Origin of the sequence: Marinifilum sp. JC120 (assembly GCA_004923195.1) — a bacterium.
In the GTDB taxonomy this organism is placed as follows: domain Bacteria; phylum Desulfobacterota; class Desulfovibrionia; order Desulfovibrionales; family Desulfovibrionaceae; genus Maridesulfovibrio.
This window is the reverse complement of record RDSB01000002.1, coordinates 115,344-173,014: the sequence shown is the minus strand read 5'-3', so window position 1 is coordinate 173,014 and position 57,671 is coordinate 115,344. Positions and strand designations below refer to the sequence as shown.

The window sequence follows — 57,671 nt, the reverse complement described above, 5'->3', positions numbered from 1 at the left end:
CTCAAGTACTGAAGATTGCAGTGGACACGGTACTCACGTGGCTGGGATTATTGCTGGAAATGGTATGAAGTCAGGATCTTCGCCTGTTGAGAATTCTTTCCCCGGTAATTGCTATGCCGGGATTGCGCCCAAGTCTCGACTTTATGTCCAGAGCGTAGGGGCTATTGGGGGCGGTTCCAGTTTGCCGGGTATCCCTTCGGATTTGTCAAAACTATTTCAGCCCGCCTTTGATGCAGGTGCCCGTATTCACAGTAATAGTTGGGGTACCTCCGGGGCCGGAGATTATAACAGTGAATGCGTCAGCGTTGATCAATTCATGTGGAGTAATAAAGAATTTTTGATTCTTTTTGCTGCGGGCAATGCCGGATATGACAAAGATCAAGACGGTATTGTTGATCTTTATTGCATTGATACTCCCTCGACAGCGAAAAATTGTCTCACTGTAGGTGCTTCTGAGTCATACCGCACCGGAAGCAGTGAGGGTTTTGCTGCCAGACGTTGGGACTCTTTCAGGCCTTATGCCGATCCTGTCGGCTCTGATCTTACTTCTGACAAGCCGTACGGTGTTGCTGCTTTTTCGAGTCGAGGTCCAACTCTCGATGGTCGTTACAAGCCCGAAATAATCGCTCCGGGTACAAATATTCTTTCAACCCGGTCGTCGAAGCAGTCCGGTAATGGGTGGGGTGTCTTCAATGATGACTATTACTGGGCTGGTGGAACCAGTATGGCAACCCCTCTGGTTTCCGGTACAGCGGCTGTTTTTCGTGAATATCTGATCAAGGAAGAAGGAATAGCCGCTCCAAGTGCATCTTTGATTAAAACAAGTCTTATTCACGGGGCAACATCACTTGCTCCCGGCCAGTATGGAACAGGATCAGCACAGGAAGTTCACGATACTCCTGATGATGTGCAGGGCTGGGGACGGCTCAATCTTGAGGCTGCCATCAATTCTGATGGGCGGTATGAGGTTGAGTTTCATGACATAAAGGATTCACCTCCTGCTGATGATACTTATTTACGAAATTTTACCTTTGATGTTGAAAATGATGAAAAGCCATTTAAGGCGACACTTGGATGGACTGATTATCCGGGATCGTCCGCGGTTTCCGGCGGTCTGGTTAATGATTTGGATTTAAGGGTTCAACAGCCTGACGGAACATGGGTTTATCCTGATAATGCGATCAGCCTCAGTCCTTTGACTAAATATGTATATGTTACCGGTGTTAATGATATTTATAAGGATGACGTAATAGGTCTTCGAGTCACTCCGCCTTCCTATCCCTGTACTCTTGAGTCGGTCGTTCTTTTTTTTGCCCAAAGCGGCAGCATGACTGAAGAGGTTTCCATTGTTATCTACCGATATGACGGTGGTGTCGGGGATGAAATTTATAGAAAATCATTTGCATATATCCCGGGGGGAGAACAGGCATTACCCATTGGGCTGACCATTGCTGATGGTAGTGTTGTGGTTGCTGTAGAGCAGAGCGGGACTTCATACGGTCTTTATTATCAGGATGGAAACCCGACTACCCGCAGTTTGATTAAAGTTGGGGATGTTTGGCAGGAAGCTGCTGTTACTCCGGCTATGGGGGTGTCATTTAGAACAAAGGTTGCAGCAACAAATTTTGATCGTTTGAATAATACTGTATCTGTGACTATCGAGAATCCGCAGGTAGGCACATATAAGGCGGAAGTTACAGCGAATAATATTCCTGTAGGGCTTCAACCCTACGCCTTGGTGATGAGCGCAATGGTTGGTGATACCCCGACATCGGGTAATCTTGAACTTAATACTGATCAGCCCAATGCGCCGAAATCAACTTTTTTGAGTAAAACACATTCGCCCCGTACTGTTGAAAATGTAAACGGTGTATATGGAACTGCACTTGAGAGTGTTTATAGCGATCAGTCCGTATTCAGCGTGCAAACAGGAAAAGGCAGTGCTGTCAGTGTCCGTTACGCTGCAACCGGGTTGCCCTTGGTCAAAGCAAATGAATTAACCCTTGCAAAACTCTTCAGCAACGGCACCAATAAGAATTTTAATTACGCTAATTTTGAGGATTATGCGGATGGAAATTGGTGGCTTACGGATGTTTCGGGAAAATTTATTGATCCTGTGCGGGAATTGAATGCCACAGCTTCATATTATGTTGTCTCCGTGCTTAAGGACGGTGGGTCCTATGATGAAAATCCTGAAGAAGGGGTGATCGATGATCCCCAGATACTTGGTCTGAGCGGTGCCGGAGGTAGTGGGACAGGATGCACGGTGGGAATGAATGACGAGTATAGTTTGCTTCTTTTACTGGCGATTGCGTTGCTCTCTTTGGTCATGCGCCGAAACAACGGATAGAATTAGCGATTGGACAAAAAAGACTCCTAGATGCTATTTTGCAGTAAACAGGAGAGAGTATCATGTCCAAAATGGTTATTTACGGTAAACCCACATGACCCCATACCCGGAAAGCGCTGGATGCGTACCCGGAAGCGGAATTTGTGGATGTGCTTATGTCATCGGATAACTTGAACAAAATGTTGGAGCTTTCCGGAGACAAAAGAAGGGTCCCGGTAATTGTGGATGATGGCAAGGTGACCATCGGCTACAATCGCGGATCGTGAGGAATTTAAGTTTCGGCAGGTTGCCGGAATCAGGAATTTTAAGGCCCTCTATTGAGGGTCTTTTTGTGTACAAAAGTGATTTGCATCGCACGAAAGGATTTTTTTTAGGAGTTATGAGTTATCTGGACATATTTTTGTTTTAATATCCTTCGCAGTTAAGTACGTTGCTTTGGAAAGGCTGACTGGAAAAGGAGATTTGCGTGCATAAAAGTAGTCGCCCAAAAATATTTATTGTCGATGCAATCAAGCCGGAAATGGAAGTTTTCGCGAAAATTCTGCGCGATGACTATGCTTTGCTGATGGCCATGAGCGGCTCGCACGCTTTTGAGCTTGCAGTCAAAGAGCGCCCTGATCTAATTCTTCTGGATGCGGATATGCCGGGTATTCATTGCCGGGATTTGGTCAGGAAGCTTAAACTCACCGAAGCAACCCGCAATATCCCGGTTATCATGATTTCAGGGGAAACCACTCCTGACGAAGAAATGGGCTGTTTTGAATCCGGTGTGGTTGATTTTATCTACCGTCCTTTGAGTCCTCCCATGGTTATGCGTCGCGTTGCTTCCGCATTGGTTCAGAAGGAGCAAGCCGATAGGTTGGCTGAACTTTCTGACAAATTGGGGAGATACCTTTCCCCGCAGGTATACGAATCCATTTTTGAAGGTACGCAGGATACGCTCATCGGGGCCAAACGTAAGAAGTTGACCATCTTCTTTTCAGACATTGTCGGTTTCACCTCCACTACAGAGCGCATGGAGCCGGAGGATATGACCGCGCTGCTGAATAATTACCTCGACCGCATGTCCTCCATTGCCCTCAAGCACGGGGGAACCATTGATAAATACATTGGCGATGCTGTGCTGATCTTTTTTGGTGATCCGGTTTCTCAAGGTCAAAAAGAAGATGCTGTAGCTTGTGTGAACATGGCCATTGATATGCGCGACGCCTTAAAGGAAATGCAGCAGGAATGGTTCGAGCTGGGTATATCCACTCCTTTCAAGGTGCGTATGGGCGTTAATAGCGGCTTTTGCACTGTCGGTAATTTTGGTTCCAAGCAACTCATGGATTATACCATCATAGGCGGGCAGGTAAATGTTGCTGCCCGGCTGGAGCAGAATGCACCGCCGGACCAGATTCTTATTTCACACGAAACATGGGCATTGGTGAAGGATGATTTCCGGTGTCTGGGGCGTGCTCCCATTTCAGTAAAAGGCATCCAGCATTCCATCCGTACTTATCAGGTTGTGGGCAAGGCTGATGCTATTGAGCAGGATTTAGCCGGATCATTGGGGGAAATGGCTTGGCCTGCCCAGAGTATTTCCATTGATAGTAAAGTTTCCGATGCTCTTATGAGGCTGCGCGAGAGTGGTGAATGGTCTTGCCTTGTGGTTCTGGACGGACTTTCCCCAGTGGGGATGGTCACCAAAGGACGCATGGATGAAATTGTTCGCGGGGAAACCGACAAAGCATTGTTTCTGGATCGCCCTGTTGCTGCTGTTATGGATATGGAACTGCTGGTTCTTTCAGCTGAATCCCATTTAGCTGAGGTTGCCAAAAGTGCACTTGCCCGTGAAGGAAGTTACACCTTTGATCCCATTGCCGTGACTAAGAACGGCGAGTTTATCGGGCTGGTTTCTGTCCGTTGCCTGATGCAGGGCATTCTAAATTCCGGTCCGTAATTTTCTATCTTCTCAGTTTAATTGCGTATAGATAATCAGCAAAAAGTATGATGCGTAATCCTACCATATACGGTTGAATTATTAATACGCATCTTTTGCGTTTTCATTGTATATAAGAGTGGTTTTGCCGAACGGGATTCCACCTGCTTAACTCAGAACAGATAAAGGGAGAGAACAATGTACGTACTTGCAATCAACGGCAGCCCGCGTAAGGGCGGCAACACTGAATGTTTGCTGAAAAAGACTCTGGAACCGCTGGAAAATGCAGGCTGGGAAACCGAGTTATACCAACTGGGCGGAAAAAAAATACGTGGTTGCATGGCCTGTATGAAGTGCTGGGAAAACAAAGACAACAAATGTGTTGTTGATAATGATAAATTCAATGAAGTCTACGAAAAAATGGTTCGCGCTGATGCCATAATCCTCGGTTCCCCCACATATTTTGCTGACGTAACTGCCGAGATTAAAGCCTTGATCGACCGTTCTGGGTTTGTGGCTCTGGCCAATGGCCGTCAATTTGAGGGTAAGATCGGTGGGGCGGTTGTTGCAGTGCGCCGCGGCGGTGCAACTCATGTCTTTGATACTATCAACCATCTTTTTCAGATTAACGGTATGATCATCCCCAGTGCGACCTATTGGAACATGGGCTATGGTATGAATAAGGGAGAAGTGCTTGAAGATAGTGAAGGCATTGCCAATATGGTGAACCTCGGACGTTCAATTGATTGGCTCGGTAAAGCTATTCATCCGCATATGGACACGTTTCCCAAGGCTGCCCCGGCACACGGGGAAGGCTAATAAAAAAAATACCGACATTTGCGATTTGTAGGCCGACTGATGTATTTCAGTCGGCCTTTTTTTGAGATGAGCGAGTACGGAGTGAGTAAACCATTAAGGAGGCAGTAGTTCTAAATTGTTTTGGATTTAAGCAGGTAAAATTTTATTTTTATTTCAAATTATAGAATATTTAATGTATGGTGGAAATTCTTAAATAGTTTGTGGCTCTTTGGGGTACTGATCTCTACTTGACACTTGGGGGTATTATATGAAGCTGTCGGCAAAATTAATGCTCGGTTTCGGTTCTGTGCTTGGTTTGCTGCTTGTATTGGCGGTGATCTCTTTTTGGGCGCTTGAAAATTCCAGTGAAGGCTTTACCCAGTATCGGGGGCTGGCAAGGGATACCAATCTAAGCGGACGGCTACAGGCCAACATGCTTATGGTGCGCATGAATGTTAAGGACTTTATAATTACAGGAAGTGAGAAAGATCTTAAGCAATACGATGATTACTTCGCAAAGATGCGCAGTTTCATGGATGAAGCTATCAGTGAGATTCAGAAACCTGAACGTGCCAGCTTGGTTGCTAAGGCTGATGCGGAGGTCAGGGAGTACGGAGAATATTTTGAGAAGGTTAAGGAATTCCGTGTGGAGCGCAATCGTTATGTAAATGGTGTCCTTAATGTAGATGGTCCGCTGATGGAGAAGAATCTGACCCGTATTCTGCAAACCGCTGAGCGGGATAACGATATGGCTGCTGCGGTCTTAAGTGGTCATGCCATGCGTAATCTTCTGTTGGCCCGGCTTTATGTGGTAAAATTTCTGGATGATAACGCGCAGGCTTCTGTGGACAGGGTTCACAGTGAGATGGATGATTTTGAAAAGCTTCTTGATGATTTGGATCGCAGTCTGCAAAATCCTGAAAGACGCCGACTGCTGGCTGAGATTATTGACTTGAAGGAAAAATATGTTGATGCCTTCAATGGTCTGAGCAAGGTTATTTTTACCCGCAATGATGTAATCGCAAACCATCTTGATAAAATAGGTCCTTCAATTGCTAAGAATGTTGAGGACGTAAAACTTTCGGTCATGGCGGATCAGGATGTGCTCGGCCCCAAATTGCAGGCGGCCAATGATCAGGCCATCATGCTGGCTGTAATGATCAGCATTATTGCTTTAGCTGTGGGAGTTCTCACTGCCGGGTTCATCATCAGGACTATTAACAGGCAGCTTGGCAGCGATCCGGCTGAAATTGCCGAAGTGGCCCAGCGTATTGCCGGTGGTGATCTGGATTTGAAATTCGTAGAGCCTGCAATCGGTGTTTATGGAAATATGCGTGATATGGCTGCACAGCTTATTCAGGTTGTCTCGGATGTTCGTGCCGGAGCCGGCAATGTTGCTTCCGGTAGTACTGAGCTTTCAGCCTCCGCAGAAGGTCTTTCACAGGGAGCAACTGAACAGGCTGCTTCCATCGAAGAAGTTTCCGCATCCATTGAGGAAATGGCCAGTAATATTAAACAGAATACCTTGAATGCCCAGACCACAGAAGACATAGCACTCAAGTCGTCTTCGGATGCTCAAGAAAGTGGAAGTGCCGTTTCCGAGGCCGTCTCGGCAATGAAGAATATTGCCGAGAAGATTTCCATTATTGAAGAAATTGCCCGCCAGACTAATTTGCTGGCCCTTAATGCCGCTATTGAGGCCGCTCGTGCCGGTGAGCACGGTAAAGGATTTGCCGTTGTTGCTGCCGAGGTTCGTAAGCTGGCTGAGCGAAGTGGTAATGCAGCCGGAGAAATCAGTGAGCTTTCCACTACCACGGTAACCGTGGCGGAAAAAGCCGGTGACATGCTCGATAATCTGGTTCCCAATATTCAGAAAACCGCAGAACTGGTGCAGGAGATTTCTTCCGCCAGCACGGAACAGAATGCCGGTGCGGAACAGATCAGCAAGGCTATTACCCAGCTTGACTCCGTGATCCAGCAGAACGCTTCTGCTTCTGAGGAAATGGCTTCTACCAGTGAGGAACTCTCATCCCAGAGTGCATTGCTTGAGAATACCATGTCCTTTTTTAAGGTCAGTGGATATGGCAGTTCCACATATTCACAACCCAAAGCACTGCCTGTCAGTAGAGCTCAACCTGCTCATGTCTCAGCAGTTGCGCCCACGCCTCCCAACCCTGCTCAGGTAGCTCCCGCTCCCCAGCCGGTAAAATCTGAGTCTTCAGATATGGGTGGGCTTAGTCTGGATATGGCTGCTGATGATAGTGATTTTGAAAAATTCTAACGTTTGATTTCAGCTTATCCATAAAGGTCTCCGGAAGTGTTTCTGGAGACCTTTTTATTTGCGTAACATATTCTCTTTTTTTATTAGATCGGCAAGACTTGCTTCAAAGTCTGCGTTGTTGATGTCACGGTTCTCGAGGGCGGAGAACTTCATATCCAGCCGGGACTGATTGCCTATCTGGATAGCTGCGGCTTTTTTGTTGATGACTCCTGCGGTTCCGGTTCGTTTGAGGTGCCTAACCCGCAGGTGCCCCTGATATACTGGAACCATCTTTTGCAGGCAGAGCCTTAAATCCCGGTCAAGGTCATCAAATTGGGAAGGGGAGAAGCGGATGTCGAATCCTCCTGTATTTTCGAGGTCGGACATACGCATGATGTGGCAGCATCCGGTAACAGAGCCGCAGGGGCGCATATAATCAAACTGTCCGTAATCCATGGTTTGAAGCTGGATGTCGGTTGTGCGCAGTTTGGGACCGTCCTGATCGCTTTCGTTTTTGATGTGCAGGTCGATGCTTTGCAGCTTGCGCGGATTAGGAGCATCTACCACTTTGCAGCCCCAGACTCCGGCGGCCGGGTAATTCTTGATCGCCGCCCCCAGTTTGGACAGCCAGTCCTGTGGGGGCAGGGCGTCATCATCAAGAAAGGCGGCAAAGTCAGCTTTAGCTATTTCGGGATGAAAGAGCAGCCAGTTGCGGGCCGCGGGCGCACCTATATTAACATGCAGGTCGAATCTTAGCATGGGTAGGTCTGTGCGTTTTTTTGCCACTGCTTCCCACTTGTCGATTACTGCCGAGGTTCCGTCATTGCTGCCGTTATCCAGCACACCCAGAAATGCGTTTTCATACTTGGCTTCGAAAACTGCCTCAAGAGTTGCGTCCAGCTCTTCTGCCTTGTTGTAGCTGTATATCAGAATCGCCACTTTGCCCGGAGGAGGACAGATTTGCAGATCGGTTTCGTTGATTAGATCAACAGTGCGCAGCAGGGTGTTGACACGCCATGGGCGCGCTTCGGCATCCTGTCTGTAGAGCCTTATCGCATCATCACGGTACCCCCTGCGTAGCATGCATTCTCCCAGCCGGGGCAAAGCTTCAGGAAATGAGCCGGAGTTGTATGCCGTTTCATAACATGTTGCCGCCTGTAAGTAATCTCCTTGTCCGAAAGCAAGGTTGGCTGAAAGGAAATCGTGCAACGGTTCCATGTCACTGAAGTCAATGTTTTTCATCAATTGCAGGGCCGCGCTCAGGAATTCTTTTTCTCCTGTTGATTCGTACATCTCTTTGGAGATTTTCAGCAAGGCGAGTGAGGCAGGAGCTTCGCTTAGCAGCTGGGTCAGCAGTTCGGCAGCCTGCTCGAAACGTTCCCGGCCTATCAGGCTGTGGAACCTTTTTTTATGAGTGCTGAAATCGTCCTTGCGGGATTCTTCTATAATGCGGGCCAGCATTTTGCCCATGGGAGAATTAGGCCCGTCCTGGCCCATGAGATTTTGCTGTAGTTCTGCACTTTGCAGGTTCAGGGGATCATGACACCATGCGGAAAGCAGAGTTTCAAAGGCCAGTTTGATGTATAGGTCGCGGTTGGCGGGATCGTTTTTGCTCAGTTCGATGCATTTGTAGCCGATGCCGGTCAGGTGGGTACGGCCTACGCCCCCGGCCAGAAATTTTTCCGCAAGTTCACGGGGGAGCCTGTTCCAGAATGTGTCCATGATACTGCCCTTGATGGAATTGTTAATTGCTTCTAGAGTGTTCCTTTACTAGTTAATCCTCATGCATTGCAAGGAGTTTGCTGTGGCGGACAGACGTTTAGCGGTGGTCATTCTCCATTATGGTGATCCGGCCCTTACTTTGCGGGTCAAGGAACAGCTTGAACTTTCCGATCCCAAATTGGCGGAACATATTTTTGTGCTCGATAACCATGCCCCGGAACCTTTTCCCGGCGCGTGGCGCAGGCTTGATGAAAATCTGTATTGGGCCGGGGCACTGGACTATTGTCTCAAGGAGTTTGAAAGCCGCGGCTACACCTACCTCTGGTTCTTGAACAACGATATCTGGTTCGGTTCCAAACCTCCGCATATTCTCAAAGCGTGGAAACGGTTGGAGCAGCTGGATTCAAAAATTGGTCCCATCGGGGTATATTCTCCGGCCACTCATCGAAGTCCCTATCATCCTCAGATGATTGAAAAGCCGGGGGTGCAGTATTCACTGGTCCCGTATATTGATGGAATTTCTCCTCTTTTCTCCATTGAGTGTTTAAAGGCAATCGGCGGGCTGGATTTTGATGGCAACATCTATGGTTACGGGGTGGATGTTTGGAATTCACTTGCGTTGCACCGGGCCGGATTTTCGGTGGTGGTGGATCATCAGGTCACAGTCCGGCACATCTATCACAGCACTGCCAAGAAGGTGGAAGGGTTCCTTGCCACAGCAGCCGAGGCCCAGCATAAGTACATGACTGACCATCTCGGCGCAGACTATGAAGCTGTACTCAAGCTGGAGCTTGAAGCCTGCCGCGATTTTAGTACTTTCTAGTTTTGTCTATAATTGTGACTGTTTTTCATCCGTGTTATTGATAGGTTTGGTGATTTGAATTACCCGCAACCATCAGATGGAGATGAAATAACCATGATTTTAGTACATTACCCCAGTTGAACCACCTCCCGTAAAGCCAAGGCTTGGCTTGAGGAAAAGGCTGTGGAATTCACCATTCGTCATATTGTCAAAGAGACCCCGACCAAAGATGAATTTCTTGCATGGCAGAAGATTGCCGGAGTGGACAAAAAGAAATTCGTAAATACCAACGGCAAGAAATATAAGGAAATGGGATTGAAAGAGACCATTGGCGGCATGAGCGATGTTGACCTTTTTGAACTCATTTCCGGTGACGGCATGCTGGTCAAACGTCCTCTCCTTGTTAGCGATGACTTTGTGCTTATCGGTTTCAAGCTTAAGGAATGGGAAGAGCGATTTTAAACTTTAGGAGGATGACTGTCATGAGCATCGTGAAAAATATAGCTGTAGTTGCACACGATAACTGCAAGAAGGAATTGCTTGATTTTGTTGATTGCAACCATAACATCCTTTCCCGGCATAATCTTGTGGCCACCGGTACCACAGGGGGCTTGGTCGAAAAAATGATCAAGGAAAGGGCAGCCCAGAAGAATGATGAAGGGTATGAATTCAAACCGGTTAACAGAATGAAGTCCGGTCCTCTGGGCGGAGATCAACAGCTCGGGGCTATGATTTCCGAAGGTAAGATTGACGTGCTTATTTTTTTCTGGGACCCCATGCAGCCGCAGCCCCACGATGTTGATGTAAAGGCTCTGCTGCGCCTAGCCGTACTTTACAATGTTCCCACTGCGAGCAACCGTTCCACTGCTGAATTCTTGATTTCTTCCCCGTTTTTCGAAGGTGAATTTGAACGTAAGGAGACAGATTTTAGTGAATACACCCAGCGCAAAATATAGCGGTTGTGCGTCGTTCTCATTTGATTTATGACCAGCTGAATTAAATGAGATCAAGCGTGAGGTGTTTATTAGTATGAGTGAAGTGAAGAAGGTTACTTTCAAAAAATATGATATCCGATACTATGTAGTCGGCAAAGTGGCCTATGTTTGTCCTGTTGATTTGGTGCCCATTATGGCCCTTGATTCCAAGGAGATTGATATCGAGGGCGAGAAGGCTTTGGATAAGGTTGAAGCCGGGCGTATAATTTTTCCTTACTTTGAGTTTTTCGATTGGTTTTCGGAGCAATTCGACCAATATGATTATTCAGATGATGTTATTCTGCTCGATCCCATGCCGTGGTAGATGTTGTCTGTTAGTAAAAGCAAAGGGTTGTCCTGATCAGGGCAACCCTTTTTTTATGCTCAGTGATATATTTTTTTGGGTATCAGTTTTTTTGATAAAAGTACTTCCTACTGATAGTGAGAGGTGATACAAAGGAGCTTAAGAACAATTGGAGGAATTTAATATGAGTAATGCACAAGCTGGCTGCTCAAAACCTGTCGGCCAAAAAGCCGAAAAGGCGCAGCCTGAAGTGGAAAATGTAACCTCCGAAACCACCAAAGGAGCAGGAATCATGATTAAAGCTGGGCAGAAAGCTCCTGATTTCACCGCAGGTGCTTATCAGGATGGCGGATTTAAAGAAGTTAAACTTTCTGATTATCTGGGTCAGTGGGTAGTGCTTTGTTTCTATCCCGGTGATTTTACCTTTGTCTGAGCTACTGAGATTTCGGCGGTCGCCGAAAAACATTCCGAGTTTGAAGCTTTTGGCGTTCAGGTTATGTCCATGAGCACCGACAGCATGTTTGTCCATAAAATGTGGGAACAGGATGAGCTTTCCAAAATGATAACTGCAGGCAAGGTTCCCTTCCCCATGCTTTCTGATGGTGGTGGTAAGGTGGGCCAGATGTACGGCGTGTACGATGAGGATGGCGGCGTGGATATCCGCGGTCGTTTTCTCATAGATCCTGACGGTGTCATCGTCGGTTACGAAGTGTTAACCCCGCCTGTAGGACGTAATGTTTCTGAAACCCTGCGTCAGATTCAGGCATATCAGCATGTAAGGAAAACCGGTGCTGCCGAGGTTTGCCCCTCCGGCTGGAAACCCGGTAAGAAAGTCCTGAAACCCGGCCCGGATCTCGTAGGCAAGGTTTGGGAAGAATGGAAAGTTGATATGGCCTTCGAAGATTAGGTCTATAAGTAGTCTCAAAGTAACTGCTCCCGGTCGGCGTAAAGCCGTTCGGGAGCTTTTTATGGTCGGTACACGTAAAAAAGTGCAAGAATGTAATTATATCCGGACTGTCAGCTTTTAAAATCGTTGTGAATCTATTACATAATGCAGTAATAGTTAATCAGTGGACATGAATACAGGAGTTACAGTGCGTATAAGTTTCAACAGAATGGAATGGGCCGGAGCGGTTGGTGATCTTGGGGCTTTATTGCCACTCGCCTTTGCCATGATCATGGTCAACGGGCTTTCAGCCACCGGGCTGTTTCTTTCAGTGGGGTTATTTTATCTTATCGGTGGGATGTATTACCGTGTGCCTATTGCTGTGCAGCCCATGAAGGTTGTTTCGGCCTATGCCATCGCCCAGTCGCTTAGTCCTACGGTGATTACCGGGTCCGGGTATATTATTGCCTTGCTCATGTTTTTTCTCGGTGCCAGTGGGCTGGTTAAGCGGGCTGCTCAATTAATTCCACTGCCTGTTATTCGCGGGGTACAGGTATCCACCGGGATGTTGCTGCTTTTGAAAGGTGTTTTTCTTGCCGTCGGGACCAGCACATTGCAGGCTGCGCAAGGTAAGGTTGAACCGTTTCTGGCCTTTCAGTCTCTGGGACCGCTTCCGCTCAGTGCTGTGTTCGGAGTCATTTTCGGAATAGTCACCCTGAAGTTGATCAATAACAAACGGATACCTGCCGGGCTGGTGGTCGTGGGCTGCGGTGCTTTTGTCGGAGGTTTGCTCGGAGCATGGCAGGGATTGGCTGATCTCAGTTTCGGATTCCATCTGCCGCAGTTTATGCCTTTTGGGTTTCCTACTGCGGATGATTTTTCTTTTGCCTTGCTTGCTTTGGTGTTGCCCCAGATTCCCATGACTTTGGGGAATGCGGTCATTGCCAACCGTGATTTGAGTCATGAATATTTCGGTGATGAAAGTCGCAGGGTAACGGATCGGGCTTTGTGCATCAGCATGGGCATTGCTAACGGTTTTGCCGCTCTGGTGGGCGGTATGCCGCTCTGTCATGGAGCAGGGGGATTGGCAGCCCATTACCGTTTCGGGGCACGGACCTGCGGTTCCAATCTTATTATTGGAGTTTTATTTGTGGTGCTGGCAATCGGTTTCGGAGCGCAGTCAGTTAAAGTTTTGCAGCTTATCCCTATGGGGGTGCTTGGTGTGCTGCTTGTTTTTGCCGGTGTGCAGTTGGTGTTGGCCATGCGGGATATGACCGCAAGGTCCGCTCAGGCCGTGATTGTGCTTATGTTGATTATTACCCTTGCTTCAAATCTGGCATGGGCCTTCGGGGCCGGGATTCTGTTGAGTATTATTTTTTCAAGAATTAAGGTGTCACAATAACTGTGAATGGTTTACACTTGGTCATCCCGAAATTCACAAGGATGACGATACTGCTAAAACGGAGGTTCTTATGGGTAAGTTAGTTAAAGAAGAAGGTGAAAAGGGCCGTTTGCATATAGAAACGAAGCTGCTGGGTGAATCTTTGGTGGGTAAGGATTGTTTGCGCAATACCGAGGCTGATGAATATTTTCATATGCAACCGGATGTGAACATACTCAAGATCGGCGGGCAGTCCATTATGGACCGTGGTGCCAATGCGTTGCTGCCCATCCTTGATGAGTTGGTCAAGGCTAAGGAGGATCACAAAATCCTGCTTATGACCGGAGGTGGTACCCGCGCCCGTCACGTCTACAATATCGGCGTTGATCTGGGCATGCCTACCGGCGTTCTTTCCAAGCTTGGTGATAAGGTCTCATGGCAGAATGCCGAGATGCTTTCCGTGCTGCTTGCCAAGCATGGCGGGGTAAAGATTGGTCATGGTGACCATCTGGAGCAGCTGAATATGTATTGCCAGCTCGGTTACCTGCCCATCACTACCGGGATTCCGCCTTACGGATTCTTTGAGCATCCGGCGGAAGTTGGTTCCATTCCTCCCCACCGCACTGATTCAGGTGCATTCCTGCTGGCGGAAAATATCGGCGCCAAGTCAGTCATCTACCTGAAGGACGAAAAGGGACTTTATGAGGACGATCCCAAGAAAGCCAAGGATCGCGAAACCCTTAAGTTCTACGATCGTATTCACGTGGATGAGCTGATTGAAATGGACCTTGATGACCTGATCGTTGAGCGGGCAGTGCTGACTTTCCTTAAGAATGCCAAGACCCTCAAGCAGTTCCAGATTATCGATGTGCTGCGTGATCCTGAATCCGTACATGCCGCATTGCGCGGTGAACATGTCGGAACCATTGTTTATAAAGATTAATTTTTGATACGCTTCGCGTTTTGATAGGTGATTGCGTCTCCGACGGGCAAAGGGACTAAGCCCCTTTGGAATCCCTATTGGTTTTAAATCTGTATAACTTAAAAACGGGGAACAGTTTCATTACTGCTCCCCGTTTTTTTTAGCTTCTCTTGCCTTCGCTTCCTTTGCCGTCACGTTCCAGATAAACGATTTCAGCTCCGGTGTGCTTGGCAATTTCCTTAAGCTCACACTTACGGATGCGCTTGACCTTCATGGTCAGACCTTCTCCCTGTACGCCGACTACGCGGTAACGGGGTCTCTTGTCGCCATCTGTGGCCTTAACTCTTTCCCTTACGAAAATTTTCATAAAGCCTCCTCTGCGGTTTGTTGTGTCTTTACGGATATTCGTCTATAATAGATATATATCCTCTAAGAACATATAGTCAAGAAGAACAGGTGAGAAATGTCAAAAAAAGCAGGCGGGGGCAAGCCCCAAAGGTATATACAGCCATCGCTCTTGATGGCTTTAAGGTCAGGAACTTCGTATGGTTATGAATTGATTCAAACCATCGGAGGGTATGGTTTTCTGCGCGGTGAAGCCCCCCCCGGAATGATCTATCGCCATCTGCGGCAGATGGACGAGGAGGGGCTGGTGGAGTCAAAGTGGGATTCTGAGGGTGACGGTCCGGCAAAGCGGGTCTACTCCGTCACTCCGGAAGGGTTGGAAATACTGGAAGCGTGGATAATCCACATGGAGCGTCAGCGTGACGCGCTGGAGAGTTTTATTGCCCGCTACAGGGCAGGACAGTAGCGCATTGAGAAAAAAGATACCGTATATTATTTATATCAAATTCACATCTGTGAATTTGTGGGCGCGACAGTAGCCCGGTTATTGGAATCCGGCTGGGGGTTGTGTCCTTTCTTGCGCTTGCCGTGGGCGGGTTCCCATATTCCATAATCCACACGCTTGACCTGTAATACAGGACGTCCGCCCCAGAGTGAGGGCCTGATCCATGTGGCATTACGGATTTCATCGCCGGACAGGGGGACCAGCGGGTCGCGGTCTGTGGAGATTACGTCGATTCCGGCTTCATGCAGGTCCTGAACATGTAAGTTTGAGCCGAGTTCGCGCAGTCGGCCGTATTCAATGAAACGCCCGCACCAGCCGTAAGCAGTCAGCCCTATGGCGGCGGTGGCTCCGATGATTCCGTCGTTAGTGCCTCCCAGTCCGTATAGCTCAATGTTGCGGGCCGCGTGCATGGCACCTTTCTGGGTCTGCCTGCGTCCGGTGACGCTTTTGGAGAATTCCAGAATTTCACTGTTTACCTCGTCCTCACGGGCAATGCATAGTCCGGGATCACTTCCGGGGGCGCAGTATTTATGCAGGTGTTCGGTGGCTTGTGTTCGCAGGTAATCAAGGTTGCTGTCCGGGGATATTTCAATGATGGCACAGGCCGAGCTGTTGTTGGAGGTGTACGGAATATTTTCCAGTCTGGGAAGCTGGTGGCGGACAACACCGATTACGTGGCAATCGTTATCCAGCCCGTATACGAATTCACGAACCAAACGTCCGGTTCCTATTGTGGCGTCTTTATCATCAGTATCATCAAAGCCCATATAAATACGCATTCCGTTTCTCCTTTTGAATAGAAGTCTGACATTCCATCCATGTCCATGCAAGTCAACCAAACCTGCTCTGCTGTTGAAACGGCACAAAATTTATCAATTCTGGCTTTTCCATTATAAATGGGGCAAGCTTTCAGCAGTGTATCTTGAAAGTAGTCTAGTTTAAACAGCAGGTTCGATGATGAGTGGATTCAAGAAAATAGTGCGCAGCAATGCATCAAAATTTTACCAGCGTATTTCCAGAGGCTGGAAAAGAAAACGGTTTATCCAGTTTCTTGATCTGGTCAAACCGGAGCCGGGCAAGGTCGTCCTTGATCTTGGCGGGGGAAGTGGGGTTTTTTTTTATGACAATTTAGATTTGGTGCAAAAGCATGGTTTGCGGGTAATTATCGCAGATATTTCTTCACCAGACCTGCTCAAGGCCGAGAGCAGAGGCTTTGAAATATATCAACTGAGTGATAATGGTTTTGAGCATATGGTTGATGACCAGTTTGATACAATTTTTTGTAATAGCGTGATTGAACACGTGACTTTACCTAAGTCGGAAATTTGGGATTATACGGCGGACGATTTTTATGAAAAGGCTTTTGAAGTGCAGAAGGATTTTGCGGCTAATATAGAGCGGGTGGCTAAAAAGTATTTTGTGCAGACCCCGTGCATTGATTTTCCGTTGGAGTCGCATTCGTGGCTGCCTGCATTTTATGCTTATCCGAGATCAAGGGCGTTGCACGTAGCAAGGCTGAAGATGATTTCAAAATATTGGATTAAGGCCACTTCCCCGGATTTCAACCTGCTTGATGAAGCACAGATGCATAACCTTTTTCCTCATGCACACGGAGTTACTTATAATAAGGTACTGGGATTCTCCAAGGAACTGATTGCCTATCGGGTGTAGTAAGTCTTAGTTAAGGTTGGTCAGGAAACGGTCTATTGTTTTTTTCACTTCCCCGGATTCAACCATTTCCTTCAGGGCTGCGTTAAGTTCCGGGACACGTTTGGCCAGTGGAGATTTTTTAGATACCGCAAAGTATACGGGAAGTGGCAGGGAATAAGAGTAATCAGCTTTTTCAACCCGGTCTTGAAATCCGTGTTTATACATCAGGTAGTCACCGACTGTTTCCGTGAGAATGAATGTGTCGGTGCGTCCTGCAATTAATTTTAGAAAATTGGTTGTGGCGTCTTTGGCTATATCCTTATGTAACTTCGTGTCGTTATCAAATTGCGGGAAAAATTTTGTTCCCAGCGTTATCCCGATGTTCAATGAGTCAAGATCGTCATACGATTTAATGCTGTGAGCCCTGCCTTTGAGCACATAAAAGGCTTTAGAACTCTTGGTTTTGTACGGCGGATCAAGGAAAAACATGTGTTTTTCCCGCGCTGGATGTTTTAGCAGGCCGCTCATAATATCCGCATTTCCTTGCTTCATCATAAGTTGGCATCTTTTCCATGGTCGCTTGATGTAAGTTCCTTTAAGGCCTATCCGGCTGAGGAGAAGGTTTGTTATTTCGATGTTTATGCCGCTGATGTGGTTCTGTTTGTCTATTATTTTCCATGGAGGGTAATGGTTGACCGGAATAATGACTTCCTGTGCAATACTTGAAGTTGTTGTGGCAATGGTCAGAAGTATTATTAGAATGAGGGTTTGCTTCATCGTGTATTAGTACTTAATTTGTGTAAAAAAAGAAAGGAGGACCATGACTACTCACGATCCTGCCTTAATTTGTGAGTTATTCGAAACTTCCGCCAAGAGCCAGATGTAGGTTTATCCTGTTATCCAGTCGCTCGCGCCTGATATTCAGCAGGGATATTTCAGAACCGATCCAGCGGGTCTGGTGGCTGAGTAGTTCAAAAAGGTCTATCTTGCCGACTTTGTATTGAATTTGGGCCAGCTCAAATGTTTCTTTGTTATCTGCCGTGGCTTGAGCAAGGTACTCTTCGCGCTCTTTGAGAAGCTTTTCCCCGGCTAGTCCGTTTTCCACTTCTTTGAAAGCGTTCAGGGCCATGGAAGCATAATTGGCAATGGCCTCCTTTTGTGCAGCCGTAGCCTGTTCGATTTCCGCTTCAATTTCGCTGCCTGTGTAGAGCGGGGCAAAAAGGCCTGCGGTCAGTCCAGAAATGGCGTCACCCAGAGCGTTGAGTCCGGCCCCGGCCCCGAAGGTAAAGCGGGGCAGATGTAAGAGTTCGGCTCCTTTTTCGGCATAAAAAGCAGCCGCTACACGATCTTCAGCTGCAATGAGGTCCGGCCTTCTTTCAAGGATAGCTGAAGGCTGCCCCACCGGGATAGCGGGCGGAGTAGCAATTAGTTTGTCTTCGCCTTTTAGTTTGTTGGAAGGATAGCGACCGATGAGGGTTTCAAGGCTGCGCGCGGCTTCCTGCTTCGCAAGTTCGGCCTGAGCTACTGCGTCTTGTGCTGAAGCCAGTTGAGCATGAACCTGATGAACTTCCAGCATGGAAACCTTGCCGACTTTTTGTTTGCGTTCTTCAATGTCATTCATTTTATTTAGAATATCGACAATTGATTTCAAAAAATCCTGTTGTACCTCGATTTCATTAAGCAGAAACCAGTTGCGGGCCGTGGCTGCGGCAAGTGACTGGCGGCCGAATTCATAATCAGCTTGAACTGCCTTGGCTGATTCCTCGGCGGATCGCTCGCCAAGTCCGAGCCTGCCCCAGACGTCTGCTTCCCATGAAATACCCAGTCCCGCGCCTTGCGGTCTGGCGGTGCCGCCTGCGGTGGTTCCGGCAAGTTGTCCGCCCAGTCCGACAGTAGGCAACAGGGCCGCTCCGGCCTGTTTGGCAAGTGCGTTGGCCTGATCTACCTTAGCGGAGGATGCCTGCAAGTCGGGGTTGTTTTTCATGGCTTCGGCCACTAGCGCATCGAGCTGCGCATCCTTGAAATCGTGAATCCAGCCATCTTTGACTGTGCCGCTATCAATAACGGAAGCGGCCCAATCAGACGGGGTGGCTGTCTTGGTGCCGTTTGCCCCGGCAGTTGCTTCGGAATGGGAGTAATTTCGTTTGCACCCGCAGAGTGTCAGCAGGGCTACGAGGGTCAAAATCAATATTTTTGAATTGTTAGGCATAAATGTCTCCAGCCTAGATGGCTTCAAAGCAGATGATGTTCCGCCAACTGACCATGCGCAGCAGAACCTGCCTGATCAGGGCCAGCGGTTCCATGCTGTCACTGTAAACACTGACCGCCGCCGCGCTGCCCAGAGGCAGGTTGAATTGGGACATGTCATCGGTGATATGGATGAAGACCGGAACACGTCCTTCTGGAATATGGGTGGAAACGCTCAGGAGGTCGCCGGAAGGTTGCAGCTGACCTTCAGCCAGTGCTTCTTGAATTTTGGTTACCTTGCCTTTGAAGGCTCGGCCCGGAATGGCCGGGAAGATTATTTCGGCATTGAAATCGGGCTTGATATTCTGGAGCGGGTTTTGTTTAAAGGCTGCTACCAGCATGGGGTCTTCGGAATGGACAAAGGTCATCACCGGGCGCAGAGGCAGTGGGACTGCCATCATGCCGGGGCGTAGCCTGAGCATAGTAACCCAGCCGTCAGTGGGCGCAACGACCACGGTGCTGTTCAGGTTGAATATTGCTTTATCCAGTTTGCCTTGCAGCTGGCTCACTTCTTCCTGGTACTGCTCAACATCGTACCGGCTGCCAGCTGAATGTCTTGCCAGTTCCTGCGATTCCTTGAGTCGCTGGTTGGAAAATTTCAGCTGTGCTTTAATTTCTTCCATCCGTGCCTGATAGGGCGTCGGGTCAATGGCGAAAAGTTTGTCCCCTGCTTTGAGCGGTGTGTTGGGCTTTACGTATACTTCAATTGTTTTGCCCCGTACCTGTGGCACAATTGGCGTGGTCTGGAAATAAATGCGCGCATTGGGTGTGTAAGGATGGTAATAGGCCATGCACAGGAATATGCCGCCGACCACAAAAAGGCCGCCTACTACGGCAGTGGTCACAGTCCATTTGGTTACGGGAATTTTAAGCACTTTGAAGGCAACAAAAACAATAGCCGCGTAGGTTAACTCAATAAGTATATCCACGGCTATACCTCTCTTGCTTCGGGCTTTACTTCCGGTTCAGTTACTTCTTTCGTAAGAGCGGCTTCGGTTTCGTGCTCTACAAAGGATTCATCGCTTTCCAAATTCGGTTTATGGATCATGGCCCAGATCCAGAGGAAGGGCCAGAGGGCATGCAGGGTGAAAAGGCTTACCCAGCCCGCAGCATGGATGGCATCCTGATGGGGGTGGTTCCGTTTTTTGGCGATATTGTATGGGATATCATGGATGTAGATGATGCCGTAGACCAAAACCAGAAATACAAAGATCAGCATTCCGGCACCGATATAGTCCAGTATCCGGGAATCTGTCTCAATCATAAGCGTCTCCTTCCGAAAGAATATGCATGTAAGTAATTAACTGCTTTATCTGAAATTTAGCTTTAGTTCTCTGTAGCATATTTAACACAGCAGGCCTATCAAAAACTACCTATTTCATAGGTTAATTGCTGATTAACATCCTGTCATTGCACTGTCGGACGCTCTGATGTAAATGGATACTCAACAAAATATGCAAGGAGTCTTTTTATGGATAATATTGTTGCTGAATCTCTCACTGCCATGCCCGTTGAGCGTAAAGACGGAACCTACGCTCTGCGTATTCCTCTGGCTCAGGGCCAGTTCACTCCCGGTATGATGAAAACTGTCATGGAAACCATGGCCAAGTTCAATTTGACCTCTCTGCGGGTGACCACCGGGCAGCGTCTGAATCTGGAAGGCATCCCCAAGGAGAAGCTGGACGAGGTTGTTGCCAGTCTCGGGACCAAGGTCGATAAAGTTCCGCCGACCGTGGGAGTCTGTACCGGCGTGGGCGTCTGTAAATACGGCATGCAGGACAGCCGCGGCATGGGTAAAAAGCTGCTCGAAGTCATTAAGCAGAACGGTCCTTACCCTTTCAAAATCAAAAGCGGTGTTTCCGGCTGTAAAATGGTTTGTGCATTCAGCAATGTCCGTGACATAGGCCTCGTGGGTACTCCCAAGGGTTGGGATGTCCTCTTTGGTGGCGGCGCAGCACGTAATGTCCGCGCCGGAGTAAAAATCGGCACCAAGTTGAGCGGCGATGAAGCCCTCGCACTGATTGAAAAGGCCCTTGATTTCTACAAAGAAAATGGTCGCAAACGCGAACGCATCAGCGGTCTGGTAGATCGTCTCGGCGAAGAAGCTTTGCTTGAAGCTGTTAAATAAAACTATTTAGTCTGATTATTAGAAAGGCTGATTTCCTTCAGGAAATCAGCCTTTCTTTATTTTTACCCGTCCCGTTTCTCCAAATACTCCACGGCCCAACCATTCACACTTTCGAAGATGGGGATCAGCTTCAGTCCCATTTCGGTGAGTGAGTATTCCACTGCCGGGGGCACTTCCTGATATACCTTGCGGCTGACTATGCCGTGCTTTTCTAATGCCCGCAGTTGCTGGGTCAGCATTTTCTGGGTCACTTTGGGCATCAGCCTGCGCATTTCCCCGAATCTTTTGGGTTCTCCGTCCGCCAGGTGCCAGATTATCAGCGGCACCCATTTGCCGGAAAGGATTTCAAAGGCCACTTCCAATTCATATGTAAAGCTGCTGCAACTCACTTTGTGAGTTCTATCTTCAGGCATGATTCTCTCCATTTCTTGCGGCTAAATTTGGCCGTCATCAAAAAAATAAAAAATATTTAAATTAATATCGCGCGGATTTTTGCGTTTTCAGAAAACTGCTTTCAATTAAGCAGAGTCTTCAACTTACCAGATTTTATGTTTTTTGTGTAGTTCTCAAATGATTCTAACAGGTAGTTACCAAATGGGAACTACTAACCAGTTGTAAACTACGATACTGAAAGGTGCGTACTTTACAGGATAAAATTTTTTGTGTTTATAGCTTCTCAACCGATGCAGAGAAACGTTTCTGATTTGTGCATGTAGTTTTGTTTGGCTGGTATTAAAAATTTCAAAAGTAAAAAATAATCAGTTTTGATTTATTTTAAAATAGAAGCCTCTTCGTGAAAGTAGAGTTGCTTTAAAAGTTAATGGAGAAAATGAAAATGGCAAGATTTACCATCCCCCGCGAAGTTTACTTTGGTGCAGGCAGCATTGAAGAGCTTAAGAATATTAAAGGAAGCAAAGCTGTAATCGTTATCAGCGGCGGTTCTGTAAAAAGAAACGGTGCCCTTGATAAGATTGAAGGCTTCCTGAAAGAAGCAGGTATCGAAACCACCCTGTTCGAAGGTGTTGAGGCTGACCCTTCCGTTGCTACCGTTCGTCGTGGTGTTGAAGTAATGAACGATTTCCAGCCGGACTGGATCATCGGCGTGGGTGGAGGTTCTCCCATTGATGCTGCTAAAGCAATGTGGATTTTCTACGAGACCCCCGAGTTCACCTTTGAAGAAGCTGCAAAGCCCTTCAATTTGCCTGAACTGCGCAAGAAAGCACGTTTCGCGGCTGTTCCCACCACCAGTGGTACCGGAACCGAGGTAACAGCGTTTTCTATCATTACCGACAATGATACCGAACTCAAGTTCCCCATCGCCGATTTCAACATCACCCCTGATCTGGCGATTGTTGATAGCGATCTGGCTCAGTCCATGCCCGCATCCCTCGTGGCCCACACCGGTATGGATGCACTGACCCACGCTTTGGAAGCTTACGTTTCCATCATGGCTAATGAACTGACCGATTGCCTTGCAATGAAATCCATGGAGATGATTCAGGACGAACTGGTTGCTTCCTATAAAGGTGGCAAGGAAGCACGCGATAAAATGCATGTCTCCCAGTGCCTTGCTGGCATGTCTTTCTCCAACGCTATCCTCGGCATTGTTCACAGCATGGCCCACAAGACCGGGCATCTTTTCGGAGTTCCTCATGGCTGCGCAAATGCCATTTATCTCCCCGCTGCTATCCGCTTCAATGCTGAAAAAGCAGGTGAAAAATACGCGGACGCCGCCAAGAGACTCGGTCTTTCCGGTTCCTCTACTGACGAATTGGTCGAATCTCTGATTAATTTTGTGAAGGAACTCAACGTGGCGATGCAGATTCCTGCTACTCTCAAAGAGTTCGGTGTTAATGAAGACGACTTCCTTGCCAACCTCGATAAGATCTCCGAAGGCGCATGCGAAGACCCTTGCACCAGCACCAACCCGCGTGAAATCAGCGTTGAGCAGATGAAAGAACTGTTCAAAGAATCTTTCTACGGTAAATAAGTATATAGTTAATAAGAATCACGGGGCTGGACCTAACGGTCCGGCCCTGTTATCTGCTTCACTCCGCGCACTACTTTCCAATCCTCTCAAGATAATCAGGTCCCTTGCATCCAAGGGCCAAACCACACATCATTCATATGGGAAAACACATCATTGAAGAGGCGACCCGTTGCCTGCAATGCAAGAAACCGCTTTGCAGCAAAGGCTGTCCGCTCGGCACACCTATTAATAAAATGATCGAACTCCTGCTAGACGGCAAAATGCAGGAGGCCGGGGCTATGCTTTTTGAGAACAACCCGCTTTCCGTGGTCTGTTCACTCATCTGCCCCCATGAAAATTTCTGTGAAGGGCATTGCATTCTGGGCCGGAAGAGTTCTCCGGTGCAGTGTAGCGACATTGAAAACTACATCTCCCGCTACTATCTGGCTCAGTTTCAGCCTCGGAAGAAGGAAAAACGCAAGTCCAGAATAGCTATTGTCGGCTCCGGTCCGGCCGGGATTACCGTAGCTTTTATCCTCGCCCTCAAGGGATACGAAGTGACCATCTTTGAATCCGAGGAAAAGATCGGCGGGGTCCTGCAATACGGTATCCCGGAATTCCGTCTGCCCAAGGACATCCTTGAGAAATTGCGTGAAGTGCTTTTGCAGCTGGGCGTGAAAATCCGTCCCAATATGCTAATCGGTCCGGTGGTCTCCCTCGACGATTTGTTGCGCGACGGCTACAAGTCTATTTTTATCGGAACCGGGGTCTGGAACCCGCGCCCCTTGCGGCTTAAGGGGGAAACCCTCGGGCATGTGCATTACGCCATCAATTACCTCAAGAATCCTGATGTCTACCAACTCGGTAAGAAAGTGGCGGTTATCGGGGCCGGGAACGTAGCTATGGACGTGGCTCGCACCGCTCTGCGCAAGGGAGCAGAAGAAGTGACCGTGCTTTATCGTCGTGGTCAGGAAGATATGTCCGCCACCAAGTACGAGCAGGATTACGCCAAGCTGGACGGAGTGCATTTCAAATTCTATCATTCTCCTGTGGAACTGACCGAAGAAGGCGTTGTCTGTGTTCGCACAGAAAAGCAGGCTGGAGAAGACGGCAAGACCAAGCTGGTCACCGTGGAAGGTTCCGAAAAACTGGAGCAGGTCGATTCTATCTTTATCGCCGTAAGTCAGGCCCCGCGCAACAATCTCACCGGAATCGAGATCGGCAAGACCGGGCTGGTCATCACCGATGAGGAAGGCCGCACTACCCGAGACGGCGTCTTCGCTTCCGGCGACGTGGTCACCGGGGCCAGAACCGTAGCCGAAGCCGTGCGTTGTTCCAAGAATTCCGCGCAGGCTATTATGGATTATGTGGAAGGTCTTTAAGAGTTATTTGATGCAGACATCAGCCCGGAATGGTTAACCATTCCGGGCTGTTTTTTTATTGCATAGCTCCACCGCGCATTCCGCCCCGTCCATGCCCTTCAGGAACGCAGAAAGTCTGCTCGCCCCGGCTCATGCACAGGCCGGAAAGTTTTCCGCGCGGGGTTTCAACTGTGCACTCATCCCCTTGGGATTTGCCATTGCAGGCGGTGAAAGCTTCTTCGGGAGGACCTTGGCGGTTGCCGCGTCCTTGACCCATGCCGCCTTGCATTATGTCTTGTCCCATGCCGGAATTTCTGCCCATTCCTTGATTTTTACCGAATCCCTGTCTGCTACCACCCATAGTTCCCATGCCATCTGAGAAGGAATTAGGGGAACCGCCTTTCCATGTGGGGATTTTGGTGTAGGGCGGATCATAGGGTTCTACTCCGCCTCCGGTTACACAACGCACATAATTGTAGATGCGTATGTCATCACCCTGCGGGCCGCGTCCGTTGGGGAATGCATCGGGGTTGCCGGATTTTGGATCACTGCGTTGCGCTCCGGCTCCGTGGACATCCATCCATTTTTTATTGCTGCTGCGCGGGGGCGCGAAATAGCCCAAAGCCCGCCCGAAAGCCACATATGAGGCATGGGACGGTTTGGGGCCGTCCATATGGGTGGTTGAGGACCAGTAGTAGGATTCCTTGTCCGTGACCTTGAAGATGGGATCAATGGCTGCGGTGCCGCTGGTCTTGGGGCTGCGGGAGTAATCTACAATGGATTGAAGCTCTTTTACATTCGGCAGCCGCCAGTCAGTGCGTCCGGCGTGATTGAGGTTTTCGCAATAGCTCAAGGCTTCTTTCCAGTTAAGCTTCTTGACGCTGTCGGCTTGCTGCCAGATCAGCCCGGTGGCTTTGTCTTCAACGGTTCCGTCCTTGCGGTCCACGTAAATATTTTTCCCGTAATCGGGGTTTCCGCGCACGTAGCGGATGTATTTGCTGCTGCGACCACGGGGATCTTTTTTTCCGTAGCCCTTGATGCGTCCGTCCGCAAAGTTGACTCCAAAAGCCGTGGGATTGCCGCCCATGGTTGTGCTCACGTAAGTGGTTGAGGACCAGTCCTGACAATCGATGATGCGTTGTCCTTTGGAAGTGTCGCCGAATTTGAATTCAAAGTAGTCCGTATTAATGAACGGGGTGGAGTCCTTTTCAGTCCCCTGCACCCAGCCGTTGAAGTCGATTAGTGAGTAGAGTTCTTTGATGTTCGGGGCGCGCCAGTCTGCGTATCCGCCAATCTGGCAATCTTCGGCTCCGTCCATCCCCTGTTGCCAATTGACCGCAGGGCCGCGTTCTTTGACCCACATCAGCCCAGTGACCAGATCGGAGATTGTGCCGTCTCCATTATCTTTGTAACGCGGTTGATTGCCTTTGTATTGAGCATCCTGCCCGTAGAATCCATGACTTTGGTCCGGGCAGTTAATCTGGCGGGAATTGTTGAAGCAGGCCTCCTGTCCGCTGTCGACGATGGGGTAGTTTCCGGCCCATGCGCTGGTAGAAAGAAGAATTGTGACCGCGATTAATGGAAAAATATGTTTTTGCATCTGCGCTCCTTTTTTTGCCTTTAAGTTAAGCATGAAGTGGAGATTTCAGCTAGGGGAATGAGATGATCTTTATAAATCTTAAAAAAGATGACCCGCCTGCAAATGCAGACGGGTCTAGGTGTTTAGAAGTCTCTTTTAGATGTAGAAGATGGTCGCTGCTACCATGCAGATTAGATAGAGTCCGCCGAAGATAGCTCCCAAAGCCCACCAGCGGGCCTGACTGATGAAACCTGAACCGTACCAGATAGGTGCCGGGCCGGTGGCGTAAGGGGTGATGATCCCCATTACACCTAGGCTGCCCGCCAGCATAAGTGCGACCATCGGCATCGCCTCAGGTGGAAGTAGCGGCTGAGCAATCGCAATAAATAAGGGCATCAGGGCCGTGGTGTGCGCAGTAGTACTGGCAAAGAAATAATGCAGCGCAAAAAAGAGGACGACTAGCATAATGGCTACACTTTCCGGCGGCATGCCTTGCAGATTTGTAGAAACAAGCCCGCCTATCCACTTGAGTACCCCGGCTTTTTTCAAGCCGCTGGCCATGGCCACAAGGGTGGCAAACCAAATTAATACGTTCCATGCGGCTTTATTGGTAATGACGTCCTCCCAATTGATGACATCAGTGAGAACCATCAGCGCAAGTACAAACATGGCTGCAACTGTACTGTTTACGCCCAACTCCTTACCGAAAATCCAGAAGATCAGTGCGGCGACGGCATACCCGAGCATCATCAGTTCTTTGGTACTGACTTTGCCCATTTTGAGTAGTTCATCAGCTGCCCATGCCGGGGCTTCCGGAGAATGTTTCTGGGTAGGCGGGTAGACAACGTAAGCAAGCCACGGTGTCAGCAGGAAAAGGGGGAGCATGATCGGTATCATGGTCTTGGCCCATTGACCCCATTGAATGGAGATTCCGGTGCCTTGATTGATCAGGTCTACGGCTAGCAGGTTAGGGGCTAGCGCAGTCAGGAACATGGAACTGGTTACGCAGGTTGCGGCAAAGGCCACCCATGTGAGATAGGAGCCGATTTTACGCGGTTCATTGTCCGGGGTGGAATTGAACATGGGCGGTATGTTACTGGCGATGGGGTAGATGGTTCCCGCGCTTCGGGCCGTATTAGAGGGCATGAACGGGGAGAGTACTAAGTCTGAAAAAGCGATGGCGTACCCCAGCCCGAGGGTGTTTTTACCCAGATGTTTGATCAGGATCAGGCTGATGCGTTTGCCCAGCCCTGTTTTTTTGTAGCCCATGGCAAACATGAAAGCTGAAAAGATCAGCCAGATTACTCCGTTTGAAAAACCGGAAAGGGCCCAGTTGCGGCTGGCCGTAGCGCTGGGATCAACCAGACCGAGTATCGCCACTACGGTTACACCTACAAGACCTACAAGGGCGGCGGGAACAGGTTCCACAATTAAGCCGACAACAACCCCGACGAAAATACTAAGGAAATACCATGCTTCGGGTTGTAGTCCTTCCGGTGTGGGAAAGAGGGCCATAACAATTGCAACAATGACAGGGGAAAACTTTTTGAGTTTATCCATGTGACCTCGCAGTTATCTATGGTTCGCAGGAATATGTTTTCAATAGCCTGTAACGCGCAAAATCGCTTGTTCCCGTTTGAATGCGATGGGGATACTCAGATTATTAATGGCATAATTTTGAGGGCTGGGTCAATAAAGCCAAAAAATACCCCGGATAGAGCTCCGGGGTATTTTTACAGATGTTGAAGAGTCTATTGCAGATAACCCCAGCCGATCAGCCGGTCATATGCATGTTTTGCATAGTCGCCTTGATTGTTGACCTTGAGAAATCGGTAATATTCATTGGCGGCCATGTCGCGATTACCAAGGGCCTCGTAGGAGACTCCTTTGTAAAAAGTAGTCATGGGGTTGCCGGGTAGCTTTTTCTCATATGCATCAAAGTTAGAGAGGGCTTGTTTGAATTGGCGGTTTTCAAGACTGAGCATTCCGGTCATGTGCAGGGCTTGAGCTTCCTGAGGATAACGATTCTTGGCGCGCTGGGCATATTGCAAACCTTCTCTGGATTTGCCCTGTGCCAACTGGCATTTGGACATGAGCAGCAGTCCGGCATAATCGTTGGGAGCAATACGCAGGGCCTTTGAAAAATGGTCTTCGGCTTCATAGTAGCTTTTCTTGCCCATGGCCCCTTCGCCTTTTTGCATCTCCACGATAGCCGGTTTGATTCTGCGTACTGAGGCGATGTTATCCATGTACCGTTCGCGCAGAAGTTTGCCGTGGCTGTTTGCGTAAACTGTATCCCGTTTTTTTACTGCGGTGGCATATCGCTCCGAACTCATGGGGTGGGAGGCGAACATCTGCTGCACAAAGGAAGGACTGCTTTTGTGCAGCTTTTCCAGCTCATCCATGAGTCCGACCATCCCTTCCGGGTCGTAGCCTGTGTTATCCATATACTCCATGCCGAGGCTGTCTGCTTGCCGTTCATCCGAGCGGGAGTAGCTTGCCAGCAGCATGCCGGCCCCGATTCCGCCCAGTCCGGCGGCCAGCGGAACAAGGCGGCTGTCCTGAGTGGCGGCAACCCCAACTCCGATAGCAACGATGCCCTGTACGGCAATGGATGAACTCATGCGTGAGGCTGTGTGCCGGGCATTGACGTGTCCTATTTCATGACCCATGAGTGCGGCTAATTCTGCTTCGTTTTCAAGGGTGACCAGAATGCCGCGGGTACAGGCAATGCTTCCGCCGGGGAAGGCATAGGCGTTAACGTAGTTGGCATTAACGCAGCGGAAAGAGTAGGGCATATCCGGTCTGTGGCTGCTGGAGGAAAGTGAGATTCCCACGCTGGTCATGTAATTGTTGACTTGGCTGTCCTGTACCGCACCGTAGTCTGCGGAAAACTGGTGTGGGGAGTTCTGGCGGTCCATTTGAATTTCCTGTTGCTGGGAAACCAGCATCAGTTGCTGCTGTCCGGTAACCGGATTGATGGCGCATCCGCTCAATATGCCGAGTGTGCCTCCGGCTGCCAGTTTCAGAGCTTGCCTTCTGGAAATTATTGTTGCTTTGTTCTTACTGCCCATGTTTCCTCCGAATATTCATTAACTAAAAGATATATCCGAGCCGGACCTTTGGCAACCGTTTCTGTTTCTCATGTGTTCTGAAACTATTGCGTTAGCGGGGTGGAATATAATATCTATGTGGTGAAATCCATGGTCAGAAATTACTAATTGATTACATTTGCAGCTGAGACGTAAACTTAAAGATGGTTGTACGTTTGGTTATTTCCAAATACTTATAGCGGGTCCTGACCCACAATCGTGAATGCATTACGGAGCTGCAAAGTGAATATACCCCTCAAAGAGGATTCCGCCGGAGAGATTCCTGTTCTTGAATTTAAAGATGTCTCTTTTATCTGGCCGGGCGGTAAGGGATTGCGTGATGTCTCTTTTGCCGTGCCTGCGGGGCAGTTTGTGCTTATTTCCGGACCTTCCGGTGCCGGGAAGTCCACCCTGCTGCGTTTAGCTGTGCGGTTGGAGGAGGCCGGACAGGGGGATATCCTCCTAAAAGGTGAGTCCATTCAGTCCATCTATCCCCCGGAGTTGCGGACGAAGATCGGGTTTGTGCAGCAGACTCCCACTGTGTTGCCCGGTACAGTACGTGATAATTTGCTCATGCCGTTTACTTTTAATGTCAGAAAAGATGTGGATGTGCCTTCTGATGAAGAACTTCAGAGATGGCTGGAAAGGGTAGGTCTTGGGGAAGTCTTATTCGATAGTGAAGCATCGGACCTTTCCGTGGGGCAGTGTCAGCGTCTTTGCCTGGTCCGGTCGGTTCTGCCTAGACCCGTGGCTATTTGTTTCGATGAACCCACCAGTGCTCTTGACCGGGAAAGCCGGGAGCGGGTGGAGAGGATTGCCGAAGAGCTGGCGGCTGAAGGGATCACTGTACTCATGGTCAATCATACCAGCTACCATCCCAGCTGTCCGCACATGCATCTTACTGTTTCCGATGGCAGGGTGGAGGTGCTCTCATGAACAGTGCCTTTATTTCCATAACCTGGGCGCAGTTGCTTATTGCCTTGAGCCTTGTCTCCGTTTCCGGGGCCGTCTCCATTTATTATAAGCTCAAACTGGAAAAGGATCTGGCAGTGGGGGTGCTGCGTTCCTTTGTGCAGCTGCTAACCATGGGCTATCTGCTCAAGATTTTGTTCGGGTTAAACAGTGCCGTGTTGGTAATGGCTCTTTATCTGGTTATGACCATTTTTTCAGTCCATATCATCCACGGGCGGGTTAAGGAGAAGAATATCTCTTACCTCATGCCTACCGGACTGGCGGTCATGTTCAGTTATTCGTTGGTCACCATTTTGGTTACCAAAGTGGTTATCGGTGCCCAGCCATGGTGGGACCCGCAGTATTTTATTCCCATTGGCGGTATGATCGCGGGAAATTCTATGAATTCACTGGCCCTTTCACTTGAAAGGTTTTTCTCCGAACTCAAAAGCCGCAGAGCTGAGGTGGAAATGTTGCTTTGCCTCGGGGCGGATTACAAGGAAGCTACTGCTGAGATCTTTCGCGATGCCCTGCGCGCGGGAATGATCCCGGCCATCAATTCCCTGATGGGGGTAGGGCTGGTTTTTCTACCCGGTATGATGACCGGGCAGATTTTGGCCGGGGCCGACCCTGAAGAAGCGGTCCGTTATCAGATTGTGGTCATGTTCATGCTGGTCTCATCCACGGCTCTTTCATCCATCATTGTTCTTTTGTTGGTTCGTAAACGTTGTTTTTCGTCTGCAATGAATCTTCTTATTGGAAGGAAAGCTGGTAAATAAGTAAAAAGTTGGTGCTTATTTCAGTGATTGTGTATGGTTTTTAGTACAGTAGTCATTGTTTTAAAGGGGGAGAAGTGTTTTATTTAAGTGAGAAGTTTCAGGAATTATTTGCCAGTAAAAGTCTCTGCTCTCAATTTATATCAGTTTCTCCCGATGCTGTAGTCATAACAGACCAGGACGGAACCGTACTTGGTGGGAATTTTAGGGCCGCAGAACTATTTGGTTATATCGACAAAACCGCCATTCCTCCCAATGCTAGTGATTGTTATAGGTTTCGCGAGGACCGGTCTCGAATGATCGATTTACTTTCCTCTGGACAGCATGTGCAGGATTTCGAGACTAAATTGTTGGACCGGAGTGGTAGTGTTTTCGAAGCCTGTATAAGTGCTTCCATTATGGACGTTGAGGGATTCAGGGTACTCGTTTCCATTATCAGGGATATTTCAGAGCGTAAGAAAGCTGAGGCAAGGGTACTGGAGGGTGAGAAGAAAGCTCGTTTGAACGAGATCAGGTTTGAAGCCCTTTCGTCACTGGCCAGCATGGCCGAGGCCCCTCTGAATAAGCTTTATGATTTTGCTCTGGAGGCTGCGGTCAGAATCACCAGAAGTGAGATCGGTTATATTTATTTTGTTAATGAAGATAAATCAGAACTCAGGCTGTATGCCTGGTCTCGCAGTGTCATGCCCCAGTGTTCGGTTGAGTCTATTCCTGATATTTATAATGTGGAGGATGTTGGGGTCTGGGGGGAGGCCATCAGGCAACGCCGTCCTATGATTCTTAATGATTACGGCGCGTGTGAAGCTAAGAGGGGACTTCCTAAAGGACATGTCCCCATCAACAGGCATATGAATGTTCCGGTTTTTGATGATGGCGAAATAGTGCTTCTCGTGGGTGTTGGAAACAAGGAAGATGAATACTCTAATGAGGACGTGCGCCAACTGAGCCTGCTTATGGAAGGTATGTGGAATATCGTTCGCCGCAAACAGTCGGACGAAGCTTTACGAGAGGCTTATGAGGAGATGGAAGGCAAAGTGGAGGAGCGTACCGGGGAGTTGCGGCGTGCCCTTGGCGATTTAAGACATGTCAATTCGGCAATGGCACATGAAGTGGGACAGCGCAGGTTGGCCGAAAGAAGGCTGCTTCAATTCGAAAGCCTTGTTGAGCTTAGCCCTGATTTAGTTGCTCTGATCGACTCTGATTATCGTTATGTGATGGTTAACGAGTCGTATGTTACATTTTTCGATAAACCCAAAGTTTTTTTTCTTGGCAAGCAGGTATGTGATATTACAGGAAGAGATGTTTTTGAGGCCCGTACTAAAGACCTGATTGATTCTGCGTTTGCGGGACAGACTACTGGGTTTGAAGCATGGATAGATTTACCGCTGGTTGGCAAACGTTATTTTTCAGTTACCTACCATCCTGTTGATTCGTCAATTGGCGAGGATAGGCTGGTCAGCATTACCGCCCATGATATTACTGTACAGAAAGAGATGTTCGAAGAGGTTAAAAGACTTGCCAGCACCGATCCTTTGACCGGGGCCAACAACAGACGGTTTTTCATGGATCGGGCTGAGACCGAGCTGGACCGGCTGACCCGGTACGGCGGCGAGCTTTACCTCATGATGCTGGACATCGATCATTTTAAGAATGTCAATGATACCTATGGGCATAGCGTGGGGGATGTGGTTCTCAAAGAATTTGTCAAATGCTGTTCTGACACCTTACGTACATCAGATGTGTTCGGGCGGCTCGGGGGAGAAGAGTTCGCGGCCCTGCTGGTTCACGGCAGGGTGGATTCAGCCATTCAGGTAGCGGAAAGATTGCGTAAGGCAATTGAGAATCTGGAGGTCCGCTCCGGAGAACATGTCGTAAGATTTACCGTAAGCATCGGCCTAACAATGGTTTGCGCTGATGAAGATATTGAAACTGCCCTGAAGCATGCTGATAAGTGTCTATATCAGGCTAAGGCAGAGGGACGGAATAAGGTTGTGTCGTATTGTTCAACTAGCTGATTAAAAAGAGGCCGGTGCGTGAAAACGCACCGGCCGTATTTTATGCAGATTTCATATCATCGATAATGGATTTGAGTTGCTGGGCCTGCGCAGCGAGGTCGGATACCGCCTCTGCTGATTGGCGCATGGCACTGTTTGTTTCAGTTGAGATATTGTTGATTTCATCCACAGCCCGGTTGATCTGCTCTGAAGTGGCGGACTGTTCCTCACATGCTGCTGCTATTCCCTGAATTTGTTCCGAAACCGCATCGGTCAGTGAGAGGATTTCGCTAAGTGAGCTCCCGGCGTTTTTAGCCATTTCGGAAACATTACCGATTTCCTGAACAGTATTGGAACACTGGCCCATGCTCAGTTTTGTGCCACGCTGGATTTCGCCAATTGCTGATTCAACTTCATTGGTTGCAGTCATGGTTTTTTCCGCCAGCTTGCGGACTTCATCTGCTACGACAGCGAATCCACGTCCGGCCTCCCCGGCCCGAGCAGCCTCAATGGCAGCGTTAAGGGCCAGCAAGTTAGTCTGATCGGCAATGTCAGAGATCACGTCGATGATCTGCCCGATTTTTTCAGCACTTACACCAAGCTCCCCCATTTCTTTTTCAAGGGCTTCGGAATATTCATGAACCACATCAATTCCAGAGAGCATCTGCTTGACCACACCGGCACCGTTGGTAGCATTTTCACTGGCATCGCCGGCTGTTGCAGATGCTTCGCCCGAGCTGCGGGCCACTTCAAGTACGGAAGCGTTCATCTGTTCCATGGCGGTGGCTGTTTCCCCGGTCCTTTGGCTCTGCATGTCGGACCCGGTTGCCGACTGTTCAATCTGGGCGGAAAGTTCTTCAGAAGCCGTTGAGATTATTTCGACAACATCTTCAAGCTCGCGGGCAGCCTGCAACATGCCTTCTCGTTTAGCATTTTCCGCTTCTTTGCGTGCTTCTTCTGCTTCAAGTGTAGCCTGTTGCGCTTTTTCCGTTTCTTCAGCTGCAAGGCGGGTTTGTTCGTTTGCTTCGCTGATTTTATCCTTGAGGGTGACAACCATGGCGTTTAGGTCATTCGCCAGCACTCCCACTTCATCGCGGGTTTTGATTTCAAGGACATGGTCGAGATCGCCTTCTGCAACACGGGTAGCGTACTTGGTGGCCTCGACGATGGGTTGGGACATTGACCTTGCATACAGCCACGCTGCAAGCATGATGAGCGGCAGGATGACGGCGATGACCATCAGCGAGGACGTTTTTACATTATTCTGGGCGGCGATCATGGTTTCAATAGGCATTCCAATGAACCACATCCCGATATTTTTGCCGTCCACGCCTTTAATGGGCCAGTAGGCTGTCTGATAATCAATTCCTAGGATGTTGTTACGGGCAAGAAAGGTTTGGCCCTGATCAATTACAGTTGCAGTAACCTTCCGGTTAGTCATCTTTGTGCCTACGGCCCGACGTCCATTTTTGATGATAGTCGTCATTTCTCGGGTATCACCCTTAAATACAGTCACCTCGAGGTCGGAGAAATTTTTTACATCGTCGACGAAGTCTTTGTCTGAGAGGGATGTCCCAAGGGAAATTGTTCCGATAACTTTACCATTCTCCTTGATCGGTGCAGTTGCCCGCAGGGAAAAGGGAATTTCTTTACCCCTGATGATTCCTGATGTTACCCCACCACGCAATGCTTTGCTCACGGTTTTTTGAGATTGGGCATTATCCCCGAAGCTGCTGGCATGGGCACGACCAAGAACTACGCCGTTTGCATCCGTCAGGGTCAGGAATTCGGATTCTGTTTCCTGCATAAGGGTGCGGAGGTGTTTCTGTAACTCTTCAGAGCTGCCCAGCTTGATGGAATGGATAAGGTCAATGTCCCGGGCCATTAATTCCGCTTTTTCCCGGAATCCTTTGGATAAGCTGTCAATATGGCGGTCAACAACTTTTTTCATGGTGGAAATGTTGCGGATCGATTCTTTGGAAAATCCTTCGCCAACATAATGGTTAACAGTCAGGAAGATTGATGTGGCTGTTAACAATGCAATAACCACTGCCATCAATACTATCTTGTTTCGGATTGAAAAAGTCATGACACCCTTTTTGATTATAAATACTTTGTTCCCTTTACCAAAAGCAATCCCTCCCCAGAGATCCTTTTGAGCCTCTCTCCAATACTATAATGCGTGCATAATTATGCCTGTGTCGACATATTTATTTCTAGTCTATATCATTATATAGATTGTTGAGATAGGAGCAATTATAAAATATGAGCGTGTTTTGACACATTCAGTACGAAAGTCCTCGTTAATCTGCAAAGTATAGTGAGAAATCTTTCAAGAGTGATAGAATTAAGACCTAGTCTTCATCTGCAAGGCTTTGAAATATTTCAATTGAGATAAAGTCTTGGCGGTTATTTAGGAAAGATTTAACTTTCGTTGCTATCTTCAAATATCCATCTTCACCAACTTCCTTTGGGGAAACTTCTAATATTACTGCATCCATATGTTCTGTCCTGAACAAAGTTGCCGATTGTTCGCTTTAGCTTTGCTTATTTAGCGCCGTTCCGAATTTTCAGATAAATAATTTTCGAATTATGTCTTCAAAATGATTATCTACCTTATATTATTGGTAAATAATTTAGAATGTGATCTTTTTAATAGTCGAGTGTCTTGAAAAAAAGACTATTATTGGCGTCTGCTTTACGCTGTTAATAACCTTTATATCAGGTGTTTATCTCGTCGTGTCTTGTATTTCGGACTCTTGTTTTTCAGACTTTGTGCAAAAAAGCACAAAAAAGAAGAGAGGCAAAGTTCGTCGTAAATTATAATATTTTTTTCACAATGTTTAATGGGAACTGTTAAGTTTATCTATTTCAGTGTGTTGAGTGGTTAAAATAATTTTTGAAATAGGTTTTTATAAAATCGTGGTATAGTATTTGCTTACTTACATGAGCTGAATGAATACTCAATTGTCTCCGGCACTTGCTACTCAGATGTCGGTGGTTTCAGGCAATTGTTTTTGGCTCTGGTCTTTGGTTAGTAGGCTATTTCCTACTTGACCGAAATGGTATTTTTTGGAAAGGGTTACTCCGAAATAGATACTGAATGATTGACCAATCACTAGCTGCCTTCGTGGCTCTTCTTTCGCTTTGTGCTTTTCCCAAAAGGTGCAGGAAGAGGGCCGCGGGGGCGGACTGAATCTTTCTTAAAGGCTGTGGGTAGAGGGTTCCATACACTTTTTAAAGATTTACCGGAGGATGAAACTGCAAATTGATGCATAGGTTTTGCTTCTAATCGGTAGTTTCCGGCCTTTGTGCCTTAATCTTGAATCTTTCTAAATTAAGGATGATCCGTTTGAAGAACAGATATATTCCAATAACTTTAATTGTTGCTGTCTTGTCCGTTGCGGCTATAGCCGGGTTTCTTTTTCCGCCAACAGTGCAGGAAAATCCGGCCCGTGTTGTTCTGGATAACAGTGGCGGTAGGGTGATTTTTACTCATTTTGTCCATGCGGACGAGTATGGTTACGAATGCTCTGACTGTCACCATGATGACATCGGTCAGGAAAGACCGATAGCCTGCGGAAGCTGCCATCCGGTTGCTTTTGATGCCAAGTTCAGGGCTGACCATCAGAAGAGCTTTCCCAGTGAGGAAGCGTGTCTGCGTTGTCATGATGACGTTCCCACAGGCCCTCTCGAAGAAGAGGATAAGCCTGATACCGAGAGCATTCCCTTGCGGGCTGAAGCTTTCCACGCTCAGTGCATGGACTGTCACGAGAGTGACGGAGGCCCCTACGGTGAAGACTCCTGTTACGATTGCCATGCGAGGTAGGTCTCATGCTTAGAATACATTATTCCCTCGAATCTGAAGTTCAGAACACAATTTCAGACATCACTGCGCCTGCGGAACTTAATATTTCCATGCGCAATAAGATCCTGAAGATCAAGAAAGGCCAGAAGCTGGCCGCCGGTGAACTCCTTGCCGAACGTCCATCTAAATATGGTGCTGCCTGTAGCGCGGCCCTTTCCGGTAAGGCCACCAAGGTAAACTATCACCACCTGACCATCAAATCCGATGGCGGTGAAGAGAGTGTTGAGCCGATAGATATCAAATCCATGGGACCCGGTAAGGAGTTGCTGCGTACTTTGCAGGAGCTTGGCCTAAACATTGCCGCGCTTTCCTCTCATGCTGATAATCTGGTCATCAACGGGCTTAATCCTGAACCGGGTATTACTGTGGCCGAACAGCTGCTCAAGGATGAAAAAAGAACCCTTGATGCGGGTCTGCGTCTTGCCGAATCATTGATCAATCCGGTTAATACCGTTCTCGCTGTTGCCGCCGGTTCTTCATACGAACTTGCCGGAGCAGAGCGGGTGACTGTTAAGCCCAAGTATCCGAATTCACTTGACGCACTTGTGGTCAAGAAAGTCACCGGAAAGGAATTTCCCGATGACACCAAGGTTTTGAGCGTAATGGACCTCTACAATATCGGTAGAGTGGTTGAGACCGGAATGCCGGTGACCGACACCGTCATGACCATTAATGGTAAGAACTACCGGGTGCTCTTCGGGACCCCCGTTCGCCACATCTGTGCTGAACTGGATATCGACATCAAGTCCGGCGATAAGGTCGTTCTCGACGGTCCTTTCCGCGGCGAAGCTATCTACAGTCTTGATGAAGGGGTTAAGAAGGGCGATTACGGCCTTTTCGTAATTCCGGCGGGTACATTCCCGTCCATTCAAGACGCAACCTGCATTAACTGCGGCGAATGTGTACTCAGCTGTCCGGCCCGTATTCAGCCTAACATGCTCAGTCGTTACGCCGAGTATGAGATGTTTGAAATGGCTGAGAAGCACAACCTGCACAGCTGTTTTGAATGCGGTCTCTGTTCCTTCAACTGTACGGTCAGACGTCCCATTCTTCAGTACATCCGCTTTGCCAAGGATCAGCTCCTGGTCAGTGGTCAGGCAGAGAAGAGTTAAAGGCAGTTTGTTGCGCTTCGCGCTTTTGTTGATTTGATTTCGCCTCCGGCGCGCAGAAGGACTAAGCCCCTCTGCACTCCCTAATTAAAATTGGGGTTACTGGAATCTAAATATTGATTGAATAATCATACAGGGTTCAGCCGGATTGCGGTTAAACATACAAGTTTCAAGGGTTAAAATATGACTCCTCCAGTAATTAAAGCAATGTCCGACATTGCGGTCAGACTTACGGTTTCGCCTGCTCCTCACTGGCGCAGCAAGCGTACCGTGGAGAAGATGATGCAGTATCATCTTCTGGCTCTGGTTCCCGCATTGCTCATGGCTTTCAATATGTTCGGCCTGCCCGCTCTTGCGACTGTGGGTATTGCCGGAACCGCTGCCGTTCTTGCCGAGGTAATCTGCCTCCGCATGCAGGAACGCGACGTTAACGTCGATAACTACACCGCACTTTACGAAGGTATCCTTTTCGCCTTCCTGTTGCCCGCCGGTGCTCCTTGGTGGCTGGTGGCTTGCGGCGCAATCCTGACCATCGTCATGGGCCGTACCGTTTTTGGTGGCTTCGGCTCCAACCCGATCTGTGCGCCTCTGGTTGCATGGGCATTCTGTCGCCTCTCCTGGCCTGCTGCCATGGATGTTGATGCGAACCTCGCCCATTTTATGATCAACGCGCCTCTGGATCAGCTTAAGTACTTCGGCTTCGATACTCTTGAGCAGTTCAACTACATGGATCTCTTCCTCGGTAAGCAGCTTGGCGGACTGGGCGCATCCCAGATCATTGCCGTACTGGCCGGGGGGCTTTTCCTCATCGCTACCGGCTGGGTGCGTTTTTTCATCCCCGCAGCGTTCCTCGTGGGCGTGGCCGTTACCGCATCCATCTTCTGGATGATCGATCCTGAAATGTATGCCAACCCGCTTTTTCATCTGCTGACCGGATCAGTAATGTTCGGAGCCTTCTTTCTCGCTCCCGATGTTGCTTCCAGCCCGGTGGGTGTGATTCCGCAGGTTCTCTTCGGGCTTATTGCCGGGACCATGGTTATCATTATCCGGGTCTACGGCGTTTATCCCGACGGTGTGCCTTTTGCCATCATGGTGGCAAACCTGCTTACCCCCCTGCTGGACCGCGTGCGTCCCAAACCTTTCGGAGGCAAGTAAGTCATGCGCGAAATACTTCATATGCTCGTGGTCCTCTCCATCATCTGTGCCACTTCCGGTGCGGTGTTGGTTAACCTGAAGCAGGCCACCAAATCCCAGATCGAACAGCAGGTCCTGACCTATGTGCAGGGGCCCGCATTGCTTTCGGTTCTCGATAATCGCGACAACGATCCCATCAAGGAACGTGTAAAAATAAAAGATGTGACCGTCTTCCCGGCCATGAAGGACGGCAAGCTGGTCGGCATCGCACTTGAGGCCTTTGCTCCCGGTTATTCCGGCGATATCGGCGTCATGGTCGGCTTTAATGTGGATGATGATGAGCTGCTTGGTATCGGCATCACCACCCAGACCGAAACTCCCGGTCTCGGCGACAAGATCATGAATCCGTCCTTTACCGGTAAGTTCACAGGTCATGGCCTTGATTCAATGCAGGTTTCTGCAAAGGGCGGAGACATCGATTCTATCGCCGGGGCAACTTACTCTTCTGTGGGTACTGTTGACGCTGTGCGTAAGGCCATCGAGGTTTACCAGTCCATCAAGCCCGAGATAACCAATATCTGGAAGAACTCTTAAGGAGAAACCATGAGCCGTTTAGTAAAAGAATTTGCAAAAGGACTCTGGGACGAGCTTCCTCCGTTCAGGGTTCTGTTGGGACTCTGTCCCGTATTGGCTGTTACTTCCTCTGCGGAGAACGGTCTCGGCATGGGAATGGCGGTAATCTTTGTACTGACCATGTCTAACCTGATCATTTCCAGCATCAGAAAAATAATTCCTGCGAAAGTTCGTATCGCCTGTTTCATCGTTATCACCGCATCGCTGGTTGTTACGGTTGAGCTGCTTATGCAGGCTTACGCATATCCGCTTTACCAGAAGCTGGGCATTTTTGTTCCGCTTATTGTTGTTAACTGCCTGATCCTCGGTCGAGCCGAAGCTTTTGCTTCCAAGAACGGAGTGATCCTCTCCATTGCCGACGCTCTTGGTATGGGAATCGGTTTTGCCGCCTCCCTGACTTTCCTCGGTGCTCTCCGTGAAATTCTTGGTGTCGGAACCGTGTTCGGTATTCCGGTCATGTGGGATTCCTTTAATCCCGCAGGTTTCATGGTTATGGCTCCCGGTGCTTTTGTCGGCCTCGGTGTCATCCTTGCCGGTATGAATGCCTTCAACAGGTACCAGAGCCGCAAGCGTGGTGAGACCCCGCCCGATGTAATGAATTCCTCCTGCGCCTCCTGCGGTGCTTGTGGCGGAATCGAAAACCTCAAGGATAAATAGGGGAGAGTGGTAAAATGGAATACTTCCTGCTTTTTATCTCCGCCATTTTCATCAACAACATCGTACTTGTTCAGTATCTTGGTGCATGTCCCTTCATGGGAACCTCCAAGTCCAGCGATGTTGCTCTCGGAATGGGTGGAGCGGTTATATTTGTTACCCTGATGGCAACCGCCATTACCTGGCCTCTGCACCAGTATATACTCATCCCTTGCGGCATCGAGTACCTCCAGACCATCGTTTTTATTTTGGTCATTGCGTCGCTGGTACAGTTTGTTGAGATGTTCCTTAAAAAGGTTATCCCGCCTCTGTACAAGTCTCTGGGACTCTTCCTTCCGTTGATCACCACCAACTGTGCGGTGCTCGGTGTGGCGATTATGGTTCAGCGTAATGAATATTCTTTCATCAAGTCCATGATGTATGGGCTGGCTTCCGGTATCGGATTCCTCATTGCGCTGGTTATCATTTCGTCCATTCGTGAACGTCTGGACATTGCTCCGGTTCCCCATGTTTTCAGAGGCGTACCCATCGCCTTGATCATGGCGGGGATCATGTCTCTGGCCTTTTATGCCTTTCAGGGCATGGCTGCTTAACAGGGTAAGCAAGGAGAATATTTAGTTATGGTTACTTCTTCTATATTGGTCCTATTCCTACTCGGTCTAACCGCCGCGGCCATATTGGCTGCCGCATCCAAAGTTTTGCATGTGGAGGAAGACCCCCGCATTGCTGAAGTCGAAGGGTGTTTTCCCGGTGCTAACTGCGGTGGTTGCGGATACCCCGGTTGTTCCGCTGCTGCGGGCGCGATTGTAAAGGGCGAAGCCGCTCCTGAAATCTGCGTTGCCGGTGGTCCTGAGATTGCCGAAAACATTGCGTCTATCATGGGGCTTGAAGCTTCCTTCAAGGAACCCAAGATTGCCAACAATATCTGCACCGGCGGTTCCCGTGCAAATTTGCTCTTCGAGTACGAAGGTGTTGAAGATTGTCGCGCTGAAGCTTTGCTTTACGGCGGAGAAAAATCCTGCGGCCTCGGTTGTCTCGGTCTTGCGTCCTGCGTAAAGGTCTGCGGCTTTGACGCCATCCGCCTCAACGAAGAGGGCGTGCCTGTTGTAGACATGAACGCCTGCGTTTCCTGCGGTAAGTGCGCTGAAGTCTGCCCCACCGGAGCCATCCGTGTCAGCGGCATGACCATGGACCTGCTCCATCTCAACAAGATCGACGATTGTCTGGCTCCCTGCATGCAGAAATGCCCGGCTCAGATTGACGTTCGTACCTATATTAACCAGATGAAAAACGGCGATATGCGTGGCGCGTTGCTGACCATGAAAGAACGCAACCCGCTTCCGCTGGCTGTGGGCCGTCTTTGTCCCGCACCTTGCGAAACCATCTGCCGTCGTAATATCGCTGACGATGGTGTGGCTATTCACACTCTGCATCGTTTCGTAGCTGACTGGGAAATGAATTCCGGCAACCGCGTAAACTTGAACTGCAACCCGCCTTCCGGTCACAAAGTGGCTATCATCGGTGCCGGTCCCGCAGGTCTTTCCGCAGCTTACTTCCTGCGCCGCATCGGTCACGAACCTGTCATCTTTGAAAAGCGCGAGCAGACCGGTGGTATGATGAAGGGAGTTATTCCAGAATACCGTCTGCCTGCCAAGGTAGTAGACTGGGAAGTCCAGACTATTCTCGACCTCGGTGTTGAAGTTAAGAACGGCGTTGAGTTCGGTAAAGATATCACTTTTGAGACCCTTGAGCGCGACGGATTCGAAGCTGTGTTTATTGCAACCGGTGCCTGGAAAGTTCCCGCTCTCGAACTTGAGAATGCCAAGGCTGAAGGGATTATGGACGCGGTTACCTTCCTTGAGGAAGTGGGCAAGTCCATCACCGATCTCAAGGGCAAAAAGATTGTGGTCATTGGCGACACCAATACCGCCATGGACGTTGTGCGTAGTGCCGCTCGTCTCGATTGTGATGTAACCTCTCTGGTAGGCTGCATTCAGCGGAAGATGTCCGCTAACAAGAACGATGTTAAACGCGCTGCCGAATTGGGCAGTGAGCTCCTTTTCCTGACCAAGCCTTCCCGCTTCATCGCAGAGAACGGCAAGGTCAGTGGAGTTGAATATATTGAAGTTCAGTACAAGGACCCCAAGAAGGCTCTTGGTGAACCCCTGCCTGTTGAAGGCACTGAACAGATTGTTGATGCCGATCTGGTTATCGTCGCCACTGACCGTGTGCCCGACATGACCCCCTTTACTGATGCTGAAGGTGAGCTGCTTTTCAAGCTCAACAAGAAGACCAGCGGTATCGATTGCGACAAGACCTCCATGCAGACCAGCATGCCCAACGTATTTGTTGGCGGTGAATTGCATACCGGCCGCTCTATCATTATTCAGGCTGTTGCTGACGGACGTATGGCCGCTCGTGGAATCCACCATTTCGTTACTGAAGGTGAAATTCCCCTGCCAAAAAATCCGCAGCTTCGCGTTATCCCCGAATCCATCCTCAAGAATATGGACGTTACCTACACCATCCCGAGAATTAATGTTCCCGAGATCACTGTTGAGGAACGCAAGTCCACATTCAAAGAAGAAGTTAAAGGCTCCATTGTTTATGAAGCTGCCCGCAAAGAAGGCAGTCGCTGCCTGCGCTGCGGCCTGACCTGCTACGACGCCGAAGCCGGTGCGGAATACGCACAGGATGGTGATGTGCAGAAGTTCAGCGAGCTGGGTAAGGAGTAAAGGGTTTAAATCATGGAAAATGCGGTTAGTCGTTCCTTCGTTAAATCCTTCGGTTCAAAGGCGGCCTCTCTTGCCCATCCTCTGGGTGCGGCAATGAAATTGGCGGATACCCTGCGAATCGGTGACAGGCGGCGCAAGTTCAGTGCGACCCGCTTCCTTATGGGAACGCAGGTCACTGTCGTTGCTCTGCATCTGTCCAAAGATGCGGCTCAGTGTGCTGTGGCTTTGGCTTTTAACGAGATTGAACGTCTTTCCGCAATCTTTGACCGGCATCAGTCCGGCACCCCGGTTTCCCATCTCAATGAAACCGGAAAGCTGAGTGATGTGGCACCCGAACTGCGTGAAGTAATGGAAAAGGCTCAAGGTTTTTACCGTTGTTCAAGCGGAGCATTCGATGCCACGGTTCTGCCTGTTCTGGAAATGCTCCGGGATAACCGGGACTCCAAGGGCAGGTTGCTCCTGAGTCAAAGTGATCTTGATGATGCAATGGCTCTGGTTGGATCTGACTGCCTGAAAGTATCAGAAACAGAAATAAGCTTTAGCAAAAGCTCTATGGCTGTTACTCTTGATGGTATCGGCAGGGGCTACATTGTAGACAGGGCTTCAGATATTCTGGCGGCAAACGGTGTGGAGAATAACTTGATCATTGCAGGCGGGGATATCCGCGCCCGTGGTGAGCGTTCTCCGGGCCAGCCGTGGATTGTTGCCATTGAGGACCCTTCCGGAAGGGGGAGCTATCCTGCGGTTATCAAACTTAGGGATTCTGCTGTAGCCACTTCCGGTGGCTGTAAAGGCTATTTTGATGCCGCGCTTTCTTCACCGCGTCATGGTCATCAGGGTGCCAGTCTTTCGGTAGTAGCTTCCACGGTGATGGAGGCTGATGCGCTTTCTACCTCGGCATTTGTAATGAATCCGAAAGATGCACTTAGTTTTATCAATGCGCAGAAAAAAAGTGAATGCCTGATCTCCGGTTCACCCGGTGTAAAGATGAGTTCCAGTAACTGGGACGCTCTGGTCAGGATTTAAAATATTAATAAAGTCGATTTCGGATGCAGGGAGCCTAAAACCTCCTAAATGAAGGTTCCCCGCACACTGTAAGGGACGGTATTCTCATACCGTTCAGGGCAACAACGCAGTAATTCGAAATACGACAGCCTCATACATGGGATCACCTTGTCCCCATGAAAGCCAAACGGGCTGGAAGCTCACTCTTCCAGCCCGTTACTCATACGGCTTATAAAGCACCATTTATTTCGTTGCTGCAAAAAAGACAGAAACTAGCGTATTAAGATACGCGTCGTTCCTGTCTTTTTTTTGCGCCTCGTATCTGGCACTTTTTAAGCCGTATGAAAAGGTAACGTTAGCAAGTTACAACCAACGTCTTACTTTTAAACAATACTCCTCATATTCTTCGCCGAAAACAGCGATCATACGGCCTTCCTCAAAGGGGATGTAGACCGTTGCCACAATCATAATGAAAAGTATTAGAAATGCCATCCCTACATAGGTTGCGGCTACTAGGGTGGTACCCAGCATGGCCGCGACCATTCCCACGTACATGGGGTTACGGCTGATCTTAAATGGCCCGCTGATCACCAGTTTGTCCGGATCTTTGAAAGTGCTGATGTTTGTCCTTAATTTATTGAACAAAATTGATCCCGAATAGCTGAAAGTCATTCCCGCCACGACTAGGAACCATCCTGTCCAAGCAATATAATCCGGTCTGCTGATGGGAGTGAGGTCAGCAATAGAGGCCATGATGATCATAAAGACGCTAAAGAAAAACAGAAGGGGGGGTAGTGGATAAAATTTCATTTCTTATGCTCCTGTGTTTTGTGTTTAATCCACAAATAAGCTCGGCTGTTAATTTTGTCAACCATGTTGTCAAAACGACATTTGGATTGTCATTCTAAAAAAAATATGCAAACACTGTGACCATGAAATACGCAGACGGTGAAATGCTTCATGGTTTTTTTAAAGCTCTGTTCGGGGCTTGGAAATCAGTAGAGGAAGTGGAAGAGGCCATCCACCTTGAAAGTGGGTTGAGCAAGGCGCAGAAAATAAATCTTGCTCATCTTATTTCGTCAGGACCAATGACCGTATCGGATCTTGCTTTTGCCCGTGGGGTATCTCGGCAGTCGGTTCAAGTGGGGATAACCGCTATGGTTGAGCAGGGACATGTTCAGCTTGTTGATAATCCCCGGCATAAGAAGGCGAAACTGGTAGAGGTGACTGATCATGGCCGGGATTTGTATGAAATGTCAGAGAGAGCTGAAAATGAAATTATCGAAAAGGCATTTCCGGGATTTGATGCGGCTGAGGTGCGCACGGCAACGCGGCTTCTGAAAGATGTGCGGGATAAGCTGGAAACGTTGAATAAGAAGTAGCTGGTGAGGATATCTTGTGGGGGGATCAGTTTGCAGAATTGTTTCCGGCATGATCCAAGAGTTCCCGTGCCTCTTGTTCCGGGAGAGGTTTGCCGAGGTAAAAACCTTGAACAATGTCGCAACCCAATTCTTGAAGGGTTTTTAGTTGGTATTCTGTTTCAACTCCTTCAGCAACAGCTGCCATCTTTAATCCATGGGCCAGATTAATAATGGATTCAACCAGCTTTATGTTTTCCGGTCCATCTTCAATGCGTTGAATAAAGCTCAGGTCAATTTTCAGGCTTTGAGCCGGAAAGTTGCTCAGGTAGGCCAATGATGAATACCCGGTTCCGAAATCATCAATTGCACAGTGTACACCTATTTCATTCAGTGCCCTAAGTCTGGCAGCGGCCAGTTCAGGGTTTTCGATGAATGCTGATTCAGTTAACTCAAGGCACAAAGTTTCCGCAGGAATAGCGAATTTATTGATTGTCTCTTCCGTATGTTTGAGCATTGCGGGTTCTGTGATGTGTTTGGCACTTAAATTGACTGAAATGTGTAGTCCTTTGCATCCCCCGAAATCATTGAGGCAGTCCGCCCACATGGCACATGCTTTGTTCAATACCAGGCAGTCAAGATCCATGATCAGTCCGGTTTCTTCTGCCTGTGGGATAAATTCCGCAGGACTTATCATCCCTCTCACCGGATGGTGCCAGCGGACCAGAACTTCAAAGCCGGAAAGGGTGATTCCTCCCTGGATATTGAACTGGGGCTGGTAGACCAGTGTGAATTGGTCTTCAGCAAGTGCGGTTTTGAAATTACTTTCAAACTGGATGATGTCATATGTGGGGCTTGCCAAGGCTTCTGTGTAAACTGTCAGTACATTTTTTCCCCGTGTCTTTGAACGGCGCATGGCTATATTAGACCTGTTTATGATTTCGTCGGGGCCGATTTTATCTTTTTGGGTGGATGTGTAGACACCGAAGCTGGCGTCAAGGCTGAAGCTGAGGTCATCAATCTGGAACGGTTTAAGCAACTCCTGACGGATGGCTTGTAAACGCTTTATACTTTCATTCGGCTTCAGTCCCCGGACTAAAATAATAAAGTCATCGCCGCCTATCCTGCTTACCAGAGCATTCTTTCCCGCAGAAAGAAGCAATCTTTTGGAAACTTGGGTAAGAATTTTATCACCAAAATAGTGGCCGAAGCTGTCATTAACTTTCTTAAAGTTTAAGAGATCTAGAAAAAAAACACTGAAAAGTTGTTTTGTCTTTTGACTCTGGGCAATAGTAATCGCCAATTGCTCGGTGAGCATTCTGCGGTTGGGAAGCTTGGTCAAGTAATCGTGGTATGCTTGTTTTCGTAGAATTCTCCGGGATTTGAGCAGGCGTTTGAAAATAGTCAGGGTCAGGTAGGCTGTGGCAAGCACGAAAAGAGATCCGAGGAAAAGGATCGGTCCGAAGATGGAGTTAAAATCAATTTGGTAGTGGAGTGTATTGCTGATAAGAATAGCTGAGTAGCTGATTATGAATGAAATGATGAGACTTATGAGTATGGTAAAACTTTTGCGCGTCTGTTTGAAGAGGGCAGGTTCGTTTTTTTGTAGTTCGATAACCTGCTTTATGTATAGGGTTGCTCCCCCTAGGAGTATCAGTAGTCCGCTCAAAATGCTGGCGCAAAATACGGCTGAGTCAGGTTCTTTGAGAAAATGCATTGTTAAACTTTAAATTCGTGGCATGTTTATGTCAATTACTATGAGTATTCTACTAAACTTAAATTCGAGCAAGTTAGTCAATGGTAAAGTTTGAGTCGTTGCTTTTATTAAAAAAGTTCATTCATTATTTTGTGAATTCTATTACCCTTGGGTGACCTTGTTGCGTCCGTCATTTTTTGATTTGTAGAGGGCTGCGTCGCAACGAGCGAAAATGCTTATGAAGTCATCTTCATTCTCTATTTCTGTTACGCCGAAACTTGCTGTGCAGTTATCTATTGTGTTGAATTGTGAAGTCTCAATCCGGAGTCGCAGCTTTTCTGCAATGACAACTCCTTCATGGGCAGTTGTTTCCGGACAGACAATGATAAATTCTTCACCGCCCCAGCGTCCGATGCTGTCCAAGCTGCGGGTACTTGATAGGATGATTTCAGCAAAGCGGATAAGAACTTCATCACCCACTGCATGACCGTATGTGTCGTTAATTTTTTTGAAATTGTCTATGTCGATCAGAATGAGCGAGAGCGGTCTTTTATAGCGCTTGAAACGTTCAAACTCGTGATGCAGGATTTCGTCTATTTTTCTGCGGTTGTACAGCCCGGTCAGCATGTCTGTCTGGGACATTCTCTTGAGTTCGATTGTTCTAGCCGCTACCTGCCGTTTCAAGGCAAATATATAAATAAATGCGAATCCGCCGACCATCACGGCAAGACCTATGACAGTGGTAGGCATGAGCCATTCAGGGGTAATTGAAACAGCCTGAATCCATTTTTGGGTAATGCGGTTGAATTCCTGTTTGGGAATTTTTGCCATCCCGTGCTCAATAAATTGCAGCAGCTCTGTTTCACCTTTGGGAACCCCGACACTCAGTTTCTTGGTATATATGGTGTCAGCAACATAAAATTTGTCAAATGCATCCAGCCTGTGCAAATGATACATTGCGGCTGGGTAGTCAGTTGCAAAGGCCCGTTGTTTACCGGCAACAGCGGCCTCAATGCTTTCTTTGCCGTTGGGGTAGGGAGACAGGATCAGTTCCGGGTATTGCCTACGTATATACGACTCAACATATCCGTCTTTTGTGACTGCCACCGGGATATTTCCCAGTTCTGAAAAATCTTTGATATTGAGTCTCTTAGAAATGAAGAGTCTGGTGTTGAGCGGAAGATTCAGCGGTTTTGTAAAGTCCAGATACCCACTGCGCTGTTTAGATTCAAACAGCCCTCCGTGGATCATAGCTTCTCTGTCTCTTACCTGTCTTAAGGTGTCGGCCCAGTCTGCAAGCTTGAATTCAATATTTACATTGTTTTGTCTGCCAAATTCACGCCAAAGGTCGATCAATAAACCTCTCGGTTCTCCATTATCGCCTACAAATGAGTACGGCGGCCATGAGTTGGAGTTGCTGACGGTCAGAGTCGCAGGAATATCCGTCGCAAAGACTGGAACTGTCCATAACACTGTGAGAAGAAGTATAATGGGAATATGTGGGCGCAAAAAAAACTCCTTATAGTCCTTAAACATTTTCCTTTTTTATTATGAATAGTACCTATTGGCAAGTGTCTCAGCTATTCGCAAAAAACCAGCCTGAAACTTCACAGGATGATGATCATAAGCTGCTTGATCGAATTAGGCGGATGTTTCGGCCCATCAATTTACCCATGGTGAAAAAGTTAACGTAAGTGTCGGTTCTGTTAATTATTCCGGATCAGAAAAGCTTGAAGGGCTTATGGACAGTGCAGATAAGGCTCTTTACAAAGCCAAGCAGAGCGGCAGGGACAGAGTTATTTTTGATTTTAACACATTTTGATTTTGTACTTGACTCTAATAGTAATGATTACTATGAATGCGTATATAAAATAGTAGATTAAGCACTCAGTTTTACGAAAATAATATTCTTTTTTAAAGCGTTGATGTTATTACGAGCGTGATTAATCAAGAATATTACAAATACAAAGGTAATCATACATGAATTTATCTGCCCGCCTTAAACTGTCGGTTTTTGCTCTTGGTATTATCCCTGTAATTGTCGGCTTGAGTCTATTTGCTTTTTGCCCTGACTTTATTCTTGGCTCAGCATCTTCAACTATATTGCTCGTCGGAATTGCTGTTAGTATTATCCTTACTTTGTTTATCGTCTACAGTATTGGCCGCAATGTAATATCTCCTATTGAAAATTTGAGGGATTACGCTGCTAATATCCAGAAAGGAGAGGCTGACAAGAAATGCTCCGGTTTTTATATGCATGAGCTGGAGGAACTCAAAGTAGCGGTCTGTTCCATGGTGGAAAGTCTGGCGGAGGCCAACGCACGAGCAGAATCTCTTGGCGATGAGGCCCGCAAAAAGGCAGTTGAGATTGAAGCAGCATTGCAGACCAGCCGGGATAAGGAAGCGGAAACACAGAGACTCCTTTTGTCCATGCGTAAAGTCGCAGACAAGGCCGGAAATTCATCAGAAAGGATTTTTTCTGACATCAGCGATTTGAGCGATAGGATCGAAAAGGTCGGAGAAGGTGTTGAGGTTCAGCGTGATCGTATGACCGAAACCGCCACCGCCATGGAAGAGATGAACTCCACTGTGGCCGAGGTTGCACGCAATGCTTCACTTGCTGCCGGAAATGCCGACCAGTCACGGGAGAACGCTGCTACCGGTGCACGCGGTGTTAATGACGCCGTAGATGCCATCAAAAAGGTTGAGGATGAGGTCCTTTCCCTTAAGCAAACCATGGGGCAGCTTGGTGAACGTGCTGAGAATATCGACCGGGTTATTAACGTGATCAATGACATTGCGGACCAGACCAACCTGTTGGCTTTGAATGCCGCCATTGAAGCTGCAAGGGCCGGGGAGGCTGGGCGCGGATTTGCCGTTGTTGCCGACGAGGTTCGTAAACTTGCTGAGAAAACCATGGAAGCGACCAAAGAGGTTGGCGACGCTATTACTGATATTCAGGATCATGCTAAGACCAACGTGGCTTCGGTTGACCGGGCGGCAGCGGATATTGTTGCCGGTACTGAAACAGCGGTAGAGTCCGGTAAATATATGCAGGAAATTGTGACCATCATTGAGTCCACTTCCGAGCAGGTGGAATCAATTGCCACTGCTTCGGAACAGCAGTCAGCCACAAGTGAAGAGATCAACAACGCTGTTTCAGATGTCACTCAGGTCGCGCAGGAAACAGCAGAAGAAATGGGCGAGGCCCGTCAGATTCTTATTGAAGTTTCGAGTTTAGTTCAGGAACTGGATGGACTGATTCACGGCATGGCTGGTGGCGACCTTGATGCTGTTGCCGGGGATGATCTGGTTACTTGGAGTGATTCTGCTTTTTCTGTGAACGTTCGGGCCATTGATGTGCAGCATAAAAAACTGGTCGGCATGATCAACGGTCTGCACAGGGCTATGCGAGACCGTGCTTCGGATAAGGTTATGAAACGTCTTGTGGAAGAACTCAAAAATTATACCGTGGACCACTTCAGTACCGAGGAAAAACTTTTTGAGCGTTACGGCTACCCGCAGACTCCTGAACACAAGGTGCTGCATGAGAAATTCGTCAATCAGGTTCTTGAGTTTGAGGCCGCCTTACTCAGCGGGAAAGCCAAGGTGACCATGGATGTGATGCAGTTTCTCAAGGACTGGCTGGTGCAGCATATTCAGGGTGAGGATCGCCAATATACCTCTTTTCTTAACAGCCACGGTGTTAAGTAGGAGCAATCTTTGAAACCGTTTTTAATTTGCTGGGTGGGCCTATCTTTTTATAGGAGAGCATTCAGGTTTTTATATTCCTTTATGACTTTGCCGAAAATTCTTGACACAATTTCGATTTGATCCGAAAAGTTCCCTGACCGGACAACGGTTCGGTTTTTAGAACAGGAGAACAAAGAATGAAAAAATATATAGCGATACTTAAGCAGTTTAATGATTTTCATGGAAAGGCCAGCCGTGAGGAATTCATCCGTTTTGCCTTGATCCATTTCGCGATCCTCGGTGTGTTTCTTATCCTTGGGTTTGCTGTTGACCATCCTTTTTTTAAAAAGGTGATCGATACTGTCAGCGGACTTTTTGTGATCGGAACCATGCTTCCCTGCATTGCCCTGATTGTTCGCAGATTTAACAGTATCAAGCGGCCTGAATAATCTCAGGCTGGTTTTTTGCCGGGAGTAACTACGGTTGCTGCATTGTGATGTGCCCTTTAACATGCTAAAAACAAAGCATGAAAAAGGGCACTTATTTTTTCTGTGCAGCACTGCTGGGCTATATCGCCATCATTCTGCTCATCTATTATTTTGAATCGGCCAATGCGGATTCCAACATCAAAACGGTCTTTGATGCTTTCTGGTATTCACTGGTCACCCTGACCACTGTGGGCTATGGGGATTTGTACCCTAAGTCTGTTTTCGGGAAGATAATTTCCATGACCATGGTGCTGGGTAGCATCGGTATTCTCGGTTACTTCATCGGCAGGCTCAGCGAACATATTCAGGCTTTGGCAGAGAGGCGTAAAATGGGTTTTGACGGAACAGGTTTTAGCAACCATGTGGTAATTGTCGGCTGGAACGAATTTTCTGAAGATGTTGTTACCCAGTTGGTTCATGCGGGGAAGAAGGTCTGCATTGTCACCGACAATAAGGACCACATTGATTTTATTTACGAGAGTTTTTCGCGGGAACAGGTCTTTGTGATCTTTTCGGATATGAATTGCCGGGAATGTCTGAAAAAAGCCAACGCCGCCGAAGCTGTCTCGCTTATGCCCAGTCTTGGTGACGATACCAAAAACCTTGTCTTCGTGCTCAATGCCAAAAAGTACCATCCCCACCTTTCCTTTGTGGCGACCATTGATAATTCCGAGCTGAAGGATACTTTCACCAGTGCCGGAGTCAGCTTCACTATCTGCCGTAACGATATTTCTTCCAAGATTGTAGCCAGCTACATATTTGAACCCAGTGTGGCCTTGTTTAATGAAGACCTGCTTTCCTCTGCTTCCGGGAATCAGGACTATGATGTGCAGCAGTACTTCATCAGGGAAGGTTGTAAATATGATGGGCGGAGTTACGGAGAGATCTTCGAAGAGTTGCGCGAATCGTTCAATGTACTGACCATCGGGGTCAGTCAGGATAAAGGACAGGGGCATGAGCTGAATAAACTTCCGCCGTTTTCCTTGCAGGTTCAGGCCGGGGATTATTTGATCGTGCTTACTTCTGGTCGTAACGTAGAACTCTTGAATGAGCTGTTCGGTTGTTCTGAAGGGCTTTATTACGCTGAGTAAAGTTCAGCTTGCCCATCAGGGATGCTGTGAGGCGATTTCCTCATAAACTTTGACTTCATGGTCCGGTGTAATTCTATATTTTGCATCTTCAGGATACAAAACCGCGTGATACATGTTTTCCCCTGCGTAATATTTCATTTGTTCCTTTGTCTGCCAATAAGTGTGCAACGTTATTTCAGATTCGTTATCCAACGTTCTGATGAAAATTTTGTATCCGCAGCAACCATCCAAAGACTGGGTGTCTTTGACTCCGGTTTCATTTAAATAGCCAAGAAAACCTTTGGTTGTTTCTTCCGGGCATGTACATTTCCACTCACGTATCCACATAATTTACCTACTCATATTTATGATGTTTGAAAGTGCGGCTATGCCGCGCTGTTTTCATCCACAAAACTGGCTGTCACTTCCGTTCCGGTGGCTTCAGCCGAGTGCATTGTTATCGTAGCCTTGTGGGTCTCGGCAATGAGCTTGGCAGAGTATGTGCCGAGTCCGGTGCCGTCCTCTTTTCCGAGAGTGACGTATTTATCGAAAAATCTTTTCCTGATCTCATCGGGAACCGCGAGGGTGTTCCTGACGCTGATTGATATGGGCGGACCGCTTTTGATAGCGATGGTTACGGTATCGCCTTCATTGGAAGCTTCTACCGCGTTTTTGATCAGGTTTCTGAACATTGTCCGCAGGAGCATACCTTCACCGGTCAGGAACAGTTCTTCAACCCCTTCAATTTCATTATCATCCAGCTGAATGGAAAGCTTTACTTTGGACTGGTTCAGCAACAGGGCCATTTCCTCTTCCAGCGAGGTCATCAGGTCCACGAGATCTATGCGCATGGTTTTTAAGCGGTAGATTCCCTGCTCCATCTTGAACATATCCAGATGGAACTGGATCATGTCCAGCATGCGGTAGCCTGCGGAAGCGATGCGCTTGATGTATTTGCGCTGCTCTGTGGTAAGCGGGGTTTCGCTGTTGAGCAGTAGCTCCGGGTAACCGATGACAAGGTTCAGCGAAGATTTGAGGTCGTGCCGATTGATACGTTCAACTTCATCGCGGATCATTTCCGCAGTGCGCCTTTCATGAATTTGCTGCACCAGCAATTTATTCTTTCTTTCCAGTTCCGCCTGCTTGGAGCGTAATTGCTTGGTGCGCTGTGAAACAATATTTTCCAGCATTTCCCGGTGGCTGTTCAGCCATGCATCTCTCTTGTCTATTTTGGCCAGCATGGAGTTGAATTCCGTGACCAGATAGCCAATTTCATCATCACTGCGGTAGGAAACACGCCGGGTGTAGTCTTTACTTTCTGATATATCGCGCACTGTATCAGTCAGTTGTCCGATGGGTTGAGTCAGTTTTTTACGGATAAAATTGGTAGTCAGGAAACAAGTGGTCAGAACCGTGATCAAGATAAGTCCTGATGTAGCCAGATTCTGGAAAAACCAGTCCAGTTGGTCGGTAAAGCAGCCATCAAGGACAATGTAGCCCAGCAACTCATCACCGGACTTAATCTCCTGTACTATGCGGTAGCTGTTGAAGCTTTCCACTATTTCAGAAGTTTCTGCTGGAAGTGTTTCAGCCTGAGTCCCGAATGCTGCGAAGACCTGCCCGTCAGAGGTAAAAATGGTCGCGCCTACTGAATTGCCGACAAGTGTTAGCGATTCAAGAACTTCGGTTGCTGAATCCCGGTCATCAAAATCAAGGGCCGGGGCTACTGAAGTGCTAAGTACCTGCGTCAGGGAGGTGGCTTTTTTTATTGTGCCCTGCCTGAACGAATGGAAAATGGACGCGATATTAAGGGTCATGGAGATTATCACCGCGGCAATGGTCGTACCCAGAATCGCAAGGCCTACTTTGCGCCCGATGCTGTTCCTGTATTTTTTCATTGAGGGATGTCTCCGCAATATATTTCAGACAGGTTTAGCAGCTTTGAACTGATGGTCAGCCCAGCCTTGCGCGCGGCGCAGATGTTGACCTGCAATTTAAAGCGTGAACCGGATTCCACAAGGTTTATCATGCCTCCGAGGCGCAGAAAGTCCGGGCTCTGGCCGATGGTCAGAATCGGTTTGCCTTTTACTTTTTTTAATACAGCAGCAATGACACGCGGGTTGTTCACATCAACGAAGAGGACTTTGCTTTCTTCATCCGGCCAGCGAACCAGCTTGAACTTGCCCGGTTTTCTGAAGAAGCGGGAAATTTTTTTCGGTGTGATTGCCGCCACGGTTACCGGACGCTGGGCAACGATTCTGCGCCTATCAGGACCAAGTACGTATTTGGTGATTTTCTTGATGAATAAAGCTTGCAGTTGCGGCTGGGTAACTTTGATCCTGCGTTGATGTCCGGTTTTAGCACGGGCATGTGCCGTTAGTTCAAGCATGGAACATACCATAAAAAGAGTGGCAATTGTGATTGCCAGAATTTTATGGGTTTTTAGAAGTCCCATGTCAACCTCAGCGTGCAGGATGGTTCCACAGGGGAGAAATTGCTTTCACCGGCAGAGGTCAGCAGGTTATTGCCGATTAGTTCAAGGGATAAGTCTTTACGGGCCTGCCACGCTAGACGGGCATCAAAGCCGAATCCGGTGGAAAGGTCCTTATCATCCATGCTGTTCAAGTAGGAAGTGAACAGACCCAGTTCCCAATCTTCGGCCAGTTCTATCAGGGCTTGTAGCTTGAGGTTGTACATCGGAGTGTTCAGCGGCGGTGAAAAACCGGGAATTCCGTCCGGGACTTTTTGGAAATCTTGATTGGAAATATCAATGGAAGGACGCAGGGTCAGGAATGAATATGGCTGCCAGTCAAATGCTATTTCAGTTCCGTAGGAAAGTCCGCTTAGTCCACTTATCGGGGTGGCGGTTTTAGTGTCGTCGTCAAAACTGAAGGTAACCATCTGGTCATAGCTGTTCAGGTACAGGGATACATCCAGCTTCAGGGTTTCGCTGAAGAGTTTGCGGTATCCGGCTTCAAAGGAATTCAGCTTTTCATTATCAAGGTCATCGCTGAAGTCCATCGTGTATTCTTTGTCCCGTACCCTGATTCGGTAGCTTCCATCGCGCAGCCAGTAACCCGGCTTTCGGTTAGCGTATGAATATGCCAGCCAGTATTCTTCGTCATCTTCCATGTACAGAAGCCGGGCCGTGGGTTGGGGGGCTAAGCTGGAGTCACCGGAATAATCAAGCTTCAAGCCGAGGGTCAGGAACAGTTTCTCATCAATGAGGGTAATGCGGTCTTTAGCAAATCCACTGAAATCCAGACGGTAAATACTATCGTTTGAAACCTGTACTTTTTTGCCTTGTTTAAAGTCATCCCAAAAATATTTTCCTCCGATTCCGAAGGTCAGGAAATGGTCTTCAAATTGTTCGTTGGAATATATGAATTCCGCATCAACGGTGTTGGACATGTTTTCCATGTCCGCGACAGTAATTTCAGTCCGGGTGTAGGAACTGCGGAATTGCATGCCGGAGCGGGCCCCGGTTTTTCTGTCCCACAGAATCTGGGCATAGCCGTTGTAATCATTTTTATTTTTATTGGCTGAAAACAGGTTGCCCGGAGGGGAGTGTTCCGTAATTGATGACCCTGCCAGCTGGCCTTGCAGCGAGAACTGGTCGGTGTATGCGTTGAGCCAGTCGGCGCGGAATCCGCCGCTTCCGGTAATCCAGTCGGTGGAACCTTTTTCGGTGCGTCCCCGGATGCGGTAATTCTTGCCCGGTTCATATCCGCCCTTGGCGTATACGGCCATAGTTGCGTTTTCGGAAATGTGTCCGCCCTGACGGATGAATTGGCTGACTCCTTCGGTTCCGGCTGTGGTTACGCTTTGGGTTCCCTGCATTTCAGCGGCAGATTTGGTGATAATGTTGATTACGCCGTTGAATGATTCTGAGCCCCAAAGACTGGTCCATGGTCCGCGGATAATTTCAATTCGCTTGACCATCTGGATGGGCAGGTTCTGGCTGGACCAGATAACCCCGTGGAAATATGGGGATGTGATCGGGCGGTTATCCACCAGAATAAGTTGTTTGCTGTTGAATGTGCCTGAAAACCCTCTGACTCCGATGGCCCATTTGTCCGTGTCGGTACGGGTGACAACCACTCCGGGAACCGTGCGTAGTGCTTCGGGAACCGATCTGGCGCCGCTGCGTTTGATGTCCTCCTCGGTGAGGATGGTGTATGAACCGGCGATGTTTTCAAGGGATTGCTTGCGTTCGGAAGGGGAGACCATTTCGACTTGCAGAAGGTCTTCGAGGTCGAGATTTTCCAGTTCAGCAGAGACATCCCTGTCTTCTGCAAAACTTGGTGCGGCTCCGGCCACCATGGCCAGAATAATGAGAGAGAGGGCAACAACTGCCAGCCGCAGTCGGATCATGCTTCGGCCTGAGTCCTTGAGGTCATCATATATCCGCGTCCGCGGATGGTTTTGATTGAAACTGAGTCGCCGATTTTGCGACGCAGATTGCTCATATGCACGTTGAGCACATAGTCATCGAAGTCGGCACTCCTGCCGAGGGCTATTTCCATAAGTTCATCACGCTCAATGAGTTTTCCGCAGCTGGAAGCCAGATGCTCAATAATGCTGAATTCAGCCGCTGTGAAGTGGGTTTCAATCCCTTTAACCATAATGGAATGGGAATCAAGGTTGATGTCCAGTTCACCTACTTTGAGTTTACCCCGTGAGCTGGGGGTGATGCTTGCTGATTGAGGCATCATGGTGCAGCGGCGCAGGGATGCGCGCATGCGGGCCAGCAGCTCCCGCAATGGGAAGGGTTTGCAGATGTAATCGTCAGCACCCATTTCAAGGCCGACTACTCTGTCTACTTCATCACCTTTACCGGTAAGCATTATTACCGGAACCGTAGAATCCAGCCTGATTTTTTCCAGCACATTCAGTCCGCTGATATCAGGCAGGACAATATCCAGCAGCACAAGGTCGTATTCTTCACAGCCGAATGACTTGAGGCCTTCCTTTGCAGTGCACTTGTGGTGCAGGCTGTAACCTTCGCCGTCCAGATAGGTGGATAAAAGTTCTCCCATTTCCGGGTCGTCGTCGATAAGAAGTATCTTGTTCATAATGTTCTCCTGCGAGGCATACTATGTGTTTAGAAGGGATAAGCAAATAAGTTTAGTGTAAATAAATGTTAAATAGCTTAAGAAATGTTAAGGCAGGGTTGATTTGTCTATAGTGTCCGAAACTTGAACGGGGTATGAAAATATTTCCCATGTAAACGTTCTTTACCTCCGCTGCGTATAAGCAAGTATAGACAGGTGAATTGGTCACCTGTTGAAAGTGCAAGGATGTACGATAC

53 protein-coding genes and 1 pseudogene (1 of these 54 only partly in view) are annotated in these 57,671 nt (G+C 48.3%); 33 read left to right on the top strand and 21 right to left on the bottom strand.

Annotated elements, in window-relative coordinates; genetic code table 11:
* From D0S45_03450 to D0S45_03430, 5 genes are all read left to right on the top strand, one after another.
* Positions 1-2,350, top strand: partial view of a peptidase S8/S53 subtilisin kexin sedolisin gene (locus D0S45_03450; GenBank protein TIH19248.1) — the 3' portion only. The gene continues 947 nt to the left of window position 1, outside the view; the window shows 2,350 of its 3,297 coding nt (coding positions 948-3,297); the start codon falls outside the window, past its left edge; the stop codon is at positions 2,348-2,350.
* A 62-nt stretch (positions 2,351-2,412) separates the two neighbouring features.
* Entirely contained in the window at positions 2,413-2,616 is a 204-nt protein-coding gene (locus tag D0S45_03445; protein ID TIH19247.1) for a glutaredoxin, read from the top strand.
* Positions 2,617-3,065: 449 nt separating this feature from the next.
* Entirely contained in the window at positions 3,066-4,292 is a 1,227-nt protein-coding gene (locus D0S45_03440; protein TIH19372.1) for a hypothetical protein, read from the top strand.
* A 177-nt stretch (positions 4,293-4,469) separates the two neighbouring features.
* The gene (locus D0S45_03435; GenBank protein TIH19246.1) at positions 4,470-5,090 is read left to right on the top strand and encodes a flavodoxin family protein; all 621 of its coding nucleotides are present in this window, start codon (positions 4,470-4,472) and stop codon (positions 5,088-5,090) included.
* A 247-nt stretch (positions 5,091-5,337) separates the two neighbouring features.
* Positions 5,338-7,350 carry a methyl-accepting chemotaxis protein gene (locus D0S45_03430; GenBank protein ID TIH19245.1) on the top strand — a complete coding sequence of 671 codons (2,013 nt, stop codon included), beginning with the start codon at positions 5,338-5,340 and terminating at the stop codon, positions 7,348-7,350.
* A 54-nt stretch (positions 7,351-7,404) separates the two neighbouring features.
* Here D0S45_03430 and D0S45_03425 read toward each other — a convergent pair whose 3' ends face one another.
* Positions 7,405-9,051 carry a glycosyltransferase gene (locus tag D0S45_03425; GenBank protein TIH19244.1) on the bottom strand — a complete coding sequence of 549 codons (1,647 nt, stop codon included), beginning with the start codon at positions 9,049-9,051 and terminating at the stop codon, positions 7,405-7,407.
* 82 nt (positions 9,052-9,133) lie between these two features.
* Between D0S45_03425 and D0S45_03420 the strand changes: the two genes are divergently transcribed.
* The 7 genes from D0S45_03420 to D0S45_03390 all read left to right on the top strand — a co-directional run bounded on the left by D0S45_03420 (position 9,134) and on the right by D0S45_03390 (position 14,341).
* Positions 9,134-9,874, top strand: coding sequence for a hypothetical protein (locus D0S45_03420; GenBank protein TIH19243.1), 741 nt, complete (start codon positions 9,134-9,136; stop codon positions 9,872-9,874).
* Between the two features lie 93 nt (positions 9,875-9,967).
* Positions 9,968-10,315, top strand: a complete 348-nt coding sequence (locus D0S45_03415; GenBank protein ID TIH19242.1) for a Spx/MgsR family RNA polymerase-binding regulatory protein — start codon at positions 9,968-9,970, stop codon at positions 10,313-10,315.
* Positions 10,316-10,335: 20 nt separating this feature from the next.
* A complete protein-coding gene (locus D0S45_03410) occupies positions 10,336-10,809 on the top strand; it encodes a methylglyoxal synthase (GenBank protein ID TIH19241.1) in 474 nt (157 codons plus the stop codon).
* 67 nt (positions 10,810-10,876) lie between these two features.
* Complete coding sequence (locus D0S45_03405) at positions 10,877-11,152, top strand: hypothetical protein (protein TIH19371.1); 276 nt, start codon at positions 10,877-10,879, stop codon at positions 11,150-11,152.
* A 163-nt stretch (positions 11,153-11,315) separates the two neighbouring features.
* Positions 11,316-12,038, top strand: coding sequence for a peroxiredoxin (locus D0S45_03400; protein TIH19240.1), 723 nt, complete (start codon positions 11,316-11,318; stop codon positions 12,036-12,038).
* A gap of 187 nt (positions 12,039-12,225) precedes the next feature.
* Positions 12,226-13,419: a sulfate permease gene (locus tag D0S45_03395; protein ID TIH19239.1), complete on the top strand. Its 1,194-nt coding sequence runs from the start codon at positions 12,226-12,228 to the stop codon at positions 13,417-13,419.
* 70 nt (positions 13,420-13,489) lie between these two features.
* Positions 13,490-14,341, top strand: a complete 852-nt coding sequence (locus D0S45_03390; GenBank protein ID TIH19238.1) for a uridine kinase — start codon at positions 13,490-13,492, stop codon at positions 14,339-14,341.
* A gap of 139 nt (positions 14,342-14,480) precedes the next feature.
* Here the strand turns inward: D0S45_03390 and D0S45_03385 are convergent, their stop codons facing one another.
* A complete protein-coding gene (locus tag D0S45_03385) occupies positions 14,481-14,687 on the bottom strand; it encodes a hypothetical protein (GenBank protein ID TIH19237.1) in 207 nt (68 codons plus the stop codon).
* Positions 14,688-14,783: 96 nt separating this feature from the next.
* Between D0S45_03385 and D0S45_03380 the strand changes: the two genes are divergently transcribed.
* Positions 14,784-15,131 (top strand): PadR family transcriptional regulator, encoded by a 348-nt coding sequence (locus D0S45_03380; GenBank protein ID TIH19236.1) that lies wholly within the window; start codon positions 14,784-14,786, stop codon positions 15,129-15,131.
* Between the two features lie 41 nt (positions 15,132-15,172).
* On the opposite strand, the gene D0S45_03375 is transcribed toward D0S45_03380, so the two are convergent.
* Positions 15,173-15,949 carry a hypothetical protein gene (locus D0S45_03375; GenBank protein TIH19235.1) on the bottom strand — a complete coding sequence of 259 codons (777 nt, stop codon included), beginning with the start codon at positions 15,947-15,949 and terminating at the stop codon, positions 15,173-15,175.
* Positions 15,950-16,124: 175 nt separating this feature from the next.
* Between D0S45_03375 and D0S45_03370 the strand changes: the two genes are divergently transcribed.
* Positions 16,125-16,841: a class I SAM-dependent methyltransferase gene (locus tag D0S45_03370; protein TIH19234.1), complete on the top strand. Its 717-nt coding sequence runs from the start codon at positions 16,125-16,127 to the stop codon at positions 16,839-16,841.
* Positions 16,842-16,847: 6 nt separating this feature from the next.
* On the opposite strand, the gene D0S45_03365 is transcribed toward D0S45_03370, so the two are convergent.
* The 4 genes from D0S45_03365 to D0S45_03350 all read right to left on the bottom strand — a co-directional run bounded on the left by D0S45_03365 (position 16,848) and on the right by D0S45_03350 (position 20,331).
* A complete protein-coding gene (locus D0S45_03365; protein ID TIH19233.1) occupies positions 16,848-17,597 on the bottom strand; it encodes a hypothetical protein in 750 nt (249 codons plus the stop codon).
* Between the two features lie 76 nt (positions 17,598-17,673).
* Positions 17,674-19,029, bottom strand: coding sequence for a TolC family protein (locus D0S45_03360; protein TIH19232.1), 1,356 nt, complete (start codon positions 19,027-19,029; stop codon positions 17,674-17,676).
* A gap of 13 nt (positions 19,030-19,042) precedes the next feature.
* The gene (locus tag D0S45_03355) at positions 19,043-19,996 is read right to left on the bottom strand and encodes an HlyD family secretion protein (GenBank protein ID TIH19231.1); all 954 of its coding nucleotides are present in this window, start codon (positions 19,994-19,996) and stop codon (positions 19,043-19,045) included.
* Between the two features lie 2 nt (positions 19,997-19,998).
* Positions 19,999-20,331, bottom strand: coding sequence for a DUF3302 domain-containing protein (locus D0S45_03350; GenBank protein ID TIH19230.1), 333 nt, complete (start codon positions 20,329-20,331; stop codon positions 19,999-20,001).
* Between the two features lie 207 nt (positions 20,332-20,538).
* Here D0S45_03350 and D0S45_03345 point away from each other — a divergent pair, with 207 nt between their 5' ends.
* Positions 20,539-21,195 carry a nitrite reductase gene (locus tag D0S45_03345; protein TIH19229.1) on the top strand — a complete coding sequence of 219 codons (657 nt, stop codon included), beginning with the start codon at positions 20,539-20,541 and terminating at the stop codon, positions 21,193-21,195.
* Between the two features lie 62 nt (positions 21,196-21,257).
* On the opposite strand, the gene D0S45_03340 is transcribed toward D0S45_03345, so the two are convergent.
* Positions 21,258-21,608, bottom strand: coding sequence for a transcriptional regulator (locus D0S45_03340; protein TIH19228.1), 351 nt, complete (start codon positions 21,606-21,608; stop codon positions 21,258-21,260).
* A 422-nt stretch (positions 21,609-22,030) separates the two neighbouring features.
* On the opposite strand from D0S45_03340, the gene D0S45_03335 reads away from it, so the two are divergent.
* Together D0S45_03335 and D0S45_03330 are read left to right on the top strand one after the other, a co-directional pair.
* A complete protein-coding gene (locus D0S45_03335; protein TIH19227.1) occupies positions 22,031-23,185 on the top strand; it encodes an iron-containing alcohol dehydrogenase in 1,155 nt (384 codons plus the stop codon).
* Between the two features lie 137 nt (positions 23,186-23,322).
* Positions 23,323-24,546 carry an NAD(P)-dependent oxidoreductase gene (locus tag D0S45_03330; protein TIH19226.1) on the top strand — a complete coding sequence of 408 codons (1,224 nt, stop codon included), beginning with the start codon at positions 23,323-23,325 and terminating at the stop codon, positions 24,544-24,546.
* A gap of 55 nt (positions 24,547-24,601) precedes the next feature.
* Here D0S45_03330 and D0S45_03325 read toward each other — a convergent pair whose 3' ends face one another.
* From D0S45_03325 to D0S45_03315, 3 genes are all read right to left on the bottom strand, one after another.
* Positions 24,602-26,125 (bottom strand): DUF1566 domain-containing protein, encoded by a 1,524-nt coding sequence (locus D0S45_03325; protein TIH19225.1) that lies wholly within the window; start codon positions 26,123-26,125, stop codon positions 24,602-24,604.
* 135 nt (positions 26,126-26,260) lie between these two features.
* Positions 26,261-27,664 (bottom strand): anion permease, encoded by a 1,404-nt coding sequence (locus D0S45_03320; protein ID TIH19224.1) that lies wholly within the window; start codon positions 27,662-27,664, stop codon positions 26,261-26,263.
* A 191-nt stretch (positions 27,665-27,855) separates the two neighbouring features.
* Positions 27,856-29,178, bottom strand: a complete 1,323-nt coding sequence (locus tag D0S45_03315; GenBank protein TIH19223.1) for a peptidase M48 Ste24p — start codon at positions 29,176-29,178, stop codon at positions 27,856-27,858.
* A gap of 261 nt (positions 29,179-29,439) precedes the next feature.
* On the opposite strand from D0S45_03315, the gene D0S45_03310 reads away from it, so the two are divergent.
* The 3 genes from D0S45_03310 to D0S45_03300 all read left to right on the top strand — a co-directional run bounded on the left by D0S45_03310 (position 29,440) and on the right by D0S45_03300 (position 32,938).
* On the top strand, positions 29,440-30,132 hold the full coding sequence (locus D0S45_03310; protein ID TIH19222.1) for an ATP-binding cassette domain-containing protein: 693 nt from the start codon (positions 29,440-29,442) through the stop codon (positions 30,130-30,132).
* Entirely contained in the window at positions 30,129-30,926 is a 798-nt protein-coding gene (gene fetB, locus D0S45_03305) for an iron export ABC transporter permease subunit FetB (protein ID TIH19221.1), read from the top strand. The genes D0S45_03310 and fetB overlap by 4 nt, the downstream gene beginning before the upstream one ends.
* Before the next feature lie 74 nt (positions 30,927-31,000).
* Positions 31,001-32,938 (top strand): diguanylate cyclase, encoded by a 1,938-nt coding sequence (locus tag D0S45_03300; GenBank protein TIH19220.1) that lies wholly within the window; start codon positions 31,001-31,003, stop codon positions 32,936-32,938.
* 40 nt (positions 32,939-32,978) lie between these two features.
* Here D0S45_03300 and D0S45_03295 read toward each other — a convergent pair whose 3' ends face one another.
* Together D0S45_03295 and D0S45_03290 are read right to left on the bottom strand one after the other, a co-directional pair.
* Positions 32,979-35,006 (bottom strand): methyl-accepting chemotaxis protein, encoded by a 2,028-nt coding sequence (locus D0S45_03295; protein TIH19219.1) that lies wholly within the window; start codon positions 35,004-35,006, stop codon positions 32,979-32,981.
* A 268-nt stretch (positions 35,007-35,274) separates the two neighbouring features.
* Positions 35,275-35,418: pseudogene (locus D0S45_03290) on the bottom strand (antibiotic biosynthesis monooxygenase).
* An 851-nt stretch (positions 35,419-36,269) separates the two neighbouring features.
* Between D0S45_03290 and D0S45_03285 the strand changes: the two are divergent.
* The 8 genes from D0S45_03285 to D0S45_03250 all read left to right on the top strand — a co-directional run bounded on the left by D0S45_03285 (position 36,270) and on the right by D0S45_03250 (position 44,076).
* Complete coding sequence (locus D0S45_03285; protein TIH19218.1) at positions 36,270-36,746, top strand: cytochrome C; 477 nt, start codon at positions 36,270-36,272, stop codon at positions 36,744-36,746.
* A 5-nt stretch (positions 36,747-36,751) separates the two neighbouring features.
* On the top strand, positions 36,752-37,897 hold the full coding sequence (locus D0S45_03280; GenBank protein ID TIH19217.1) for a 4Fe-4S dicluster domain-containing protein: 1,146 nt from the start codon (positions 36,752-36,754) through the stop codon (positions 37,895-37,897).
* Between the two features lie 180 nt (positions 37,898-38,077).
* Positions 38,078-39,049, top strand: coding sequence for an RnfABCDGE type electron transport complex subunit D (locus D0S45_03275; protein ID TIH19216.1), 972 nt, complete (start codon positions 38,078-38,080; stop codon positions 39,047-39,049).
* A gap of 3 nt (positions 39,050-39,052) precedes the next feature.
* A complete protein-coding gene (locus D0S45_03270; GenBank protein ID TIH19215.1) occupies positions 39,053-39,622 on the top strand; it encodes an RnfABCDGE type electron transport complex subunit G in 570 nt (189 codons plus the stop codon).
* Positions 39,623-39,631: 9 nt separating this feature from the next.
* Positions 39,632-40,318, top strand: coding sequence for an electron transport complex subunit E (locus D0S45_03265; GenBank protein TIH19214.1), 687 nt, complete (start codon positions 39,632-39,634; stop codon positions 40,316-40,318).
* A gap of 14 nt (positions 40,319-40,332) precedes the next feature.
* Positions 40,333-40,908: an electron transport complex protein RnfA gene (locus tag D0S45_03260; protein ID TIH19213.1), complete on the top strand. Its 576-nt coding sequence runs from the start codon at positions 40,333-40,335 to the stop codon at positions 40,906-40,908.
* A gap of 27 nt (positions 40,909-40,935) precedes the next feature.
* Entirely contained in the window at positions 40,936-43,050 is a 2,115-nt protein-coding gene (locus D0S45_03255; protein ID TIH19212.1) for a 4Fe-4S dicluster domain-containing protein, read from the top strand.
* A gap of 12 nt (positions 43,051-43,062) precedes the next feature.
* Positions 43,063-44,076, top strand: a complete 1,014-nt coding sequence (locus D0S45_03250; GenBank protein TIH19211.1) for an FAD:protein FMN transferase — start codon at positions 43,063-43,065, stop codon at positions 44,074-44,076.
* Between the two features lie 342 nt (positions 44,077-44,418).
* Here the strand turns inward: D0S45_03250 and D0S45_03245 are convergent, their stop codons facing one another.
* A complete protein-coding gene (locus D0S45_03245) occupies positions 44,419-44,865 on the bottom strand; it encodes an isoprenylcysteine carboxylmethyltransferase family protein (protein ID TIH19210.1) in 447 nt (148 codons plus the stop codon).
* A 122-nt stretch (positions 44,866-44,987) separates the two neighbouring features.
* Between D0S45_03245 and D0S45_03240 the strand changes: the two genes are divergently transcribed.
* The gene (locus D0S45_03240) at positions 44,988-45,437 is read left to right on the top strand and encodes a MarR family transcriptional regulator (GenBank protein TIH19209.1); all 450 of its coding nucleotides are present in this window, start codon (positions 44,988-44,990) and stop codon (positions 45,435-45,437) included.
* A 25-nt stretch (positions 45,438-45,462) separates the two neighbouring features.
* Here the strand turns inward: D0S45_03240 and D0S45_03235 are convergent, their stop codons facing one another.
* Together D0S45_03235 and D0S45_03230 are read right to left on the bottom strand one after the other, a co-directional pair.
* Entirely contained in the window at positions 45,463-47,130 is a 1,668-nt protein-coding gene (locus D0S45_03235; protein ID TIH19208.1) for a bifunctional diguanylate cyclase/phosphodiesterase, read from the bottom strand.
* A 141-nt stretch (positions 47,131-47,271) separates the two neighbouring features.
* Entirely contained in the window at positions 47,272-48,645 is a 1,374-nt protein-coding gene (locus tag D0S45_03230; protein ID TIH19207.1) for a sensor domain-containing diguanylate cyclase, read from the bottom strand.
* A gap of 205 nt (positions 48,646-48,850) precedes the next feature.
* Here D0S45_03230 and D0S45_03225 point away from each other — a divergent pair, with 205 nt between their 5' ends.
* From D0S45_03225 to D0S45_03210, 4 genes are all read left to right on the top strand, one after another.
* Entirely contained in the window at positions 48,851-48,931 is an 81-nt protein-coding gene (locus D0S45_03225; GenBank protein ID TIH19206.1) for a hypothetical protein, read from the top strand.
* A 158-nt stretch (positions 48,932-49,089) separates the two neighbouring features.
* Positions 49,090-50,823 (top strand): chemotaxis protein, encoded by a 1,734-nt coding sequence (locus D0S45_03220; protein ID TIH19205.1) that lies wholly within the window; start codon positions 49,090-49,092, stop codon positions 50,821-50,823.
* A 176-nt stretch (positions 50,824-50,999) separates the two neighbouring features.
* Positions 51,000-51,251 carry a DUF805 domain-containing protein gene (locus D0S45_03215; GenBank protein ID TIH19204.1) on the top strand — a complete coding sequence of 84 codons (252 nt, stop codon included), beginning with the start codon at positions 51,000-51,002 and terminating at the stop codon, positions 51,249-51,251.
* 77 nt (positions 51,252-51,328) lie between these two features.
* Positions 51,329-52,381, top strand: coding sequence for a potassium channel protein (locus D0S45_03210; GenBank protein ID TIH19203.1), 1,053 nt, complete (start codon positions 51,329-51,331; stop codon positions 52,379-52,381).
* A 15-nt stretch (positions 52,382-52,396) separates the two neighbouring features.
* On the opposite strand, the gene D0S45_03205 is transcribed toward D0S45_03210, so the two are convergent.
* Genes D0S45_03205 through D0S45_03185 form a run of 5 tightly spaced genes read right to left on the bottom strand, consistent with a single transcriptional unit; the run spans position 52,397 to position 57,435 of the window.
* Positions 52,397-52,708: an antibiotic biosynthesis monooxygenase gene (locus tag D0S45_03205; protein ID TIH19202.1), complete on the bottom strand. Its 312-nt coding sequence runs from the start codon at positions 52,706-52,708 to the stop codon at positions 52,397-52,399.
* A gap of 38 nt (positions 52,709-52,746) precedes the next feature.
* Positions 52,747-54,258: a HAMP domain-containing protein gene (locus D0S45_03200; GenBank protein ID TIH19201.1), complete on the bottom strand. Its 1,512-nt coding sequence runs from the start codon at positions 54,256-54,258 to the stop codon at positions 52,747-52,749.
* Positions 54,255-54,815, bottom strand: a complete 561-nt coding sequence (locus D0S45_03195; protein TIH19200.1) for a YfiR family protein — start codon at positions 54,813-54,815, stop codon at positions 54,255-54,257. The genes D0S45_03200 and D0S45_03195 overlap by 4 nt, the downstream gene beginning before the upstream one ends.
* The gene (locus tag D0S45_03190) at positions 54,803-56,734 is read right to left on the bottom strand and encodes a TonB-dependent receptor (protein ID TIH19199.1); all 1,932 of its coding nucleotides are present in this window, start codon (positions 56,732-56,734) and stop codon (positions 54,803-54,805) included. The genes D0S45_03195 and D0S45_03190 overlap by 13 nt, the downstream gene beginning before the upstream one ends.
* Positions 56,731-57,435 carry a DNA-binding response regulator gene (locus tag D0S45_03185; protein ID TIH19198.1) on the bottom strand — a complete coding sequence of 235 codons (705 nt, stop codon included), beginning with the start codon at positions 57,433-57,435 and terminating at the stop codon, positions 56,731-56,733. The genes D0S45_03190 and D0S45_03185 overlap by 4 nt, the downstream gene beginning before the upstream one ends.
* Positions 57,436-57,671: the final 236 nt, after the last annotated feature.

What these genes read in the sequence shown, in the direction of transcription:
- D0S45_03440 (TIH19372.1), top strand. Translation starts at nt 3,066, where the DNA reads ATGATTTCAGGGGAAACCACTCCTGACGAAGAAATGGGCTGTTTTGAA.
- D0S45_03435 (TIH19246.1), top strand. Translation starts at nt 4,470, where the DNA reads ATGTACGTACTTGCAATCAACGGCAGCCCGCGTAAGGGCGGCAACACT.
- D0S45_03430 (TIH19245.1), top strand. Translation starts at nt 5,338, where the DNA reads ATGAAGCTGTCGGCAAAATTAATGCTCGGTTTCGGTTCTGTGCTTGGT.
- D0S45_03425 (TIH19244.1), bottom strand. Translation starts at nt 9,051, where the DNA reads ATGGACACATTCTGGAACAGGCTCCCCCGTGAACTTGCGGAAAAATTT.
- D0S45_03410 (TIH19241.1), top strand. Translation starts at nt 10,336, where the DNA reads ATGAGCATCGTGAAAAATATAGCTGTAGTTGCACACGATAACTGCAAG.
- D0S45_03390 (TIH19238.1), top strand. Translation starts at nt 13,490, where the DNA reads ATGGGTAAGTTAGTTAAAGAAGAAGGTGAAAAGGGCCGTTTGCATATA.
- D0S45_03385 (TIH19237.1), bottom strand. Translation starts at nt 14,687, where the DNA reads ATGAAAATTTTCGTAAGGGAAAGAGTTAAGGCCACAGATGGCGACAAG.
- D0S45_03380 (TIH19236.1), top strand. Translation starts at nt 14,784, where the DNA reads ATGTCAAAAAAAGCAGGCGGGGGCAAGCCCCAAAGGTATATACAGCCA.
- D0S45_03375 (TIH19235.1), bottom strand. Translation starts at nt 15,949, where the DNA reads ATGCGTATTTATATGGGCTTTGATGATACTGATGATAAAGACGCCACA.
- D0S45_03370 (TIH19234.1), top strand. Translation starts at nt 16,125, where the DNA reads ATGATGAGTGGATTCAAGAAAATAGTGCGCAGCAATGCATCAAAATTT.
- D0S45_03365 (TIH19233.1), bottom strand. Translation starts at nt 17,597, where the DNA reads ATGAAGCAAACCCTCATTCTAATAATACTTCTGACCATTGCCACAACA.
- D0S45_03360 (TIH19232.1), bottom strand. Translation starts at nt 19,029, where the DNA reads ATGCCTAACAATTCAAAAATATTGATTTTGACCCTCGTAGCCCTGCTG.
- D0S45_03350 (TIH19230.1), bottom strand. Translation starts at nt 20,331, where the DNA reads ATGATTGAGACAGATTCCCGGATACTGGACTATATCGGTGCCGGAATG.
- D0S45_03345 (TIH19229.1), top strand. Translation starts at nt 20,539, where the DNA reads ATGGATAATATTGTTGCTGAATCTCTCACTGCCATGCCCGTTGAGCGT.
- D0S45_03340 (TIH19228.1), bottom strand. Translation starts at nt 21,608, where the DNA reads ATGCCTGAAGATAGAACTCACAAAGTGAGTTGCAGCAGCTTTACATAT.
- D0S45_03335 (TIH19227.1), top strand. Translation starts at nt 22,031, where the DNA reads ATGGCAAGATTTACCATCCCCCGCGAAGTTTACTTTGGTGCAGGCAGC.
- D0S45_03330 (TIH19226.1), top strand. Translation starts at nt 23,323, where the DNA reads ATGGGAAAACACATCATTGAAGAGGCGACCCGTTGCCTGCAATGCAAG.
- D0S45_03325 (TIH19225.1), bottom strand. Translation starts at nt 26,125, where the DNA reads ATGCAAAAACATATTTTTCCATTAATCGCGGTCACAATTCTTCTTTCT.
- D0S45_03320 (TIH19224.1), bottom strand. Translation starts at nt 27,664, where the DNA reads ATGGATAAACTCAAAAAGTTTTCCCCTGTCATTGTTGCAATTGTTATG.
- D0S45_03315 (TIH19223.1), bottom strand. Translation starts at nt 29,178, where the DNA reads ATGGGCAGTAAGAACAAAGCAACAATAATTTCCAGAAGGCAAGCTCTG.
- fetB (TIH19221.1), top strand. Translation starts at nt 30,129, where the DNA reads ATGAACAGTGCCTTTATTTCCATAACCTGGGCGCAGTTGCTTATTGCC.
- D0S45_03295 (TIH19219.1), bottom strand. Translation starts at nt 35,006, where the DNA reads ATGACTTTTTCAATCCGAAACAAGATAGTATTGATGGCAGTGGTTATT.
- D0S45_03280 (TIH19217.1), top strand. Translation starts at nt 36,752, where the DNA reads ATGCTTAGAATACATTATTCCCTCGAATCTGAAGTTCAGAACACAATT.
- D0S45_03275 (TIH19216.1), top strand. Translation starts at nt 38,078, where the DNA reads ATGACTCCTCCAGTAATTAAAGCAATGTCCGACATTGCGGTCAGACTT.
- D0S45_03270 (TIH19215.1), top strand. Translation starts at nt 39,053, where the DNA reads ATGCGCGAAATACTTCATATGCTCGTGGTCCTCTCCATCATCTGTGCC.
- D0S45_03265 (TIH19214.1), top strand. Translation starts at nt 39,632, where the DNA reads ATGAGCCGTTTAGTAAAAGAATTTGCAAAAGGACTCTGGGACGAGCTT.
- D0S45_03260 (TIH19213.1), top strand. Translation starts at nt 40,333, where the DNA reads ATGGAATACTTCCTGCTTTTTATCTCCGCCATTTTCATCAACAACATC.
- D0S45_03255 (TIH19212.1), top strand. Translation starts at nt 40,936, where the DNA reads ATGGTTACTTCTTCTATATTGGTCCTATTCCTACTCGGTCTAACCGCC.
- D0S45_03250 (TIH19211.1), top strand. Translation starts at nt 43,063, where the DNA reads ATGGAAAATGCGGTTAGTCGTTCCTTCGTTAAATCCTTCGGTTCAAAG.
- D0S45_03245 (TIH19210.1), bottom strand. Translation starts at nt 44,865, where the DNA reads ATGAAATTTTATCCACTACCCCCCCTTCTGTTTTTCTTTAGCGTCTTT.
- D0S45_03240 (TIH19209.1), top strand. Translation starts at nt 44,988, where the DNA reads ATGAAATACGCAGACGGTGAAATGCTTCATGGTTTTTTTAAAGCTCTG.
- D0S45_03235 (TIH19208.1), bottom strand. Translation starts at nt 47,130, where the DNA reads ATGCATTTTCTCAAAGAACCTGACTCAGCCGTATTTTGCGCCAGCATT.
- D0S45_03230 (TIH19207.1), bottom strand. Translation starts at nt 48,645, where the DNA reads ATGTTTAAGGACTATAAGGAGTTTTTTTTGCGCCCACATATTCCCATT.
- D0S45_03225 (TIH19206.1), top strand. Translation starts at nt 48,851, where the DNA reads ATGGACAGTGCAGATAAGGCTCTTTACAAAGCCAAGCAGAGCGGCAGG.
- D0S45_03220 (TIH19205.1), top strand. Translation starts at nt 49,090, where the DNA reads ATGAATTTATCTGCCCGCCTTAAACTGTCGGTTTTTGCTCTTGGTATT.
- D0S45_03215 (TIH19204.1), top strand. Translation starts at nt 51,000, where the DNA reads ATGAAAAAATATATAGCGATACTTAAGCAGTTTAATGATTTTCATGGA.
- D0S45_03210 (TIH19203.1), top strand. Translation starts at nt 51,329, where the DNA reads ATGAAAAAGGGCACTTATTTTTTCTGTGCAGCACTGCTGGGCTATATC.
- D0S45_03205 (TIH19202.1), bottom strand. Translation starts at nt 52,708, where the DNA reads ATGTGGATACGTGAGTGGAAATGTACATGCCCGGAAGAAACAACCAAA.
- D0S45_03200 (TIH19201.1), bottom strand. Translation starts at nt 54,258, where the DNA reads ATGAAAAAATACAGGAACAGCATCGGGCGCAAAGTAGGCCTTGCGATT.
- D0S45_03195 (TIH19200.1), bottom strand. Translation starts at nt 54,815, where the DNA reads ATGGGACTTCTAAAAACCCATAAAATTCTGGCAATCACAATTGCCACT.
- D0S45_03190 (TIH19199.1), bottom strand. Translation starts at nt 56,734, where the DNA reads ATGATCCGACTGCGGCTGGCAGTTGTTGCCCTCTCTCTCATTATTCTG.
- D0S45_03185 (TIH19198.1), bottom strand. Translation starts at nt 57,435, where the DNA reads ATGAACAAGATACTTCTTATCGACGACGACCCGGAAATGGGAGAACTT.